The following is a 56,623-nucleotide window of genomic DNA, read 5'->3' as shown; positions in this document are numbered from 1 at the left end:
TACACAGTTGCAGTCGGCCTTGGTAGAGGCCGCCTGCCAAGCGTCGCGGCGGCCTTCGGCTGCACCATGGGGATCTTACCCGCGATCCTGGCGTCCGTTCTCGGCCTTTCTGCGCTCATGCACACAAGTGCGCTGGTGTTTCAGCTGCTGAAGTACGCCGGTGTCGCCTATCTCCTCTATCTTGCCTGGATGACACTCCACGATCGCGGGGCCCTGTCGCTGAGCAATGAGGCTGCAGGTCAGGGAAAGGGATCCCTGGCGATCGCCTGGACCGGCTTCCTGATCAACATCCTCAATCCGAAACTGACAGTCTTCTTCCTTGCCTTTCTGCCGCAATTCATTCCGGCAGGCGCGATGTCGCCAACGGCTGACATGCTGGCCATGGGCGGGGTCTTCATGGCCATGACCTTTGCCGTCTTCGTCGTCTATGGCGCCTTTGCCTCGCTGGTTGGAGAGCACGTCCTGCGCAGCGAGACCGTCCTGACCTGGATGCGCCGGACAATCGCGATCACATTCGCCGGTTTCGGACTGAGACTGGCGCTGGCCGACCGGTAGAAAGGAGAGGTTCGATGTTGCATTTCCTGAACGCAGGCACGCTGAACCGCCTTGCGGCCTCTGCCGTCGTTGCCATCTCGATGGCTGTTGGCACCGCGCTGATCATCCCTGGTGGCATGTCCGCGCAGGCCGGCTTCAAGGCTGTGATCAGCCCCGGCGGCGTCGAACAGCTGGAAGGCACCTATTCGGTAGACGGCCGCAATCCCAACGGCTCCCCTTACAAGGGCCGGGTCCATATCACCGCCAAAAACGGCGTTGCCTTCTTCCGCTGGGAAATCAGCGGTCAGACATTTCACGGTCAGGGGAGCATGGCAGGTGCCGTTCTGACCATCGACTGGGGTGAAAGCCAGCCGGTGATCTACCAAGTCAATGCGGACGGCACGCTCGACGGCACATGGTCCGGTGGCAAGGCATCCGAACGACTGGTCCGGATCAAATAGCCCGATGGGCGGCAAGGAGACACGATCGCAATGACCGAAGTGGTCCTGGTCACAGGCGGAAGTCGCGGCATTGGCGCTGCAGTCTGCCGTCGTCTGGCGAAAGACGGTTGCGCGGTGGTCGTGAACTATGCTGCCAACCGGGACGCCGCTGACGCGCTCGTTGCAGAGATGACCTCCGCGGGCGGCATTGCCCGTGCTGTTCAGGGTGACGTTCAGAACGAAGCCGATGTGCTGAAGATGTTTGATGTCGCCGACAGTCTCGGCACGCTTGTCGGGCTGGTGAACAACGCAGGTGTTGTGGATCAGTCGCAGCGGCTCGACGAGATGTCTCTGGAACGGCTGACGCGGATGTTCTCGATCAACGTGATCGGCTCGTTCCTCTGTGCCCGCGAGGCTGTCCGCCGCATGTCGACCCGCCACGGCGGCAAGGGCGGCGGCATTGTCAATCTGGGCTCTGCAGCCTCCAAGCTCGGCTCACCGGGCCAATATGTCGACTACGCCGCTGCAAAGGGCGCGATCGACACCATGACCGTGGGTCTTGCGAAGGAAGTTGCCGATGAAGGCATCCGCGTGAATGCGGTGCGTCCCGGCATCATCGATACCGAAATTCACGCCTCTGGCGGTCTGCCCGAACGGGTGGGCGACCTGGCGCCGACGCTTCCCATGAAGCGCGCCGGAACAGCCGACGAAGTGGCGAATGCAATCATCTGGCTTCTTTCCGAAGACGCCAGCTACACGACCGGCGCGATCCTGGATGTTTCCGGTGGCCGCGCGACACTCCCCTGATCCCGTTCGGGATCGACTGAAAAAAGGCAAAAGGCGACCGAAATGTCCCAATATGATCTTGTCGTCATCGGAACCGGCCCTGGTGGCTATGTATGCGCTATCAAGGCGGCTCAACTCGGCCAGAAGGTCGCCGTTGTTGAAAAGCGTGCCACCCATGGCGGCACCTGTCTGAACGTCGGCTGCATTCCCTCCAAAGCCTTGCTTCATGCGTCGGAAATGTTCGCCGAAGCCGGCCACGGCTTTGAAAAGCTCGGCATCAAGGTATCCAAGCCGAAGCTCGACCTGCCGACCATGATGACGCACAAGCAGGATGTCATCGACGCCAATGTGAACGGCGTTGGTTTCCTACTGAAGAAAAACAAGGTCGACGCCCATCACGGCACCGGCAAGATCCTGTCTGCCGGCAAGGTCGAAGTCACTGCCGAAGACGGCTCCAAGTCTGTTCTCGAAACCAAGAACATCGTCATTGCCACCGGCTCGGATGTCATGCCTCTGCCGGGCGTCGAGATCGACGAGAAGCAGATCGTGTCCTCTACCGGCGCTCTGGAGCTGGAAAAGGTGCCGGGCAAGCTGGTCGTCGTTGGCGGTGGTGTCATCGGCCTGGAGCTTGGCTCGGTCTGGGCCCGTCTTGGCGCCGACGTCACCGTGGTCGAATTCATGCCGAAGATCCTCGGCCCCATGGATGGCGACGTCTCCAAGAACTTCCAGCGCATGCTGAAGAAGCAGGGCATGGAGTTCAAGCTCTCGTCCAAGGTCACCGGCGTGACCAAGAAGGGCAAGGGCCTGGAAGTCACCGTGGAGCCGGCAGCCGGCGGCGATGCGGAAACCATCGCAGCCGACATCGTTCTGGTTGCCATCGGACGCAAACCCTACACAGAAGGCCTGGGTCTGGAAGACGCTGGCGTTGCGCTCGATGAGCGTGGCCGCGTTCAGACCAATGGCCATTTCGCCACCAACGTGCCGGGCATCTATGCCATCGGTGACGTCATCGCCGGTCCGATGCTGGCCCACAAGGCGGAAGACGAGGGCGTTGCTCTCGCCGAGACGCTCGTTGGCCAGAAGCCGCATGTGAACTACGACATCATCCCGGGCGTTGTTTACACCCAGCCGGAAGTCGCTTCCGTCGGCAAGACCGAGGAAGAGCTGAAGGCTGCCGGCGTCAAGTACAACGTCGGCAAGTTCCCCTTCATGGCAAACGGCCGCGCCCGCGCCATGAACCAGACCGAAGGGTTTGCCAAGGTTCTGGCCGACGCGGAAACCGACCGGGTTCTGGGCGTTCACATCGTCAGCTTCGGCGCTGGCGAAATGATCCACGAGGCCGCCGTGCTGATGGAATTCGGTGGTTCGTCTGAAGATCTGGGCCGCACCTGCCACGCGCATCCGACCATGTCGGAAGCCGTCAAGGAAGCCGCCATGGCCACCGCCGGCAAGCCGATCCACTCGTAAGCGGGTCTTGCCGTGCTGAACTGAAAAAGCCGGGCATTGCCCGGCTTTTTTGCGATTGGGATAAAATGGCAGAATTACGCCACCACAAGTACATTTAGTTAGTTGAAACGCTTTTTGATTGTATTCATGTTGGAGCTCATAATCGAGGTCCAGCATGAATTTATTCCCACAAGACGACGAAGTCATTTTGTACCAAACCGGATTTTCAGACGATCTTCTCGGTCGGAAAAAAATATCTAGTCAACTATCCGAGTTAGTTGAGAAAATTAGCGATCCACTAGTCTTGGCTCTAGATGACACTTGGGGCTCCGGAAAAACATACTTCCTCAAGCGTTGGGTACATGATCATGGGGCCGTTAACGGCGGGAAAGCCATTGCGGTCTACTACGATGCCTTCGAGAGTGACTATCTATCTGATCCCCTGTCCTCTCTCATGCTCGCAATTCGTGCGCGTATTCCCGACGATAGTCAGGAAGCACTTCAGAAATGGATGGCGATCGGCGCAAGATTGGCCAAACCTGCATTCGGCGTTGCTTTATCGATGGCCACTTTTGGAGCGAAACAACATTTAGAGGACATAGGAGATGCCCTCGTTGATGCGGTTAGCACCGAAGCAAAAGATAGTTCAGAGGGTCTGTGGCAGCGCGAGAGACAAAAGTTAGAAGCTCTTGATGCGTTCAAAAAATTGCTAATTGACCTAACAGTCAAGGAGTTGCGTCCAATTGTTATTGTCGTTGATGAATTAGACCGGTGTCGTCCAGACTATGCACTTTCAGTTCTGGAAGTAATTAAGCACTTGTTTTCAGTCCCAAGGGTTCATTTTATATTGGGAGTGAATGGGAAGGCCTTGGAAAACAGTGTTCGCGCTAGATATGGTGCGGAAGTAGATGCACATAACTATCTGAAGAAATTCATTAATCTCTCTTTTTCTCTTCCACGTTTTGTGGGGGAGCGCGGTGCAGACAATGTAGTCGCCGTATATGCTGCAAAGAAGGGTGCTGAGATGCAGCTACCCGCGCAGGTGCTTAATAGGTCTCTTGAACTCCTACGGCTCGTAGCGCGATCCAACCAAGTTTCTTTAAGGGATGTAGGAAAAATACTCTCAAAAATGGCATTGTTGCCATCGGAACTATTTGAGAATGAATACCATATTGGGTACATAGATACGTTGTGTATTTTGTTGGTTAGCTCTATCGTTGATCCTATTTTTCATAGTAAATACGCTAATGAAAACGCGAAAATGGAAGATATTGAAACGTTCATCGGCGCTGCAAAAATAAAGACGACAGAAAAGATTGGTCAGAATAGTAACGAGCATTTTGACCGTCAGATGACCACTTGGTTGATTACGATGATGTATTGTTCCATTCCGGACGAAATAGACGGCGCAGAGCATCTCCCTTCTTGGCGGAAATCAATTGGTACTCGGTTTGATTCATTTGGTGGGCTGCGTGAGCCAGAGAAAATTCCGGCAAAGCTACAGAGTGAATGGTTGGATATCTTTCGTCTTTAGACAGTAAACTGGCCATTCAGATGTCCTGAAGTGTTTGCCACCGCGGGCAAGCCGATCCACTCGTAAGCGGGCTTGCCGTTCTGAATAGAAAAAGCCGGGCATTGCCCGGCTTTTGTGTTGGAAGCGCTGCGGCGGAGGCTAGAACTTGCCGGAGTTGCCCCAGGTTTCGCGCGGGCCGATCTCTTCTTCGTTCATCCAGAGTTCAACAATCTTGCCGCCTTCCACCCGGTAGACATTGAAGACGGCGATGTCTTTGCCCAGGGCGTGCCGCTTGCCATAGGTGACGACGAAGTCGCCCTGTCCCACGAGCTGCATGAGCATTTCGTACCTGCCGGTTTCTTCCAGGGCCAGCCACTGGGCGAGACCTTCGCGGCCGGTGCCGACCGTCGCCGCATGCTGGATCGCGTCCTCGGCAACGAAATGATGCAGCTTGTCGTGCCGCCCTTCCTGCAGAACCTGCTTGGTGTATTCCTGCACCAGTGACTTGTTGGTCTCATGGGCCGCCCCATGATCAATCTCCGTGGTGCCGCCGACCATATGGGCGCCGGAGCGGGTCTCGGCGACGAAAGGGGCAATCGTGTCCCAATGCTCCAGCACCAGGCCCTCCGGATCGGTGTAGAAGAGATCCATCGTGACCCATTCCGCCGCGCCCTTGTTGAGCGACTGATAGGCACTGCAAAACACCCAGGGTCCGTCTTCCAGAATACGAACGATCTCGATGTCGCGGACGGGATTGCGCTCGACGAAAGGCTCGAAGAACGCGAGAAATCCCTCGGTTCCATCGCCGACCCCCGTTGAGTGCTGCGTGTATCTGTGCCCGGTGTATTTGGTCACCGCCTCCCGGGCGTTACCGCCGGCAATGCCCTCAAGATAAAGTCGGCGAACATTCTCAAGACCCCTCCCCACGTGACGTGTCTCCCCTGTTTTTAGCCGTGGTAGGCTTGGCTGACGGCGAAGCTGTCTTCGAACCAATGCCAGAGGACGACCTGCCCGTCGCGGACCTTGGCACGCAGAGCGAAGGTGAATTCGCCGGTCTCCTTGCCAGTTTTGGTCGCTATGGCGTTCATTCTACCAAAGACGGCAACCGTGCTGCCGGAGGCAAAGGCATCAGTGTTTTCCCAAAGCGTGGTCTTCAGGTTTGACGAGAAGATACCGAGAAACTTGAAAATCGCCTCTTTGCCCTTGGACTCGCCAATCCACGGCAGGCTCGTGTCGCCTTCATTGTGCCAGACCATGTCGTCGGCCATCAGGGCGGACATCTTGTCCATGTCGCCGGCACCCATGGCGCTCATGAAGGCCATGACAGTGTCGAGCGAAGCCTTGCTCTCCGCGTCCATCTCCTGCGCGCCGGCCGATTGGACGAGTGTAAGAGCCAGGGCGGTGCCCAGCGATGTCTTCATCAATGTTCTGCGGTTCATGTCAGTTTCCTCCAAAGGTATTCTTGAACGCTTTTCCCCTCCGGGCCGGACGGGCGTTAACTGGTGGCCTTGAGCGCCGCGAAATAGGCGTCCCAGGACTGGTGAGGCCGTCCTGCGGCTTCGGCAAATTGGCTCGGGTTGTCAAAGGCTCCGGCGCGGATGCCCGCGTAAATGCCGGTGATGACCGTTCCGAGGAATTCGCCGAGTTCGGCGGTTCGGTCCTGTTTGAATTCTTCGACGCTCATGGGGCGATAGACGAGAGAGGTGCCGAAGGCCGCGTTGATGCGATCGGTCAGGTCCGCCTGGGTCAGTGGCGCGCCGTGGAGGTTGAAGACCTGCCCGTTGTGCACGTCGCTGGTCAGCAGCTGCGCATAGGCAGCGCCCAGCTCGGCGCGGCTGGTGTAGCCACAGCGGCCATCGCCGGCGCAGTTGGCGATTTCGCCGGCTGCCTGATAGGAGCCGATGTAGTCGATGTCCGGTTCGATATAGATGCCGTTGCGCCCGACGATCCAGTTCAGCCCGCTCTCGCGCACATCCTTTTCCGTCTGCCGGTTGCTCTGGACCACTGGCGAAAAGCTGGTGCCCTCGTCCGGTCCCTGCACACTGGTGTAGACGATCTTGGAAACACCAGCCGCCTTGGCCGCTTCGATGACATTGCGATGCTGGCCGATGCGCTTGCTCGGCTCATCCATGCCGGAGACCAGCAGAACGGTATCGACCCCTGGCAAGGCCTGTTCCAGACCGGCGCGGTCCTCATAGTCGCCCTTGCGCACCACCACGCCAAGATCGCTGGCTTTCTCTGGCGTTCGAGCCAGCGCGATGACCTCGTCAGCGCCATCCCTGGCAATCAGGGCCTCGACGATGGCGCGTCCCAGGTGGCCGCTGGCGGCCGTAACGGCGATGGTTGCCATTGCTGTTTTCCTTTGGGTCCAGGCTCAGGGCGCGGCATTGCCTTCGGCGGATGCCGGGCTGGTGGCGCTGGTTGTTTTCCAGATGCGATAGATCTCCAGGCCCGCCAACGGCACGAAATGCACCAGTGCGGGACCGAAATTGGAGTGAACGAAGAGCCAGTGAAGAAGGGTCGCGACCGCCGCAGGATAGACAAAACGCTGCAGCGTTTTCCAGGAACGGCGCAGCAATCGGACGGAGGCATCATTGGAGGTGATCGCCAGGGGCACGAAGATGATGAAGGCCACCCAGCCGGTCCAGATGCCGAACTTGACCATATCGGCCATGACGGCGGACAAGGATCCCAAGTCGATCACATAATAAAGCGTATGCAAGGCGGCATATCCGAAGGCGGCCACGCCGAGATAGCGCCGCCGCCGCATCAGCCACAGGACCAAAGCGGACTTCGGAAACAGCATCCGCAGGGGCGTGAGCATCATCGCAATGATCATGAAACGGGCGGCGAATTCACCGGTCGGGTGAAGCAGCGGCTCCAGGTCGCCGCCGGACAAGGCGCCGTTGATCATGGCAATGGAGGGCAGGGCAAGAAGCGCCCAGAAGCTGTAGGGCGAGTTGAGCAGCGATTTCAGCATAGTTCTCTCTTGCCTCCGGAAGTCTCTTCCTGCTGCCTAAGATAAGGATGTTTTGATTGTTTGCCTTGATGGGATAAATTGGAAAATCCATCTCATCAGATCGAAAGATGACTTCCATGATCGACGACCTTCGCGCGCTCGCCATCTTTGCCAAGGTTGCTGAGGCTGGCAGCTTCAGCGCAGCGAGCCGGGCGCTTCGATTGTCGACCTCGGTGGTCAGCCATCATGTGAAAGGCCTGGAGACCCGCCATGGCGTCTCGTTGTTTCACCGCTCGACCCGGGCCCTGTCCCTGACCGGCGATGGCGAGAGGCTGCTGGCATCGGCCAACCGCATGGTGGCGGCGGCCGAAGAAGGACTGGACGCCATCGCTGACGTGAGCGGCGGGCCGACGGGCGCGCTTCGGTTGACGGCTCCCGCCTTTCTGGTGGGAAGTCCGCAGGAAGCGGCAGTTTGGCGCTTTGCGCGTCGCCACCCGAATGTTGCGGTGACCCTTCACGGCAACGACAAGCAGGTCAACCTGGTCGCCGAAGGCTACGATATGGCGATCCGCCTCGGCCTTATGTCCAACAGCAGCCTGAGAAGCCGCAAGATCGGAACCTTCGAGCGCACCCTGGTCGCAGCGCCGTCTTACCTCGAGACCATCAAGAAACCGGTCACGCCCGAGGATCTTGCCCATTGCAATTTTGTGCTGATGGACATGCTGCCGGAGAAGTTTCTTCTCAAAAGGGGAGCGGAAGAAATCACCGTGCAGCCAGAGCAATCGCGTGTTGTGGTCAATTCCGTCGGCGGAGCCCGGTCGGCCGTGCTCGCCGGACTGGGCATTCAGAAATTGCCCTTGAGTGAAATTGAGGAGGATCTGGCGGCCGGCAGACTGGTCAAGGTCCTGCCGGACTGGACGCTGCCGACTTTCAACATCTACGCCGTCTGGCCTGCCTCCAGCCGCCGCAGCAGCCTGGTGAGGCTGCTGCTGGAGTTCATTCTGGAAGAGGACTGAATGACGGCCGGGCGCATGCTCAATGCTCTCCCTTGCACTGACCATGATCCCCGAAGGCCTTCAGGACGTCGCAGTCGGCGACCGTGTGGTCGCCGCTGCAACTGTTGGCAATGCGTTCAAGTTCCGCCTCCAGTCGGCGCAGCTGGGAAATCCGGTCGCGCACCGATAGCAGCTGGTCTCGCGCAATTCTGTCGGCCTGGTCGCAAGGCTGATCCGGATGGCCGCTTAGGTCCAAAAGTTCGCGTATGGCGCTCATGGGCAAACCGAGATCTCGGCCATGTTTGATAAAACGCAGCCTTTTGAGATCTTTCTCGCCGAAACGGCGCTGGTTGCCGTCGGTGCGAAGGGGGGCGGAAATCAGGCCTTCCTGCTCGTAGTAGCGAATGGTGGTGACCTTCACGCCGGCTTGCCGGGACAAATCTCCGATAGAAAAAGTCATGCTGCCTCTTGAACCTCCAGTCACTAGAGGAAGTACATAAGGTATCGAAGCCGCAATTTCGAGATCTTGAGGAGAACCTGATGGGTTCCTGTTGTGACAATAAGGCGACGTTCGATGGCCTGTCGACGGACTACAAGCGCCGCCTCTGGATTGTGATCGCCCTGAACGGGGGCATGTTTGTGGTGGAGATGATCGCCGGCCATGCTGCCGGGTCGAAGGCCTTGCAGGCCGATGCGCTCGATTTTTTCGGCGATGCCGTCACCTATGGCATTTCGCTGGCCGTCATCGGCGCATCCTTGAAGGTCCGGGCTACGGCAGCTCTCGCCAAGGGCTTCAGCCTTTTGCTCATGGGGCTGTGGGTCGCAGGATCGACGCTCTACCAGCTGCTCGTCCTCGGCGTGCCCGAAGCAGGCGTGATGGGCGCGATCGGTTTTCTGGCGCTGGCAGCCAACATCGCCAGCGTGCTGCTGTTGATGAAATACAAGGATGGCGATGCGAATGTCCGCTCCGTCTGGCTCTGCTCGCGCAACGATGCCATCGGAAATGTCGCCGTGATGCTGGCAGCCCTCGCGGTCTGGGCGACCTCGACCGCATGGCCTGACCTGATCGTCGCAGCGCTCATGGCAACATTGTTCGTCAGCTCAGCCGCGCAGATATTGCGTCAGGGACTAAGCGAGTACCGGCATGAGGGCCAGACTGATCGCGTGAAGGCCAAACCGGCGCCTTGAAGAAAGCTCAGTAGAAGCAAGCAAACCCGAAGCAAACAGGTCCGAACCACGCAGGCGTTCCGCTACTTGGCGGCGCCGCTCTTCAGCTTCGGAATGACCGTTATGTTGCGTGTGACCTCAACCGGCAGATCGTTGGTCGCGATGGCAACCTCGGGAACTTCGGTCGTCTGGGCAACGGTCATTTTGGTCTTGGCTTTGGCGGACTTCGACCACTCACAGGCCAGCGCCGGAGAAACGGCGAATGCGGTAAGGGCGAGAGCTGCAACACTTGTTTTAAGGCCACGCATGGGTCACCTCCATCGAGTGAGCACCGCACACCGTAGTGCGGCTAACGTGAGGTTAGGCGAAACGCTGAAAAGTGCAAGGGGAAGACGGTCTCGCGGTCCTTCTTGCTTGAAGGCGGCCTACTGAAAATGCTGCAGCCAGGCGGCCGTGCGTTCCCTGTCCCGCTGGTCGTAAGACCGCAACGCCTCATCCAGATCCCCGCCTTCAGACATGGCTTCGTCATTTGCGATCTGGGTCAAACGCATTGTGTACCAGGCCGTTACGCCGCCTTCTGGCGGATTTGAGAACCGCGGAAATTGAGGATCCCGTGCCTTGTCGCCCTTCCAGGTATTCGGCAAGTCAGGATCAACAATCAAGGCGCGGGCGAGGCCTACAACATCGACGGTTCCGCTTGAAACAGCTTCTTCGGCCTGCGCGAGGGTTTTGAAACCGCCTGTGAGCATCAGTGGCTTGGTGGTTTCCTTGCGGGCAGCGCGCGCAAAATCGATAAAATACGGCCCCTTGCCGCCACTGTCGGAGGCTGATTTTGCGCCCGGAAAATAGGTCCCGCCGCTGATGTCGATCAGATCGATGCTGGTCTTCTCGAGGGCTCTGACGACAGCCAGGGCGTCCGCCTCCTGAAATCCGCCTTCCAGCTGATCGGACGAGTTGAGCTTCACGGCGACCGGAAAACCAGGTCCGACGGCAGTCCGGACAGCGTCGATACACTCCAGCAGAAGCTTCATGCGGTGAGAGACAGCGCCACCATAGTCATCCGTTCGCCGGTTGAAGAGCGGGGATAGAAACTGGCTGAGCAGGAACCCATGAGCGGCATGGATCTGGACGCCGCCGAAATTCGCCTTCTGAGCCAGGCGCGCAGTCGCAGCATATTGCGCTGGCAAAGCCCTGATTTCCTCAAGACTCAGTTCAGCGCAGGTGAGACCGGGCAGGTTCAGGCCGCTCGGCCCCTTTGGCTGACTGATCGGGGGATAGGCCATGGCGCCGGCCTGGCCCAACTGTGGCCAGAGCTGCATCCCGTCGCCTGCGCCGTGCTCCGCCAACTCGGCAAATCGTTCAAGCTTGGCGTTGCTGTCGAGAACAAGATTTCCCGGTTTTTCGGCAAAGCCGGGATCGACTTGAACCTCGCCGATAATGGAGAGCCCGACGCCACCTTCGGCCCAGCGTTTGTAAAGCCGCGCCTGGGCGCTGGTTGGATGTCCGGTTCCGTCGCCGAGGGAATCCGACATCGCGGACTTTGCAATCCGGTTCTTCAAGGTCAGGCCGCACGGCAGCGTCAATGGGTCAAAAAGCGGATTATGGCGACTGCCATCTGCTGGATTGCTCAAAAGTCACGGTCCCCAATGGTTCGGCAAGATAGCTTGAAAAGGCAGTCAGGTTGGTCGGGCACGCCAGTCAGCGTGTCGCTTTTCCGTCTTCCATGCGAGGCTGGCTGCGACATCAAGCAAAGTCAATTGCGACCGGCAGCGACTGAGGCGCAAACCAGGCAGGTGGTCACTGCAGGGTGACGGTCCTCAGAGCCGTTTCAGGGAATAGGACTTGAGCCGCTCGGGCTGGGAGCCGTCATTCGTGATGTTGGTGACGAAAGCGTCGAGGTTCTCGCCAATCTTCCGGACATCAATGATCTTGCTGCTGAGAAAACCGATGAGCAGGACCCGGAGCCCACCTCCATCGCGAAGCTCTGCCTTGGTCCAGCCCCACTTGCAATCGCGGGGCGTGCATTTCGTGAAAGCCCGAATGCGCGCGAACACCTGGTCATCCTGGCATTTCGTCTCGACTTCGAGGCGGATCAGTTCTTTGGCTGCAGCGTCGGGATTGACCCAGATGCCATGTTCCGGCAACGGGCAATAGATCCGGGCTTCAGCGGAAGCGCCGAACAGGAAAAAAGCGGAAATGAAAGGCAGAAGAACAGCCAGCAAGCGCACGATCGCATCTCCTTGGCGGAGAGCCTGTTCTCAAAGCGTTAGGGAAACGTTAACGCCTGGACGATGCTGCTAGAGTGATGCTGCTTGGGGAGGGTGCGACCGGTTCCACGAAGGCGCTTGCCTCTAGCGTGGAACCCGATCGAATGTCTCACAACAGGCGCTGGGCCAGTCGGGGCACCTTAGCGCTTGGCGCGTGCGCCCGGGACCAAACCTTCGCGCTGAGCGAGCTTGCGCGCAGCCTTGCGGGCGCGGCGGACAGCTTCGCCCTTTTCGCGGGCACGCTTTTCGGATGGCTTTTCGTAGGCACGGCGTGTCTTCATTTCACGGAAGACGCCTTCACGCTGGAGCTTCTTCTTCAGAACGCGAAGGGCTTGGTCGACATTGTTGTCTCGTACGAGGACTTGCAAGTTGTCTCCTTTGTCTGTTCTTGGCCGCTCTATGAAAATGGCATCGAGGCCATAGACAAAGGGCAGCAGCTAAGGGCACGGCGCGCGAGGGGCGTGCCAGGAAGGCGCGACCCTATCAACATTTTCGCAGAATGCACCCCCCCAAAGCGCAGAAAAGGTGCCCTCTGTGCGTTTTTTTGCCCGGCTTTGCATCTATCTGCGAGGGTGGGCCTTGTCGTAGGCTTCAAGCAGGCGCGTTGCGTCGATTTCTGTATAGACCTGGGTGCTTGAGAGGCTGGCGTGGCCCAGAAGCTCCTGGATCGTACGAAGGTCGCCACCGCCGGCAAGCAAGTGGGTTGCGAAGGAATGGCGCAGCGCGTGCGGCGTGGCGCTGTCGGGCAGGCCGAGGACGCCGCGGAGCTTCTCCATCGCGAGTTGAACGGCCCTCGGATTGAGCGGCCCGCCACGCACGCCCCGAAAAAGCGGACTGTTCGCTGTGACCGCGTGAGGACAGAGCTTTAGATAAGTCTCGATCGCTTCGGTAACGACTGGCAGGATCGGCACGATCCTCTCCTTGCCGCCCTTGCCGATGATCCGCATGCTTTTTGCGCCCTTTTTCGGCGCCGTGCGGCCGGTCAGGGACAAGGCTTCGCTGATGCGCAGGCCACAACCATACAGAAGCGTTAGTACAGCCGCGTTGCGCGCTTCGACCCAGGCTTCTGTTTCCATGGCAAGGTCGCCGCTGATGACATCAGCCGCATCGCGCACGGCGACCGGCTTGGGCAGGGATCGGGCCTGGCGCGGCGGGCGAATTGCATCTGAAGCGGCCGCGTTTACTTCGCCGCGCTTTTCCAGAAACTTGAGAAAGGACCGGATGCCGGCCATGCCACGCGCCAAGGACCGGCTTTGGGCACCATCGCGCCGGCGCCGGGCCATAAAGCCTCTGAAGTCGGCTGGCTTCAGGTCGCGCAGATCGGCAAGGCGCGGAGGAGCTCCCAGATGATCGGTGAGGAAGCGCAGGAACTGACGAATGTCGCGCTCGTAGGCGATCAGGGTTTTGTCAGCCAGCCGTCTCTCGTCAGAAAGATGGTCCAGCCATTGCCTGACCCGCGCATTGAGATCAGGCGCGGCGATGACAAGGAGGGAGGTGGCTGCGGCAGATGAGGACATGCAGCCACTCTACTGCGCGCAAGTCATCGATCGGTTAATCGGTGAGCAAAACAAAACGGCCCGACAAATGCCGGGCCGCTGGTCTCGTTTGCGAGAAGATCTTTAGACGATCTTCTGGCCGGTCTTCGCCCAATCTGACAGGAAGGCTTCAAGGCCCTTCTCGGTCAGCGGGTGCTTGACCAGACCCTTGAGTGTTGCCGGCGGAACAGTCGCGACATCTGCGCCGATCAGCGCACATTCCTTGACGTGATTCGCTGTGCGGATGGAGGCGGCGAGGATTTCGGTGTCGAAGCCGTAGTTGTCGAAGATCACGCGGATTTCGCGGATCAGCTCCATGCCGTCGACGTTGATATCGTCCAGACGGCCGATGAACGGCGAGACGTAGGTGGCGCCGGCCTTGGCGGCCAGAAGCGCCTGGTTGGCGGAGAAGCAGAGGGTCACATTTGTCTTGTGGCCCTTTTCCGTCAGCGCTTTACAGGCCTTGAGGCCTTCAAGGGTAAGCGGCAGCTTGATGACGACATTGTCGGCGATCTTCACCAGTTCGGCGGCTTCGCTCATCATCCCGTCATAGTCGGTTGCAGCGACCTCTGCGGAGACATCGCCATCTGTGATCTTGCAGATCTCGGCGATGACTTCCTTGAAATCGCGGCCGGATTTGGCGATCAGTGACGGGTTGGTGGTCACGCCGTCAAGCAGGCCGGTGGCGGCCAGTTCCTGGATCTCGGCGGTCTCTGCGGTGTCGACGAAAAACTTCATGGGCTTGTGCTCCCTGGTGTGTGCCCGTTAAAGGCACGGGCCGCCGACCGTATTTCAATTGTTGAACCGGACGGCGATTGAGTCTCTGATCCCGGTCTCTTTACCGTAGGATGAGGTCCAGAAGAACCCCTGATTCGATTTGACGGGATTCTTTTTGGGGTACGTACCTCATTCGGAGGTCGACTGTCCGGGAAATCAGCGGTTTCGCCGGACCGGGACCGAGGAAGACCACTCTGTGCGACACCGCAACCGGCATTGGAAAGAAGACGCGCGTGCTGTTTGAAGACGATCCGGCGATGAAGGAAACGATTGCGAGCGTGTTGGTGCCGGTGGCCGTGCCCGGGGCTTACACCTATCGGGTTCCGCAAGGGGTCACAGTTGTGCCCGGGTCGATCGTCAAGGTGCCGCTCGGGCCCAGAGAAGTGCTCGGCGCTGTCTGGGATGGCGAGCCGGACGCCGCGATCAATCCCAAAAAACTGAAACTCATCAGCCACGTGTTTGAAAAGGCAAGGCCGCTTGATGACGAGCTGCGCCGGTTTGTCGATTGGGTGGCGAACTGGACGCTTTCGCCGCCGGGCATGGTGTTGCGCATGGTCCTGAGGTCGGAAGAGGCGCTTCAGGAAGAACCGCCGGTCCCGGGCGTGCGGAAATTGGAGGGCCGGGCCCCCGAGAGGATGACGCCTGCCCGCCAGCGTGTTCTGGAAACCATGCAGGAAGGTCTTGCCTGGACCAAGAGTGGCCTTGCCCATGCGGCCGGTGTCAGCGCTTCGGTGATTGACGGCTTGTTGCAGCAGGACGTGCTGGAGGTGGTGTCACTGCCCGCCGCGCCGCCGCCGCCCATGCCTCAGGTTGATTTTGCCGAGACGAAGCTCATGCCCGCCCAGCAGGTGGCCGCTGACGGGCTGGTCGCAAGTTTCGACCAGGGGTCGGCTGTCTCGCTGATCGATGGGGTAACCGGGTCGGGCAAAACGGAGGTTTATTTTGAGGCCATCGCAGAAGCATTGAGACGCGGCAAGCAGGCGCTGGTTCTTCTGCCCGAGATCGCACTGACAGAACAGTTCTTGCGCCGTTTCGAGCAACGCTTCGGAACCTATCCTGCCGAATGGCATTCGGAGATCACGACGAAAAAGCGGGGCAGGACCTGGCGCGGCGTCGCGAATGGGGACGTCCGCGTCGTGATAGGCGCGCGCTCGGCCCTGTTTCTGCCGTTCGTCGATCTCGGTCTAATCATCGTCGATGAAGAGCACGATGGTGCTTTCAAGCAGGACGACAGGGTTCCCTACAATGCGCGCGATATGGCCGTGGTTCGCGGCCATCTGTCCCGCTTTCCCGTGGTGCTGGCCTCCGCGACGCCCTCAGTGGAGAGCCGCGTCAATGCGGACCTTGGACGCTACACCCGGTTCGAGCTGCCCGAGCGGGCATCCGGCGCAGCTCTGCCCGAGCTTCGCGCCATCGACATGCGCAACAATGGTCCGGACAGGGGGCGTTGGATCGCGCCTGAGCTGCTGGAGGCCATGAAAGAGACCTTTGCCGATGGTGGGCAGTCGCTTCTCTTCTTGAACCGACGTGGATATGCACCCCTGACGCTGTGCCGGACCTGCGGGCATCGGTTTCAGTGTCCTCACTGCAGTGCCTGGTTGGTCGAGCACCGCTTCCAGAACCGTCTGGTCTGCCATCATTGCGGTCACTCGGAAACGGTTCCCAAGACCTGTCCGTCATGCAATGCGACCGATTCTCTCGTGGCCTGTGGGCCGGGTGTGGAAAGAATCGCCGAAGAGGTCGAAAGCCTTTTCCCTCAGGCGCGCACCCTCATCCTGTCGTCGGACCTGCCGGGGGGACCGGAGCGTTTGCGCCGGGAGATGAAGGTCGTTGAAGAGGGAGGGGCAGATATTGTCATTGGCACACAGCTTGTCGCCAAGGGGCACAACTTCCCGAAAATGAAACTGGTCGGGGTGATCGATGCGGATCTGGGGCTCGCCCATGGCGATCCTCGTGCAGCGGAAAAGACCTTCCAGCTCCTAGCGCAGGTTACGGGGCGCGCTGGGCGCGTCACCGGCGGAGGGCGTGGCTTCCTGCAGACCTATTCGCCGGATCACCCGGTGCTGAAGGCCTTGATGTCCCAGGATCGGGACGCCTTCTACACAGCAGAAATTGAAGCACGCAGGGCTGCCGGCCTGCCGCCCTTCGGCCGTCTTGCAGCGCTTGTCATCTCAGGGCCTGAAAAGATGGCAGCGGAAGGATATGCCCGCGCGCTGGTCCGGGCCGCGCCCAACGAGGGGGCGGTCACGCTTCTGGGCCCGGCAGAGGCTGCGCTGGCAATGGTGCGCGGCCGCTATCGCTTCCGCCTGCTTCTGATCGCGCCCCGCCAGTTCGATCTCCAGGGCTATATCAGACACTGGCTGGCCAATGTGCCCAAGGCCACCAAGGGACTGAGGGTCCAGGTCGACATCGATCCGCAGCATTTTCTGTGACCGCTAGATCCATTCGGTTTCCCTCCTGCACATAAGGCTTGGCGTCAGGGGAATAGGTTGAGGCTTTGAAAGTGCTCTTTCTTCCATCGGCCTTACGCATTTCAAGACCGGCAATTCCGGCTGCCGGCGGCTGACCGATACGAAAGAAGGCATAGCCGGTTAAACGTTGAATGATCTGGGTTTTCGGGTGCCATTGGCAAAAAACACCACGGAATCCGCAAGAACCGCCTTTTGGCGAAGTTGCACACGCCGAAACCCTGTGCTAATTGAGGCGCGGCTTAGGGGGAACGGTTCTGCCGTATCACCTTGTGACCCTGAATTCACTAATTATTCCAAAGACTTGCTTCCAATACTGGTTTGCAGGGCTTCGGAATGCGTCAGAGAGCTCGGACCTGGTGACTGACAACGTATCTCTCGTATCCGGCGTGGCTAAGCGTTATGCGTCCGCCCTCCTCGACTTGGCCGAGGAAACTGGTGTGACCGCCGATGTGGAGCGCGATCTTGGCAACTTCGAGGGCTTCCTCGCAGAAAGCTCTGATCTCGACCGCCTCGTGAAAAGCCCCGCTTTCAGTGCTGAAGAGCAGCTTAATGCGCTCACGGCACTTCTCGACAAGGCCCAGATCTCTGGCCTTGCCGGCAACTTCGTGAAGCTGGCGGCCCGCAACCGGCGCCTCTTCGTGCTCCCTGACATGATCAAGGCCTTCCGGGTCCTGCTGGCTGAAAAGCGCGGCGAGGAAACGGCTGAGGTCGTCTCGGCAGCTGAGCTGTCTGATGATCAGGTTACTGCCCTGAAAGAAGCGCTCTCGGCGTCTTCGGGCAAGTCCGTAAATATCTCGGCGAAGGTTGATCCTGCTCTGATCGGTGGCCTTGTGGTCAAGGTCGGTTCCCGCATGATCGATACGTCGCTGCGTACCAAACTCAATTCCCTCAAGTTCGCGATGAAAGAGGTCGGCTGATGGATATTCGGGCCGCGGAAATTTCCGCTATCCTCAAGGACCAGATCAAGAGCTTCGGCCAGGAAGCCGAAGTTTCTGAAGTTGGTCAGGTGCTGTCCGTCGGTGACGGTATTGCTCGTGTGTATGGTCTGGACAAGGTTCAGGCTGGTGAAATGGTCGAGTTCCCGGGCGGCGTCCGGGGCATGGCTCTGAACCTGGAAAGCGACAACGTTGGTGTCGTTATCTTCGGTTCTGACCGCGGCATCAAAGAAGGTGACACGGTCAAGCGGACCGGCGCCATCGTTGAAGTTCCGGTCGGCAAGGCTCTGCTTGGCCGCGTCGTCGATCCGCTCGGCAACCCGCTGGACGGCAAGGGCCCGATCGAGGCAACCGAAAAGCGCCGCGTGGACGTCAAGGCTCCCGGCATTCTGCCGCGTAAGTCTGTTCACGAGCCGATGCAGACCGGCCTCAAGGCAATTGATGCGCTGATCCCGGTTGGTCGTGGACAGCGTGAGCTTGTCATTGGTGACCGTCAGACCGGTAAGACCGCGATCATCCTCGACACCTTCCTGAACCAGAAGCCTCTGCATGCAGGCGACGACGAAGATGCAAAGCTGTACTGCATCTACGTTGCTGTCGGTCAGAAGCGCTCCACGGTCGCTCAGTTCGTGAAGACCCTGGAAGACGCTGGCGCGCTGGAATACTCCATCGTCATCGCCGCAACCGCATCGGACGCAGCACCGCTGCAGTTCCTGGCGCCGTTTGCCGGCTGTGCGATGGGCGAATTCTTCCGCGACAACTCCATGCATGCCGTGATCGGTTATGACGATCTGACCAAGCAGGCCGTGGCCTACCGTCAGATGTCCCTGCTGCTTCGTCGTCCGCCAGGACGTGAAGCTTTCCCTGGTGACGTTTTCTACCTTCACTCCCGTCTGCTCGAGCGTGCAGCGAAGCTGAACGAAGACAACGGTTCCGGTTCCCTGACCGCTCTGCCGGTCATCGAAACCCAGGGCAACGACGTTTCCGCGTTCATTCCGACCAACGTGATCTCGATCACCGATGGTCAGATCTTCCTTGAAACCGATCTGTTCTACCAGGGCATCCGCCCGGCCGTGAACGTTGGTCTCTCGGTTTCCCGCGTGGGCTCTTCCGCTCAGATCAAGGCGATGAAGCAGGTTGCTGGTCCGATTAAGGGTGAACTTGCCCAGTATCGTGAAATGGCCGCTTTCGCCCAGTTCGGTTCCGACCTTGATGCCACGACCCAGCGCCTGCTGAACCGTGGTGCGCGTCTGACCGAGCTGCTGAAGCAGCCTCAGTTCTCGCCGCTCAAGACGGAAGAACAGGTCGCGGTCATTTACGCTGGCGTGAACGGCTACCTCGACAACATTGCGGTTGATCGTGTCGGTGACTTCGAAGAAGGCCTGCTGCTCTTCATGCGCGGCGAGCACAAGGAACTCCTGGACGCGATCTGGGAAAAGAAGGCGCTTGACGCTGATCTGACGGAAAAGCTCAAGGCTGCGCTCGACGCGTTCGCCAAGAACTTCGCCTGATCACGCAACCGGGATAAGGAGCAGGGGCGGCCATGCCGAGCCTGAAGGACTTACGAAACCGCATCGCTTCCGTGAAGGCGACGCAGAAAATCACCAAGGCCATGCAAATGGTGGCCGCGGCGAAACTGCGTCGTGCTCAGGAAGCTGCGGAGGCTGCACGGCCCTATGCGGAACGCATGGAGCAGGTGCTTGCCAATCTGGCGGTTGCTTTTGAAGGCCGCGATGACGCCCCGAAGCTGATGTCCGGTACAGGCAAGGATCAGGTCCATCTCCTGGTTGTTGCCACGGCGGAACGCGGTCTTTGCGGCGGCTTCAACTCGAACATTGCAAAGCTCGCACGCGACAAGGCGCGCAGCCTCATTGCTGAAGGCAAGACGGTGAAAATCCTTTGCGTCGGCAAGAAGGGCTTCGATGCCATCAAGCGCGAGCTTGGCCAATACGTCATCAAGACGATTGAGCTGCGCGGTATGAAGAATGTTGCATTCTCCAATGCGGACGAGATCGGCGCCGAGTTGCTGTCGATGTATGCCGACGGCGAATTCGATATCTGCACACTGTTCTACTCCAAGTTCGAATCTGTGATTGCGCAGGTTCCGACTGCTCAGCAGCTGATCCCGGCAGACCTGCCGACTGATGCTGCTGGCGGCGAAGGCGGAGCAGCAGCTGTCTATGAGTATGAGCCGGATGAGGCAGAGATCCTTGAGGATCTGCTTCCGCGCAACATCTCCGTTCAGGTCTTCCGGGCGCTGCTTGAAAACGCAGCTTCGGAGCAGGGTGCCCGTATGTCCGCGATGGACAACGCGACACGCAACGCTGGCGATATGATCGACAAATTGACGATCAGCTATAACCGTCAGCGCCAGGCACAGATCACGACGGAATTGATTGAAATTATCTCGGGCGCTGAAGCGCTCTGATCGGATCGAGGATTAGGGATATGGCTGACAAAAAGGTCGGACGGATCACCCAGGTCATCGGCGCCGTTGTCGACGTCAAGTTCGATGACCACCTGCCGCTGATCCTGAACGCTCTTGAAGCAGACAACCAGGGCACCCGTCTTGTGCTCGAAGTTGCTCAGCACCTGGGCGAAAACACGGTACGCACCATCGCGATGGACTCCACCGAGGGTCTGGTTCGCGGCCAGGAAGTTGTCGACACGGGCTCAGCTATTGAGGTTCCCGTTGGCGATGGCACCCTGGGCCGGATCATGAACGTGATCGGCGAGCCGGTTGATGAAGGCGGAGAGATCAAGCACGACGCCAAGCGTGCGATCCACCAGGAAGCTCCGGAATTCATCGAGCAGTCCACCGAAGCTGAAATCCTTGTGACGGGCATCAAGGTCGTTGACCTTCTCGCGCCTTATGCAAAGGGTGGTAAGATCGGCCTGTTCGGCGGCGCCGGCGTTGGCAAGACCGTTCTGATCATGGAACTGATCAACAACATCGCTAAGGCGCACGGCGGTTACTCCGTTTTCGCCGGTGTTGGTGAGCGGACCCGTGAAGGTAACGATCTTTACTGGGAAATGATCGAATCCGGCGTGAACAAGGAAGGCGGCGGAGAAGGCTCCAAGGCAGCCCTGGTTTACGGCCAGATGAACGAGCCTCCCGGAGCCCGTGCCCGTGTTGCGCTGACCGGTCTGACCATCGCTGAAGATTTCCGCGACAAGGGCCAGGACGTTCTGTTCTTCGTGGACAACATCTTCCGCTTTACCCAGGCTGGTTCCGAAGTGTCCGCACTTCTCGGCCGTATCCCGTCTGCTGTGGGCTATCAGCCGACACTGGCCACCGACATGGGCGCCATGCAGGAGCGGATCACGACCACGCACAAGGGTTCGATCACGTCTGTTCAGGCCGTTTACGTGCCTGCCGATGACTTGACCGATCCGGCGCCTGCTTCGACCTTTGCTCACTTGGATGCAACGACGGTTCTGAACCGCTCGATCGCGGAAAAGGGCATCTACCCGGCTGTGGATCCGCTCGACTCCACGTCCCGTATGCTCAGCGCCAACATCATCGGCGAAGAACACTACAATACGGCCCGTGCGGTTCAGGTGACCCTGCAGCGTTACAAGGCGCTCCAGGACATCATCGCCATCCTCGGCATGGACGAGCTGTCCGAAGAAGATAAGCTGACCGTGGCACGTGCTCGTAAGATCGAGCGCTTCCTGTCCCAACCGTTCTTCGTTGCTGAAGTCTTCACTGGTTCTCCGGGCAAGCTCGTTGCTCTGGAAGACACCATCAAGGGCTTCAAGGGCCTCGTCGACGGCGAGTACGATCATCTTCCAGAAGCTGCCTTCTACATGGTCGGCTCTATGGACGAAGCGATCGAAAAGGCTCAGAAGCTGGCTGCGGAAGCTGCCTAACGTTCTTTCGGACCGGGCGCAGACACTGTGCCCGGTTCAGCCGCTTTGATGGCCATTTTGGCTGTCGACTAAACAAGACTGACAAGGAAGACGCCAAATGGCTGACTTATTCCAGTTCGAGTTGGTCTCGCCGGAGCGCCAGCTCCTGTCCGAACAGGTTCTTGAGGTCATCGTGCCGGGAACCGAAGGCGAGTTTGGCGTTCTGAAGAACCACAGCCCGTTCATGTCCACCATCAAGCCGGGCATCCTGAAAGTCCGCAAGGAAGGTGGCACGTTGGACGAGTATTTCGTACGCGGCGGGTTTGCCGATGTTGCGAACACGGGTCTGACCATCCTTGCCGAACAGGCAACGCCAGTGTCCGAAATCAGTGCCGATGATCTGGCAACCCAGATCAAGAACGCTGAAGAAGACGTTGCCGACGCCAAGGGTGACGATGCGAAGCAGAAGGCAGAGCAGGCGCTCTCTCACCTGCGTGACGTTGCCGAGGCTCTCAAGGCCGCCTGATCCGGCTGACAAATTCCTCCCTCTTGAGGGACTTGAAAACGCGGCCCTCGGGTCGCGTTTTTTTATGGCGCGCCGGGCAAGAAAAAACCCGGCCGGAGCCGGGTTTGAAATGTCGGAGCTGCGTCTGCCGCAACTGATCAGGCAGCGATGCGCTTGAACGAGGTGTTCATGCCACCACCACGGTTCCGGCGGCGCTCTTCCGGCGGAATGTAGACGATCGAACGGTGGTCATCGCAATAGGAAACGCCCGGCTCGACACGGTTGGAGCACGGAAACGTATAGCTACCGGAATCGCCTTCTGCCCATTTGCAGCATCCTGGACGCGGGAGGCTCAAGTCACTCATTGGATTTTCCTCTTTTATAGTTCTATAGACGCGACAAAGGCGCTCGAGCATCCAGAACCTGGATCCGAACAGCGAGTGTCGTTTAACGGATGTACGCCCTGCTCGGGACAATGAATGACCGGACTCTAAGAGCCCTGAGAGCAAACGCAGGAGATAGATAAGTCCGGCGTCACAAAAATGCAATACGAAACCGCACATGGGAGGCCTGCAAATTGCGCATAACTACTTGGGTAGTTAAGATGCGCTCCCACAACTGCGCTGATTTGTCTTTATTCTTGTTATTTTTCAATCGTATTTACGATTTGTTTACAGGATCGGGAGCCTGGCGATACGAAGCAAGTGCTTCCGGTGTGTCCAAATCAATCCGTGCAGCGTCGCCGATGTCGATCTCGCGGAGCAGGTGGTTGTTCTCGGCAATGATATGCCGCGCGCCGATATCGCCGTGCAGTTTCATGAGATCCGGGAAGAAACGTTTGTCCCACAGGACGGGATTGCCCCTTTTCCCACTGGCACTCGCGGCCACAATCAAAGTCGATGGATCATCAGTATAGGCCGCGATCATGTTCTGGATAATCTGGGAATCGATACCAGGCATGTCGCCAAGGAGAATGATGGCGGCATCGATGTCCGGCGCGAGCGCCGCGACACCAGCCCGGATGGATCCGGCCATCCCGTCTGCATAATCGGGATTATGCGTGAGTGTGACGTCCATTTCGTCGAGGCATTTGGCAATCGCGTGCGCCATGTGGCCCGTAATCACAACCGTTTGGTCAATGCCCGCCCGGGACGCCGCTCCCGCCGCATGAGCCACCAGCGGCAATCCGTTGACGGTCTCAAGGAGCTTGTTGCGCGGTCCCATGCGGCTTGATTTGCCCGCAGCAAGAACAATCGCGCCAACTTTCGGGCTCTTGCTGTGTTCCGTCTTCTCCCGTGGCTGGGGACGTGATCCGATTTCCATCAGCAAACCTCCAACGCCAAGCCCGGAAATGTCTTCTGGGCGAACCACGATCCCCGCAAGAAGCCGATCGAGGATCCAGTCGAAACCGTTTTCCTTCGGGCTGCGCGCGCACCCGGGAGCCCCGATCACCGGCACGCCCTGATAGTCCCCAAGGAGCAGCAGATTGCCCGGATCTACCGGCATTCCGAAATAGGTCACGCTTCCTCCGGCCTCCTCGATGGCCCGCGGAAGGACGTCCTGCCGGTCCACAACCGCGGACGCACCGAAGAGAACGAGCAGATCCGCACCACTTGCCTGCAGACGGTTCATGGCCTCGGCGACGGCCTCGGCAGTGTGCGCAACCCGTTCCTCGCCAATAATCTGGCTGTTGCTCGCACTTAGCCGGTGCTCCAGGACCCGTCGGGTTTTATCCATGGTTGCGGGCTTCAGGTGGTCCAGTTTGGTCGCAACCAGCCCGATCTTCCGGCTCCCGAAGGGAGCTATTCGCAGCCCGCCGCGGATGGTTGCCTCCGCCTGCGCAATGAGATCGCCTGGCACTGCGAAGGGGATGATCTTTGCAGTGGCGACCATGCGGCCCTCAGCGACCTTCTCATAGGCCGGGAGCGTGGCGATGGTGATGGCCGGGTCGATCCGGTTCATCTGATTGATCGCAGATGCGTCGACGATCAGGAGCCCGCTCGCCTCCGCATGAAGATTGACCCGGCCGGTGAAGGGCGTGTCACTCGACAGGTGGCCGCCGTTACAGGCCGCGGCGATGCGCGCGGCGGCTACATCCTCACCGACATCGTCAGGCGAAAGCTGCGCGACAACGATCTCCTCAACGCCGGCAGCTGTCAGCGCGGCAACGTCCTGAGCATCCAGCACACGCCCCTTCTTGTAGGTCGCCGACGGCAGTTTGGTGCTATGTGCGAGAATGCAGCCGATGGCATCGCGCGTCGGGACGGGCCCAAAGATCATTGGAGGCCACCTGCCTCCTTGCGCAACGCGAAGATGATGTTGGCCAGAACGGCAACCGCAATTTCCGCCGGAGACGCCGCACCGATATCAAGGCCAATCGGAGCGTCGATGCGGCCGATCTGCGCATCGCTGAGACCAGCTGCCTTGAACCGTTCGACGCGTTTGCCGTGGGTCTTCCAGCTGCCAAGGGCGCCGACATAGAAACACTCGGATTTCAGTGCCTCGATCAGGGGAATGTCGTCGATCTTCGGGTCATGGGTGACGGCGGCGACCGCGGTATAGGGGTCAAGTGGTGTGCTCTTGAGAACATCCTCCGGCCATTCGGCCTTGAGGGTTCCGCCGGGAAAACGCTCTTCCGTGGCAAAGGCGGTGCGCGGATCGACAACGGTTACATCAAACCCGGCGATTTCCGCCATGGGCACCAGTGCCTGGGAAATATGAACGGCGCCGATGATCACAAGCCGTGGCGGCGGAACATTGACGGTCAGAAAGGCCGAAGTGCCGTCATCCAACTCAACCATTCCTGATTTGCCGGAGCGAAAACGGCGCTGGAGCTCTTCGTGCAACGGATCGGCAGAAGTATCAGCGCTCCGCAGGATCAGGCGTTGGGCACCTGTGCCGATGTCGGTCACCAGGACGGCGGCCCGCCGCTCGGAACGTTCCTTGTTGAGGGCGGTGAGAAGGGAAAAATCCATCAGAAGACCTTCATGCAGACGGCAATTTCAGGCGGCGGAAGGTCCGACCGGTTCGACATAGACGCGGATGCGCCCTCCGCAGGACAGGCCCACCTGCCAGGCGGTTTCATCTGCGACCCCAAATTCAAGCACTGTCGGCTTTCCGCTATCGATGACGTCGATGGCTTCGGAAACAACAGCACCCTCAACGCAGCCGCCGGATACGGATCCCTCGAAGTTTCCCTGATCGTCGATCACGAGGTGGGAGCCGACGGGCCTTGGCGCCGAGCCCCAGGTTTCAACAACGGTTGCCAAGGCGACATTCCGCCCGGAGGCCTTCCAGTCTTCTGCTGTCGCCAGAATATCCAGTGGCGTCGTCGTGCTGTCAGAAGTCATGCGTGGCCTCCTCTCCATTGCCTGATGAATATAAGCAGAACTGACGGGCAAGGAAGACATCCGCGCACAAATTAAAATGGCGCGCCCGGTGCTGGCGCGCCATTTGAGACGGCAAAGCGTTATGTCACTGGTCTATTCGGCGGCAGCACGCAGGGCAGGGGCAGCCGCCAGAACAGAGCCGTCGACATGCTCTTCGAAGGTTTCGAAGTTGTCGATAAACATCTGCACGAGTTTTGCGGCCTGAACGTCATAGGCGTTCTTGTCCGCCCATGTGCTGCGCGGATCGAGGATCGCACTGTCGACACCCTCGACGCTCATGGGAACGGCGAAACCGAAGTTTGCATCCGTGCGGAATTCGGCGGACTTCAGAGACCCGTCGAGAGCGGCGCGCAACAACGAGCGGGTCGCCTTGATGGGCATACGCTCGCCGACGCCATAAGCACCACCGGTCCAGCCTGTGTTGACCAGCCAGCAGTCGACATTGTGCTCCGCGATCAGGTCACGCAGCAGATTGCCATATTCTGACGGATGCCGGGGAATGAACGGCGCGCCGAAGCAGGTCGAGAATGTCGCTTGCGGTTCGGTTACACCCTTTTCGGTTCCAGCAACTTTGGCCGTATAGCCAGACAGGAAGTGGTACATCGCTTCGGCTGGCGTCAGCTTGGCAATCGGAGGCATGACCCCGAATGCATCAGCCGTCAGCATGATGATCGTCTGCGGCTTCGGTGCCGTTCCTGTGTCGCTGGCGTTGGAGATGAAGTGGATCGGGTAGGCTGCGCGGGTGTTTTCCGTCTTCGAGCCGTCATTGAAATCGGGAACCCGGTTGTCGTCGAGAACGACATTTTCCAGAACGGTTCCGAACCTTTGCGTTGTCGAGAAAATCTCGGGCTCTGCCTCGGCCGACAACTTGATCGTCTTGGCGTAGCAGCCACCTTCGAAGTTGAAGATGCCCGTCTTGCCCCAACCATGCTCGTCATCACCGATCAGTGTGCGCGAGGGATCTGCCGAAAGGGTGGTCTTGCCTGTGCCAGACAGGCCGAAGAAGACCGCCGTGTCGCCAGCATCGCCGACATTCGCGGAGCAATGCATCGACATAACGCCCTGCGGCGGCAGCAGGTAGTTCAGGAAAGTGAAGACCGATTTTTTCATCTCGCCTGCGTAGGAAGTACCGCCGATCAGAACGATCTTGCGGCTCAGGTCGCAGGCAATCACTGTCTCGCTGCGGCAGCCGTGGCGGGCTGGATCCGCCTTGAAGCTCGGCAGGTCGATGATGGTCATGTCTGGAGAGAAGGTCGCCAATTCGTCGGCGCCCGGACGCAGCAGCATGTTGCGGATGAACAAGGAGTGCCAAGCGTATTCAGTGAAGACGCGCACTGGCAGCTGATAGGCTTTTTCGGCGCCGCCATAAAGGTCTTGCGCGAAGAGATCCATGCCTTCGGCGTGCTTGCGAAAGTCCGACAGGAGCACTTCGAAATGCTCCGGGCTCATCTCGGCATTGTTGTCCCACCAGACCGTGTCGGAGGTCTGGGCGTCGCGGACAACGAACTTGTCTTTCGGTGAGCGGCCAGTGTGGATGCCCGTGTCGGCGACCAATGGACCATTGGCGGCGATCTCCGCCTCGCCTCGAGAGATCGCATACTCGTAAAGTGCAGGTTCGCTCTGGTTCCAATAGACGGACGTCAGACCTGTCAGTCCGAAAGTCTCGACACCGTTGGCGGCGTTCCTAACACCTACTTCTTTCATGATCCCGCGGTCCTTGTGATCTTGAGGGTCCCAAACACTGATACGGCGTAATGTCACGCTGCGGTATCCGTTGGAGGTCGGAACCTAGTAGATCAAGGTAATTCCAACAAGCCAGACAAAGGATCGATTTCAATATTCAATCGATTAAATAGAGATTGCGTCGATTTGTTAATTAATTCGGATGTCAAATTAATGAGGTTGCTAGAGCTTCTATTCAATGAGCGGCGTCGAATGCTGCGAGGCCTCAGCCGTTGCGCGTTAAGTATTTCGATAAATCTTCCATAAATTTCGAATGAGCCCTCAAAACGAAAGAAGTGAAACCGGCTCCCTGTGAGTAGACTGGCAGTTCCAAAACCATTCGAAGCCGGATTGCCGTCGCATTGCCTGCTAAATCTGTCGGCATGACTGGAACCTTGGCGGCAAAGTGCCCACCTGCGGGGGACGCCACATGGACAGCGCCTTAATTTCCGCGCATTTTCCGAGGCATAGGCTAAGATCAGCAATTAAGAACACTGCCTGTCATGCAGACCGACGGGCAGATTTACAAAGGAACCTGGACCCGCTCATGCCGACTATTGCGTTGGTCGACGACGACCGTAACATTCTGACTTCGGTTTCTATTGCGCTGGAATCGGAAGGCTATCGAGTACAGACCTATACCGACGGCACGTCGGCGCTGGATGGGCTTCAGAGCGATCCGCCTGAACTGGCAATCTTCGATATCAAGATGCCGCGTATGGATGGCATGGAGTTGTTGCGCCGTCTCCGTCAGACCAGTGATATCCCGGTGATTTTCCTCACCTCGAAGGATGACGAGATCGATGAGTTGTTCGGGCTCAAGATGGGCGCCGACGACTTTATCCGCAAACCTTTCTCTCAACGCCTTCTTGTGGAGCGGGTAAGAGCCGTTCTGCGCCGTGCTCAGCCCAAGGATGCGTCAGCGCCACGTGAAGACGCCGACAAGCTGCTCGAACGTGGCCAGTTGCTGATGGATCAGGAGCGCCACACCTGCACCTGGAACAACAAGCCGGTCACGCTGACGGTCACGGAGTTCCTCATTCTGTCTGCCCTGGCGCAACGCCCGGGCGTCGTCAAGAGCCGCAACGCGCTCATGGATGCAGCCTATGACGACCAGGTCTATGTAGATGACCGAACCATCGACAGCCACATCAAAAGACTGCGCAAGAAGTTCAAGGTTGTTGACGACGACTTCGACATGATCGAAACCCTCTATGGTGTTGGATACAGATTCAGGGAGGTCTGAAGACCTGCCGCATGACAAATGACCGCGAGATGGCAGAAGGGTTGGAGCCCGGACAGACCGGCGTGCCCGAGCGCTCGCAATTGCGCCGGCTGGGCAACAAGCGTCTCCGGCGCCGTTTGCTTGCCCGGTTCGGCAAGATCTTCGGCACCTATTTCCTGTCGTCGCTGACCCGGCGGATCGTTGCGATCAATCTCGTCGGTCTTGTCGCGCTGGTCATCGGCATTCTCTATTTGAACCAGTTTCGTGCCGGGCTGATCGATGCCCGTGTCCAGAGTCTTCTGACACAGGGGGAAATCATCTCCGGCGCCATTGCCGCCTCCGCGACCGTCGACACCGGGGCGATCACCGTGGATCCGGAGCGTCTGCTGCAATTGCAGGCGGGCGAGAGCATTGCACCCGGCGGCGATGATCTGGACACCCTGGACTTTCCGGTCAATCCGGAGCGGGTCGGACCTGTTCTTAGGCGGCTGATTTCTCCCACGAAGACCCGGGCCCGGATTTATGATCCTGAAGGGATCCTGATCCTCGACTCCCGGCACCTTTATTCGAGCGCACAGATACTCCGGTTCGATCTGCCGCCGCCCACGGCTGAAGAAGAGGGCATGCTGAACACCCTCTGGCAGTCGATGAAGCTCTGGCTGCGGCGCGGCGATCTGCCGGTCTATCAGGAGCTTGGCGGCGGAGATGGCCGCGCCTATCCAGAAGTGGAGGCTGCCCTTGCCGGTTCGCCGGCCAGTGTGGTGCGCGTGTCCCAGCGCGGCGAGCTGATCGTTTCCGTCGCTGTGCCGATTCAGCGCTTCAGGGCGGTGCTTGGCACGCTGCTGCTCTCCACCCAGGGCGGCGATATCGATGCCATTGTGCGCGCCGAGCGCATCGCCATCGTGCGCGTCTTTCTTGTGGCAGCGACCGTCACCACGCTCTTGTCGATCCTGCTTGCCGGAACCATTGCCGGACCGGTTCGCCGGCTGGCCGCAGCGGCCGAGCGGGTGCGGAAAGGGTCCACGTCGCGGCAGGAAATCCCCGAATTTGCCGATCGCCAGGATGAGATCGGCCACCTTGCCCGCGCCTTCCGCGACATGACCAACGCGCTTTACAACAAGATCGACGCAATCGAGCAATTTGCAGCCGATGTTGCTCATGAGCTGAAAAACCCTCTGACATCGCTCAGAAGTGCTGTTGAAACCTTGCCCTTGGCAAAGAATGAGCGGTCGCGCGAGCGGCTTCTGGAGGTGATCCAGCATGACGTCCGGCGTCTTGATCGTCTGATCTCCGATATTTCGGATGCTTCTAGACTTGATGCGGAACTGGCGCGTGCCCAGGCCGAGCCCATCGATCTGGCCGTCCTTCTGCGCAACATCGCAGAAGAGGCCAACCAGCGAGCGGACGATGACAGCGCGGAAATTCTGCTGACGATTTCCGATGCTCCGGGCAACAAGACCTACCAGGTGCTTGGACACGACATTCGCCTGGGCCAGGTGTTCAGCAACCTCCTCGACAATGCCCGTTCATTCTCTGCTGAGGACGGGGCGGTGCGGATTGGCCTTTCGCGTCAGGGCAAGGACATATTGATTGTTGTCGATGATGACGGGCCGGGCATTCGGGCCGAGAACACCGACCGGATTTTTGAGCGCTTCTACACCGATCGCCCGGACGGCGAGGGCTTCGGCAACAACTCCGGCCTTGGCTTGTCGATTTCCCGGCAAATCATCGAGGCCCATGGCGGTCAGATCCAGGCGGAGAACCGCCAGGAGACCGATGCGGAAAGCGGCGAAACCAGAGTGGTTGGCGCGCGCTTCAAGATTGAGTTCCCGGCGAGCAACGCGCAATGAGCACTGCGACGGTTCACGCCGGCTGTGTTGTGATCGGCCCGCATGGTGTTCTGATCCGGGGCCTTTCCGGCAGCGGCAAGTCGGCCCTCGCCGATGCCATGATCGAGGCGGCAAGAATGCGGGGTAGCTTCTCGGCGCTGGTCAGTGATGACCGCTCCTGCCTGGAAGATCGCGGGGCCCAGGTCGTTGCCTCTGCACCTGAGCCTCTGCAAGGCCTGATCGAAGTGCGCGGTCTCGGCCTTCAGTCGGCGCCTTTTGAGCCGGAAGCGGTCGTGCGCATGGTGATCGATCTGCTGCCTGAAAAAGAGATAGAGCGCTTGCCCGTTCAGCCGCTGGCCGATGTGGTTCTTGAGGGAATTTCTGTTCCGGCTTTGCAAGTGGCCAGCGACAACACTGTAGCGGCCCTCAGCCGTGTGCGGTGGGCCTTGAGGCAGCTTTTCCCCAACGGGCCGGACTACCTGTGAGGCTTTGCGTGGAATTTTACTTGCAACTGGCGGAGTGGTTGTCGAGAGTGCAGCGAACGTGTAACGGTCGCGAAAGTGATCCCGGAAAGGCATTCAGGTCGAGCAGCTCATGATTGGACTTGTACTCGTAACCCATGGACGCCTCGCGGAGGAGTTCAAGTCAGCCCTGGAACATGTGGTTGGCCCGCAAGATCACGTTGAAACGATTTGCATCGGTCCGGATGACGATATGGAGCAGCGTCGGCAAGACATTCTGTCGGCCGTTGAGTCTGCCAACTCAGGCGATGGTGTGGTTCTGTTGACGGACATGTTCGGCGGCACACCTTCCAACCTTGCGATCTCTGTCATGGACGGAAAGTCGGTCGAGGTTGTCGCGGGTGTCAATCTCCCCATGCTGATCAAGCTGGCCAGCGTACGCTCCGATCGCTCCCTCGCGGAAGCTGTCGACGAAGCGCGGCAGGCAGGTCAGAAGTATATCTCGGTCGCAAGCCAGGTTCTGTCCGGTCAGAATTGAAGGGCAGACTGAGAAGATGACGACGGCGTCGCTGGAAAAAGATCTGACCATCGTCAATCAGCGCGGGCTGCATGCACGTGCCTCCGCGAAACTCGTAAAACTGGTCGAAACCTTTGAGGCGGACGTGAAGGTTTCCAAGGACGGCCAGACGGTCGGCGGAACCTCGATCATGGGTCTGATGATGCTGGCCGCGAGCCCGGGATGCTGCATCCATGTGGCAGTGACCGGAGCAGACGCAGACAATGCCATGACAGCAATCACAGAGCTGGTCGAAGACGGGTTCGGCGAAAGAGATTGAAGTCCGCGCGATGAGCGCTGTGAATCGCTTTTCAATCAAATCATAAAATTGAATCGTATTTGATGCAGCAATTGAAATTGAATCTCTATAGGTTCATTTTAAGAAAATGAATCTATTTCGGTACGCTGAACTCTTGTCGGCGTGTCGTGCACGGGGACGCCGATCATGAGTGAAGCACATTTTGAGCATCCCTTGATCGTCGTCATGGGGGACTTGGTCGCAAGCGAAGAGGCTGAATCTCGCCAAGAGTTACACCGTCGCTTCAATGCGGCGGTCGATGCGATCAACGCAAAATACAAAAACCAGCTGCGCTCTCCGCTGACCATCACTCTGGGAGACGAGTTTCAGGGGCTCGCGGCGGATTTTTCATCAGCTTTCGAGATCGCGCATGACATGCGCCTGACACTCTTGAAGCAGGACGTCTTCTGCCGGTTCGTTGTTGGGCAGGTCGACCTGCAAACGCCGGTCAATCCGGATCGGGCCTGGAACATGATGGCCGATGGTCTGGCGGAGGCGCGCGCGCGCCTTGAGGACAAGGCAGACCCAAACGCCTATCGATTTTCTTTCCTGGAAGATCAGCGCTGTGCTCCGCTCCTGGAGGCGATCGGCGCGTCCCTGACCGATATCGAGGAAGGCTGGACGTCAACGCAGCGTGCCTATCTGATCCCCCGGGTTCTTGACGGAGAAAGCGTAAAAGACATCGCTGCGCGCCATAATGTCAGTGCGCGAACGGTCTATAACGTGCTGGTGCTGGCGCGCTTCAATTTATACGACCGTCAAACTGAAGCGATAAGGGCATTCCTCAAAGTGGAAGGTGGGTCGGCCACAGAGAGGCAAAGTTCATGAGCACATCAGACGCGGTCTTGATCGGTGTTGGATATGCCCTCTTCGTTCCACTGATCTGGATCATTGGAAACCTCTTCACCAAATGGGTCATCGACCGCGCGGTTGATGAACTTGTGCCAACACCGAAGACGGCGCTGCCTGCTACTCAGGAAGGTGAGACATCTGTCACGCCGGTTGCCGCAATTCCCTCGGATCAACACCAAGTGCAGGGTGGAAGAGCGGACGCAGAAATGCGCGAGCTCAAGGCGGGGCGCGTCATTGGCGTTCTGGAGCGTCTGCTCATCGTGACTGGTCTCGTGTTGGGCAAGTGGGAGGTCCTGGTGGCGGTCATCGCGCTCAAGACGGTTGCGCGGTATCAGGAACTGGATACCAAGTTGAACGCCGAGTATTTCCTGATTGGCTCGCTTGCCAGTGTTCTTTGGGCGGTCGCGACCTCGGTTGCGCTGCTCCTCTATGATCAGTCCGTCGGCTTCGGACTGTTTCCGGCGGCCTTGCTGAAGTGAGCGGAAAAGCTGACCCGGAGGGTTTGGCCAGCGGATGTCTGAAAATTGAAGAATTGATATAAAGAAATCTTTATATCTTTCATTGATAGAGTCGCGACCGCGCGCTATAACACGCGCTGTTACGAATGGGAGGCGCGCTGTCTCCAAGAGGCGGCTGCGATCCTTGTGAGCGTATCCCCATCATCTGGCCTTGCGAGGTGCAAGGCGAAGCACTCAGGACGTTTTCATGAACGACTATATCGTCAAGGACATCGGGCTCGCCGATTGGGGCCGGACCGAAATCGAAATCGCCGAACACGAAATGCCGGGCCTGATGGCCTGCCGCGAGGAATTCGGCGAGAGCAAGCCGCTGAAGGGCGCTCGTATCGCCGGTTCCCTGCATATGACGATCCAGACTGCCGTTCTGATCGAGACGCTTGTCGCTCTCGGGGCAGAAGTGCGCTGGGCGTCCTGCAACATCTATTCGACACAGGATCAGGCCGCTGCTGCCATCGCGGCTTCCGGTGTTCCGGTTTTTGCCGTCAAGGGCGAAACCCTGGAAGAATACTGGGACTACGCTGACAAGATTTTTGACTTCGACGACGGCGCCAACATGATCCTGGATGATGGCGGCGATGCCACCATGTACATCCTCATCGGTGCACGCGTTGAAGCCGGTGAAACCGGCCTTCTCGACAATCCGGGATCTGAAGAAGAAGAAGTTCTCTTCGCCCAGATCAAGAAGCGCATGGCAGCAAACCCGGGCTGGTTCACAAAGCAGAAGAGCCTCATCAAGGGCGTTTCCGAAGAGACCACCACCGGCGTTCTGCGTCTTTACGAAATGCAGAAGGGCGGCCAACTGCCGTTCCCGGCGATCAACGTCAACGACAGCGTCACCAAGTCGAAATTCGACAACCGCTACGGCTGCCGTGAATCCCTGGTCGACGGCATCCGCCGTGGTACCGACGTCATGATGTCTGGCAAGGTTGCCGTTGTCTGTGGTTACGGCGATGTCGGCAAGGGCTCTGCGCAGTCTCTGGCCGGTGCCGGCGCGCGTGTGATCGTCACCGAAATCGATCCGATCTGTGCCTTGCAGGCGTCCATGGACGGCTATGAGGTCAAGACAATCGAACAGGCCCTGCCTGAAGGCGATATCTACGTCACAGCGACCGGTAACAAGGACATCATCACCTTCGACCACATGCGTGGCATGAAGGACATGGCGATCGTCTGCAACATCGGCCACTTCGACAATGAGATTCAGGTCGCGGCCCTCAAGAACACCAAATGCCGTCCGGTCAAGGACCAGGTCGACATGTATGAGTTCCCGGATGGCAAGCGCATGATCCTGCTCTCCCAGGGTCGTCTGGTGAACCTCGGCAACGCGACCGGGCACCCGAGCTTCGTCATGTCCGCCAGCTTCACCAACCAGGTTCTGGCGCAGATCGAACTCTGGTCCAAGGGCGAGCAGTACCAGAACGAAGTTTACGTTCTGCCCAAGCACCTCGACGAAAAGGTCGCGCGCCTGCACCTCGAGAAGCTTAATGTCACCCTGACTGAGCTGTCTGATGAGCAGTCCCAATATCTGGGGATTAACAAGACAGGTCCATTCAAGGCTGAACACTACAAATACTGATTTTTTCCAGCTCGATCTACTACATGTAGAATCGGAGCGGAAAACGTCCCTGCGAAAAGTGTTAACGGGATTCTTCAATTCGAGGGATCCCGTTAACTTTTCATCAAGAGACTCTTCTTCGCGATTCCCAAAAAGGTTATGGTTTTAGCGAATCAGTAGCCAAGAGGCTCAAGCTTCTGATTTGAACCGGGCACCCGGGGATGCAGGCGGCGTAAGGGGATCATGAAATGCCGGTTATCGGCTTTGACGGCGCGCGTAATGGTGCGACGTGGCGAGAAAGGATTCGGGCGACAGTCAAGCTGACCAGCGTCAGCTTTGCCGCCTTGATGATCAGCAGGGTCCCATCCAAATCTGCCGAACTTCTCGAGATTTCCGAGCAGGGCATCAACCCTGACAGCATGGTCTGGCTGGGCGCCCTGGGTGGCGTCTGCGCGTTTGCCGTGACAGCCGCAATCGCCTTTGTTCGTCAGCAGCGACAGTCCGCACGCATTGCCGATCGCCTGACGCGCGAAAATGGCGACCTCAATCTGAAACTTGATCGCCTGGAGACGATGCTCAACACGGACGAGCAACGTGTCATCGTCTGGACTGGAAATGGCGCGGTGCCTCAGGTTTGGGGTGTTCTATCTGAAGCGTCCGGCGTACCACGTGCACCGGCGCAACTGCTCGCCTTCGGTTCATGGCTCTCGGCCAAATGCGCAGCGGACCTGGAACGCAGCCTGGATACGCTTTTCAAGACCGGCGAAGCCTTCTCGACCACGCTGAAGACTGGGATCGGCTCTTACGTCGAGGCGGCAGGGCGCACCACAGGTGGCGCCGTTGTCTTGCGTCTGCGCGATCTCACCGGTGAACGTCAGATGCAGGCCGAGCTGGCTGCGCGCAACGCACGTATTTCTGGCGAACTGCACATGCTGCATGCCCTGTTGAACGCCATGCCGGCACCGGCCTGGCAGCGGGACGCAGAAGGCGCGGTAATCTGGGCCAACAAGGCCTATGCCCAAGCGGTTGAGGCTGCTGATGCTGCGTCCGCCATTCGCGATGGTGCCGCATTCCTCGACGCCGCGGCAAGCGACGCGATGATGCGTGATCGCGATGAGGATGGCTGCTTTCGCTCACGCATGCCGATCGTGGCCGCCGGCGAGCGGCGGATTTTCGAAGTCACCGATGTCTCCTCGAATGTCGGCAGCGCGGGCGTTGCCGTCGACAGCAGCGAGTTGGAGCAAGTCCGCAAGGAACTCGACCGCGCCGAGGAGTTTCACGGCAGGACGCTTGACCAGCTTCAAACCGCGGTCGCGATCTTCAGCGGCGAACGCAAGCTTCAATTCTACAATGCCGCCTTCCGACAGCTCTGGGATCTCGATCCGAGCTTTCTTGAAAGTCATCCCGAGGACGGTGCACTTCTGGATGCCCTTCGTGCGGCGCGCAAAATTCCCGAGCAGGCCGACTATCGTGGCTGGCGCAAGAAGATGCAGGAGAGCTACCAGTCTCTCGAGGCGCGCGAAAGCTGGTGGCATCTGCCCGATGGGCGCACCCTGCGGGTCATTGCCAACCCGCATCCCCACGGCGGCGTCACTTATATCTACGAGAATGTCACCGAGCAGCTGGATCTGGAGAGCCGTTACAACGCGCTCGCCCGCGTTCAGGGTGAAACCCTCGACAATCTCTCCGAGGCAGTTGCCGTGTTCGGCTCCGATGGCCGTCTGCGCCTCTGGAACCCGGCCTTTGGCCGCATCTGGGGCCTGCGCGAAGACCAGCTTGAAGGTGTGCCACACGTCAATGATGTCGTCGAAGCCTGCGCCCTTGTCGAAGATGAGCGCGTAGCATGGGAGCAGCTTTCGGGCAGCGTTACGGGCCTCGTTGACAACCGCATGCAGGCAGCCAGCCGCATGGAGCGGCATGACGGCACGGTTCTGGACTATGCCACGGTGCCGCTGCCTGACGGCGGCACGCTGGTGACATTTGTCGACGTCACGGACAGCGTCAACGTGGAACGGGCACTGGTCGAGAAGAATGAAGCGCTCGAGCAAACCGATCAGCTGAAGAACGCCTTCATTCAGCATGTGTCTTACGAGCTGCGTTCGCCACTGACCAACATCATCGGCTTCGCGCAACTCCTGTCCAATCCGAAGTTTGGCGAACTCTCCGCGAAACAGGGCGAGTACGCCGCCTACATCCGTTCCTCTTCCGCCGAACTTCTCCTGATTATTGACGATATTCTGGATCTTGCGACCCTCGATGCGGGCATCATGCAGCTCGACATTTCCGAGGTGAACGTCGCTGCTACGGTGGATGCGGCCATCGAGGGCCTGAAGGATCGCATTGCCGAGGCACGGATTTCGCTCCAGACAGATGTGCCTGCCGATATCGGGACAATGTTCGCCGACGAGAAGCGGCTTCGCCAGATCCTGTTCAACCTTATCTCGAACGCGGTGCGCTACTCCGATGAAGAGGGCACGATCAGTGTCAGCTGCAGCCGCGAAGATGAAAAGGTCGTCTTCGTTGTCGAGGACAACGGATGCGGCATTCCAGCCGATGTGATTACCCAGGTATTCAATCGCTTCGTTGGTCACGACGCCGGTTCGCGCCGCCAGGGCGCAGGGCTGGGTCTCGCGATCGTCAAGAGTTTCGTGGAGCTCCACGGTGGCAAGGTCGAGATTGAATCGTCCGAGGGCCGCGGTACGATCGTTACCTGTACATTTCCGGCCTCACCCAAGGCGACCGGCCGCATTGCCGCTGAATAGAAACTGGAGCTGCGATGTCCGCCAAGGACCTGCGCCCGATTCCCCATCCTGACTTGAGCATCGAACTCGCCAGCGAGGCGGCAACGATCGGCCTGGCGGAAGATCTCGCCGCCGTATTGCAGCCCGGTGATCTGATCTGCCTCTCCGGTGATTTGGGAGCCGGTAAGTCGACCTTGGCGCGGGCACTTCTGCGAGCACTGGCCGACGACCCTGATCTGGAGGTCCCAAGCCCGACGTTCACGCTCGTTCAGACTTATGAGCTTGCAAGGTTCGCGGTCTCGCATTTCGACCTCTATCGCCTGGAAGACCCTGAAGAACTGGACGAACTGGGTCTCGACGAGCTCCTGGAAACGGGCGCTGCGCTCGTCGAGTGGCCTGAACTCGGTGGTGAGCTTCTGCCATCAAGCCGCGTCTGGTTGCGGCTCGATGGCGAAGAGGAAGAAGGCCGAAAGGCCGTGTTCTGTTTTGAGGATACGGACTTTGGTGCGCGGCTGGAACGCTCACGCGAGATCCGCAAATTCCTGAATGACGCAGGTTGGTCCGGTTGCGAGCGCCGTCATTTGAAGGGCGATGCGTCCGCGCGCAGCTATGAGCGGGTCGGGAAGGACGGACGCACTGCCATTTTGATGAATTCGCCGGCGCTTTACTCCGAACAGGAGCTTGGCGCTGAGCTGAGCTACAGCCAGATCGTTCATCTGGCGCAGGATGTGAAGCCTTTCGTCGCCATTGGCTCCGAACTCCACCGGCGCGGCTATGGCGCTCCTGAAATCTACGCTTCGGAGACGGGTCAGGGATTGTTGCTGATTGAGGACCTCGGTGATGAGGGCGTCCTTGCCGATGGCAGGCCGCACCCCGGTCGCTACGAAGCGGCAACGGAGCTTCTTGCCAGGATGCATGGTGAGAGCTGGCCACGCGAGATCCCGCTTGGTGACGGATCGACCTACCAGGTCCCTGATTTCTCGCGCGCCGCGATGTTGGCCGAGGCAGACCTTTTTCTGGACTGGTATGTGCCCGAGATGACCGGAACTGCGGCCCCGGAGGAGTTGAGACGGGAGTTTCATCGGCTCTGGTCGGCGGCACTGGACGACATTGCCGACGCCCAGAAAGGCTGGGTGCTGCGCGACTATCATTCGCCGAACCTTCTCTGGCGCGCGGAACGCCAGGGCCTCGACCGCCTTGCTCTGATTGATTTCCAGGACGCGGTGATCGGCCCGGTTGCCTATGACGTTGCGTCGTTACTGCTGGATGCGCGTGTCGAGGTTCCGGAGGATCTGGAAGCTGCTCTGTTCGAGACCTATGTAGAGGCGAGGAGACAGCAGAACCTGGAGTTTGACGAGGTCGCCTTCAAGGCGGCATATGCGGTGATGGCCGCCCAGAGGGTGACGAAGATTCTCGGGATTTTCGTGCGCTTGGCGCGGCGGGATCACAAGCCGGTGTATCTTGCACATTTGCCACGCATGAATGCCTATCTTGATCGAGCGCTCGATCACCCGGTTCTGTCTGATCTCAAGCTTTGGTATGACAGAAACAGGCCTTGAATTCTCGGGGCGACAAGATTCGGAACAGGTAATGACCGCGACGACCTTCCGTCCTGAAAAGGCAATGATTCTGGCTGCGGGAATCGGCAAGCGCATGCGTCCGATCACGGCGACAACGCCCAAGCCGTTGATCGAGGTGAACGGCCAGGCGCTGATGGACCATGGCATGGACAAGCTCGTACAAGCCGGCGTGAAGACCTGCGTGGTGAATGTTCATTATTTGGCGGACCTCGTGGAGGTTCATGCACGCCGGCGGAGCGATCTCGACATCCTGATTTCAGATGAGAGGGATGAACTTCTGGAGACCGGCGGCGGCATCAAGAAGGCGCTCCCGCTGCTGGGCGACGCGCCGTTTTTCCAGCTGAACGCCGACACATCCTACTGGATTGAAGGTGTGAAGCCCAATCTTGAGCACATGATTGACGCCTGGGACGACACCCGGATGGATGCGCTCCTGCTCATCGCCGAGACGGTCAAGGCCGTCGGCTACGGTGGACGAGGCGATTTCGAGCTCGGCAAGGATGGGTCACTCCAGCGGAGACAGGAGAGAGGCGTCACGCCTTTCGCCTATGCGGGGGCTGCCATTCTGCATCCACGACTGTTTGAGGGCGCGCCGGAAGGTGCATTCTCCATGAACCGGCTGTTCGACAAGGCGATCGAGGACGGCCGTCTCTTCGGGGTTCAGATGGAAGGCATCTGGCTCCACATCGGGACGCCGGACGCGATCGGTGCGGCGGAATACGCCGTTCGCGAAAGCGCAGCCTGATCGATGGAGGCGGCAGGGCGTCCCGGCAACATCTATACGGTTCCACCTTCGGTGCCGTTTCTCAAAACGCTGGCGCGCCACCTCGTAGATGGAACCCTGTGCCCAGGGTTTCGCCCGCTCGATGATCCGCTGCTGCTGTCCACTGCAACTCTCTATCTTCCGACACGGCGCGCCGCCCGTCTCCTACCGGACATCTTTCAGGAGCTCTTTGGCGGTCGTCCGGTCCTGCTGCCGACCATCCGCCCGGTTGGTGATGTCGACGAAGACGACCAGCTGCTACGCTCCCAGATCGATGCGGAGCCCTTGCCGCCGGCCATGCCGCTTCTGGAGCGGCACCTAGCCATGACCCGGCTGGTCATGGCCTGGAAAGCAGCTCTGCGCCATGAGGTCCTTCATCTTCGTCTCGATGAGCCGCTAGGGGTCCCTGCGTCTGCTGCGGATGCCGCCTGGCTCGCAGGTGATCTGCTGACCCTTATGGATGAGATCGAGACGGAGGAAGCAGACTGGACCGAGCTTGAAGGCCTTGTGCCCGCCGATCATGCGCGCTATTGGCAGATAACGCTGGATTTCCTCAAGATCGTTCAGCAGGCTTGGCCGGCTCATCTGGCAGAGCAGGGCAAGATCGATCCCAAGGAACGGCGATCTCTTCTGATCCACCGCGAGGCAGAACGCCTCGCAGCACAGCCGCCCAAGGGACCTGTGATCGTGGCGGGCACCACCGGCTCTGTTCCAGCCACGGCAGCTCTTTTGAAGGTGGTGGCGAACCTTGAACGGGGTATCATCGTTCTTCCCGGACTGGATCTGGGGATGGATGAACGCTCCTGGGTCGCGCTCGGTGGGCGGGATGCCAAACCTGTCAAACCGGCTGCAGGACCCTGGAACGCGGCGCAGACGGTTCCCGGGCATCCGCAATACGGCCTGAAGCGCCTGCTTGAGGACCTGAAGATTGTGCGCGGCGACGTTCGGAAGCTCGAAGCCGCTTCCTCGGATGCGCTGGCAGACCGCGAACGTATTGTTTCAGAAGCCCTGCGACCCGCAGATACATCCGACGGCTGGATGGGCTTTCTGGAGACATTTGAACAACCCCGGCGGGCCGCAGCGCTAGAAGACGTCGGCCTGATTACGGCTGCGAATGAAGCCGAGGAGGCCCTTGCTGTCGCGGTTGCCTTGCGCGAAGCACTGGAGCGCGGGGAAACAGCAGCGTTGGTGTCTCCGGACCGACTGCTGGCACGGCGTGTCGCCAACGAGCTGGCGCGCTGGCACATCGAGGCCGATGACAGCGCTGGCCGGCCGCTGGATCAGACCCCGCCCGCGATCCTGGCGAGCCTCGCGGCAAGTCTTGCGCTTGATGGCTGTGATCCGATTGATCTTCTGTCACTGCTGAAACACCCGCTGGCGCGCCTTGGTCTGAAGGTGAAAGACATTCGCGCGACGGCCCGCGCGCTCGAGCGTGGGGTCCTCAGGGGCCCTAGGGCGCGTCACGGCACGGGCGGACTTCGCGAGGCCGTGCTGGCAAGCCGTGAAGCAGCGGAAACCGGCCGGACACCACCACGGTGGAAGAAGGTCCATGAGGCCGACTGGGATGCCATTCTCGATCTGGTCGATCGCCTGTCGCACGCTCTTGAGCCGCTTGAGACGCTGTCAGAGAGCACCGAGGAGGTGCCTGTCGCCGAGCTGGTCAAGGCACATGCTGATGTGCTGCACCGGATCGGCGTTGACGAGAGCGGTTCCGATGCGGAGCTTTATTCTGGTGAGACCGGCGACGCGCTGGCGCTCTTTCTCACGGGGCTGCTGGAGGCGGATGCCAGCGGTTTTGCCGTGACGCCTGGTGAATGGCCTTCGGTGTTTGCCGCCTTGATGTCAGGTTCGTCCGTGCGGCGAAAGCTGCCGGGTGATCCGCGTATCCAGATCCTGGGCCCCATGGAAGCACGGCTGCAGTCGCCGGATCTGATCATTCTCGGCGGACTGAACGAGGGTGTCTGGCCTCAGCGAACCCGCAACGATCCCTGGCTCAACCGACCGATGAAGGCGGATCTGGGACTGGATCCGCCGGAACGCCGGATCGGCGCTGCCGCGCATGATTTTGCGCAGGGCCTTGGCGCCGGTCGTGTGCTTCTGTCGCGAACAGCGCGCGCCGATGGCGCACCGACGGTGGCTTCCAGATGGCTGCAACGGCTCTTGACGTTGGCCGGTCGGGATATCGCTGACGAGATGGGCAAAAGAGGCGATCACTATCGAAGCTTGGCCGGTATGCTGGATCGCACCGAGGGAGCTGTGCGCTCTGTCGTCCGTCCCGAGCCAAAGCCACCGGTTCCGGCGCGTCCTAGGTCTTTGTCGATCACGGAAATCGAGCGCCTGGTGCGTGATCCCTATTCGATCTTTGCGCGTCACGTTCTCGACTTGCAGCCGGTTGACCCCATCGGCGGCGTTCCAGGCGCGGCGGACAAGGGCAATATCATTCATGACGCACTGGCTGAGTTCCTGGAAGGCTGGACCGGGCCCTATCACGATGCAGCCGTGGCGCAGCTGATTGAGGTTGGCGAGAAACACTTTGCGTCACTGGACGCCTTTCCGGCGGTCCGCGCCCTGTGGTGGCCACGGTTCAAGCGCATCGCCCGAGGCTTTGTTGCGTTCGAGGCAGCGCGTGCCGAGAAGGTCGAGAAGCGTTTTCTGGAAATCTCTGGTGGCGTCGAGCTTGTCTTGCCCGGTCTCGAGTTCCGGCTAAAAGGGCGGGCCGACCGCATCGATCAGATGACAGACGGCACCATTGCGGTCATTGACTACAAGACCGGTCAGGTGCCCTCGCTGAAACAGGTTGAAGCGCTTCTGGCGCCGCAGATGCCGCTGGAAGCTGCAATGATCAAGCGCCTGGGCTTCCAGGACGTCCCGGCAACTCTGCCGGTCTCCGACCTTCTCTATGTTCAGCTCAAGGGCGGAAGCGAGCCCGTAATCCCGCAGCCGCGCAATCCGAAGGACACGGAGCTGGGAGACCTTGCTGAGGACGCCTGGCAGCGCCTGGAACAGCTCATCGCCCACTATGGCGACGAAGATAACGGATATCTCTCCCGGGCGCGCGTGATGATGGAGGGCCGTACGGACGGACCCTATGATCACCTTGCGCGCGTGCAGGAATGGTCTGTCGGCGGGGAGGGAGAGGAATGAGCTTTCAGATCCCGGAAGTCACCCGTCAGAGACAGGACCGCGCGTCGAGGCCGACCGCTTCCGCCTGGGTCAGCGCCAACGCGGGGTCCGGCAAGACCTTTGTCCTGTCCCGCCGGGTGGTGCGCCTGCTGCTCGATGGCACGGATCCCTCTCGCCTGCTTTGTCTGACCTTCACCAAGGCTGCAGCGGCTGAAATGGCGACCCGTGTCTACAAGATCCTCGGCGACTGGGTGACCATGAGCGATGAAAAGCTCGCCGCAGAGATTGAGAGCATCGAGGGACGCATGCCCGACAGGGCCCGCCTGGCACTGGCCAGACGGCTCTTCGCGCGCGCGCTGGAAACCCCGGGTGGTCTGAAGATCCAGACCATTCACGGTTTCTGCGAGGCGCTGCTGCATCAGTTTCCACTGGAGGCAAATGTCGCAGGTCACTTCACCGTTCTGGACGACCGGATCGCGGGCGAATTGATGTCTGAGGCGCGGGCGTCCGTGCTGCAGAAGGCGGAGAACGATCCAGACAGCGACTTCGGGCAGGCGCTCGCGATGTTGATTTCGCTCATGCCGGATGCCACGGCCGAAAAAGCACTCGATGAGCTCATCCGCAACCGTGACGCTTTTCGCCGTTGGATCGATGACGAAGGCAGCCTGGACGCAGCGCTGGCAAACCTGGCTGCCGATCTGGGAGTGCCGGCTGGCGAAAGCCTGTCGGACCTCGACGAAAGGTTTCGTACCGACTGCCTGATCGATGAAAACGCGGCCAAGTCCTATGCCGAAGCTCTTTCCAGCGGCACGAAAACCGACGTGGGCCGTGCAAATGATCTGGTCGCTGCCTGGTCGATGCGAGATGCGGTCGCCTTCAAGGACGCCTGGCTCCCGGTCTTCCTGACCGCAAAGCTGGAAGCGCGTAAATCTCTCGCGACCAAGAAGATCGCGGAAGCGTTCCCGAATGTGGTCGAGCAGCTGGAGGCTGAACAGACACGTCTGCTGGCGCTTCTGGACCGGCGCGCGTCCTTTGTGACCTTTGAAGGCACGCGCGCGTTGCTGCGCCTCGCTTACGCGGTCATCGAGCGCTATGAGAAAGCAAAGGCACGCAAAGGCTTTCTGGATTTCGAAGATCTCGTTGTGCGAACTGCCAATCTTCTGTCCAGATCTGATGCCGCGCAGTGGGTTCAGTACAAGCTGGACCAGGGCCTGGATCATATCCTCGTCGATGAGGCCCAGGATACAAGCCCGCGCCAATGGCAGGTGGTGCGCTCGCTGGCGGAGGAGTTTTTCTCCGGTGAGGGCGCACGTGGTCAGGTCCGGACCATTTTTGCCGTGGGCGATGAAAAGCAGTCGATCTATTCATTTCAGGGCGCGGTGCCTGCCTATTTCGATGAGATGCGCAGAACCTTCGAGAGGCGCTCTGCCGAAGCTGAACGCGAATTTCATTCGGTCGATCTTCAGCTGTCGTTTCGCTCAACGCCGGATGTCCTTGGCGCGGTTGATACGGTCTTTGCCACGGCCGATGCCCACAAGGGGCTTTCGCGGGAACTCAAAGCTCCTGTTCATGAAGCCATTCGCCGCGACCCCGGCATCGTCGACCTTTGGCCGCTTGAACAGGAAGCTGAGGTTGAAGAGCCTGAAGACTGGCGCATACCTCTCGACCGGGTCGGTTCCGGTAGACCAATGCTGCGGGTCGCGCGTCGCATTGCCGAAACCATCGCGGCGTGGATGCGTGACGGAGCGGCGGGGCCTGGCGATGTGCTCGTCCTCGTGCGCAAACGTGGCCCCTTCGTCGAAGCCTTGAACCGGGAAATGAAATCCCTTGGCGTTCCGGCTGCCGGCAGTGACCGTCTCATCCTGACCGATCATATCGCGGTCAAGGATCTCGCAGCGCTTGGACGGTTCATGTTGCTGCCCGAGGATGATCTCTCCCTGGCCTGCGTATTGAAAAGCCCGCTGATCGATCTGGACGACGATGACCTGATCAGGCTTGTCGACCGTGAGAGGTTGGAGCGCCCGCGCGACGGCACGCTTTGGCAGTCTCTGGTGAAGAAGTCGGACACGAACCCGAAATGGAAACAGGCTCGGGAGCAACTCGAGCTTTGGCGATCCCGCGCGGACTTCATGCCACCTTATGAGTTCTACGCCAGACTGCTGGCAGGCGATGGCGGGCGCCAGCGGTTCCGAAGCCGGTTGGGTGTCGAGGTTGACGACGTTCTCGACGAGTTCCTCGCCCTGACGATGACCTACGAACAAGCCGGAACACCTGGCCTTGAAGGGTTTCTGGCCTGGATGGCGGCGGCCCCCACCGAGATCAAGCGGGAACTGACCAACGCCAAGGGCATGGTCCGCATCATGACCGTCCATGGATCCAAGGGGCTCGAGGCGAAGATCGTCATTCTGGTTGATCCAGGCGGGGCTCCGGTCAGCGCCATTCACGATCCGTCTTTCCTTCCGCGTGCACGGCAAAGCAATCCCCTGCTGCCGCCAGCTTTGGTCTGGCTGCCGACCAAGAACGACCGCACGCCCTGGCATGGTGAGGCGATCGATAGTCTCAGGGAAGGGCAGGAGGAAGAATATCGTCGGCTGCTCTATGTGGCTTTGACCCGCGCCGAGGACCGGTTGATCGTCTGTGGCTGGGAACCCAAGCGCGGCGCCCATGAAGCTTGCTGGTACAATCTGGTATCTGCGGCGCTCAAGCCCGGAGCGCGGGAACTGACGGACGAAACGGGGGGCGTTGTTGCCTGGCGTTGGCAGAAATCAAATGCGGCGGAAGCAAGCGCTCACGCGCCAACCGCCGGCCCTGGCCAGACTGAAGCTCAGGCAGCCTCGGCTCCCGTGATGCCGGACTGGCTGAACCAACGCGCTGCGGCCTATGTGCGCAAGCGACGCATGCAGCCTTCCAAAGCCTTCGAGGAAATGGAGGCCAAAGACGGCGTGGTACAGGTTTCCGGGTCTTCCCGGCTGGAGGCGCGACGGCAGCCGGCAGCCTGGCCGCTGGAACGCGGGCGCCTGGTGCACAGGCTTCTCGAAGTCCTGCCTGATCTGCCAGCCGCTGAACGCGAGGGGGCTGCCGAGCGTTTCGTCGCTCAATCCCTTGTGGCTGAATTTCAGCACTACAAGGATGCGCTCCTCAAAGACGTTCACGCGATCCTTAACGGCGCCGAGTTTGCCCCCTTGTTTGGCGTCAACGCGCGCGCGGAGGTGTCTGTTGTCGGCTCTCTGACGGCTGTCGACGGCAAGGCAGTTGCGGTGTCAGGACAGATCGACAGGCTTGTGGTGGAGCCGGACAGGGTTCTGATCGTCGACTACAAGACCAATCTCGTGCCTCCCGAATCCTCTGCTGCCGTCCCCCTGGAGTACCTGGTCCAGCTCAGCGTATATCGCGGTTTGTTGCTGAGCATCTATCCGGGCAGGAAGATCGAGGCTGCGCTGCTCTGGACCGCGACACCGTCCATGATGTTGATTCCGGAAGCGCTTCTCGACGATACGTTAAAGGGGCTCGCGAGCGAGGTGGGCAGCGCTTGACGGACGGGGGTTCGCTACCTACGTTCGGTCCAACGCGTCACGGTGCTTTTGTGGATTCTGTCTGCACCGGACTGAATTATGAAAGAGAAATATCATGGCTACCAACACGATCACCGATGCCACCTTTGAAAACGACGTGCTGAACTCTTCCGAGCCGGTCGTTGTGGACTTTTGGGCGGAATGGTGCGGCCCTTGTAAGATGATTGCGCCGGCGCTTGAGGAAATCTCCGAAGAGATGGCAGGTCAGGTGAAAATCACCAAGATCAACATCGATGAGAACCAGGACGCAGCCATGAAGTATGGCGTTCGCTCCATCCCGATGCTGATCCTCTTCAAGGACGGTGAGCCGATGGCAACCCAAGTGGGCGCCGCTCCAAAGGGCAAGCTTGCCGACTGGATCAAGAGCGCACTCTGATCTTCGACGAAATACAGGTCGGTTCTGTCTGAAAACGTCAGAACTGGCCTGCAAAAACTTGACGGTTCGGAGCGGGTGTGCTGAGAGCATGTCCGCCCGAATTTTATGTGAAACCAGCATTCCAACGGACCAAAAATGAGCGACGAGAACAAGACCCCTGCCGATCAGGAGCCTGAGCTTGCAACGGACGCTGGCAAACCCGCAGCTGAAGCAGACACCGCTGCCGCCGACGAGATGGCAGTTGATCCGGTTGAAGCCTTGATGGCTGAAAACGCAGAGCTCAAGGACCGGGCGCTGCGGACCATGGCTGAAATGGAAAACCTGCGCCGCCGCACCGAGAAGGAAATCAAGGATGCGCGTCAGTATGCTGTAACCGGCTTTGCACGCGACCTTCTCTCCGTTTCCGACAACCTGCGCCGCGCGCTGGACTCGCTTCCTGAGGAAGCGCGCCAGTCCGCAGACGCCGGTCTTGCCGCCCTGATCGAGGGCGTCGAGATGACCGAACGCGATCTTCTGAACCAGCTTGATAAAAATGGCGTCAAGAAGCTTGAGCCGGAAGGTCAGAAGTTTGACCCGAACTTTCACCAGGCGATGTTCGAGGTTCCGAATACGGAAGTCCCGAACAACACGGTGGTCCAGGTCGTTCAGGCCGGGTATCAGATTGGTGATCGGGTCTTGCGTCCCGCCATGGTCGGTGTTTCCAAGGGCGGGCCGAAAGAAGCCCCGGCCGCTGATGCGGCTGCGGAAGCCGGTCAGACGGTCGACAAGAGCGCCTGACACCATAAATTCATAATGAGTGCCGGAAGCCGCTCCTCGCACGTCGAGGGGCGGCTTTTTCTTCAAGGGGGTGACCATGCTGTTGCAGCTTCTCGATTATCTGGGCGTGGGCGTTTTCGCCGTTGCCGGCAGCATCGTCGCATCGAGAAAGGGCCTCGACTTTATCGCGTTCCTGTTTTTCGCCACGCTCACCGGTATCGGCGGAGGGACGCTGAGAGACCTCTTGCTCGGCGTGCCTGTGTTCTGGATCAAGTCGGACGGCTATCTCATGGTCTGCCTGGCTGTCAGCATCCTGATGTGGTTTTTTGCCCATATCGTCGAAGGTTTCAGAAAGCCCCTGCGCTGGGCGGATGCCATCGGCATGGCCGCCTACTCGGTCATGGGGGCCGCAAAGGCGCTCAGCATCGGTGATACGGCTTTTGTGGCCGTGGCGATGGGCGTGGCAACGGCGACCTTTGGCGGCGTCCTGCGCGACGTCGTTGCCGGCGAACCCTCGGCCATCGTCAAACAGGAGGTCTACGTCAGTGCGGCCTTCGCCGGCGCAGGCAGCTACGTCGTATTGAATTACGTTGGCCTGGGAAATTGGTATGCGGCAGGCATCGCTGCGCTTCTCGCACTTTGCCTGAGAGGCGGTGCGATCGAATTTGGCTGGTCACTGCCCAGCTATCCGAAGTCCAAGAAGGGGTCGTGACACCCCCTGCAACGCGATCAGGCGGCGTTGCGGCCGCTCGGTCCAGGCAGTCCAGGCTTCGTTTCGACCTGTTCCTTGAACTCGCGCAACTCATCCGCTTCGCGGTGCCACTTGTTGGCTTCCCGTCGCTTCACGCGGGCTTCCTTGCGCCATCTTCCCTGCTTGGCCCAGGCTCCGATGCCGCCAAGGACAATCCCGAGCCCGAGGCTTGCGAAAACCACCCAAAACAACGGAATGTCAGGAATCGTGAATCTCGGATCCTGCGGATCGAATGGATTGAGCGAGAGTGAGACTGGATGCCGGTTGGCAACCGACAGGGGAACCAGAATGATCGCAACTGCGATGAGGATCGCATATTTGATGAAACGGGTCACATGTGTCTCCCAAGGACTGGCCTGAAGCTCTTCGCACGGTCTGACATGAATGCCAGCCGCGCTGTTCCGACAACGACAGGAAAATTTCGAAGTCTTCCGAACCTTGTTTAGACCCTAGTCGTCCCCGTGGTCTACTCCGTCATTCAGTCGCACACGCATTTCCTTGCCGGTCTTGAAGAAGGGAACAAATTTCTCCTCGACTTCAACCTTCTGGCCGGTCCGTGGATTGCGACCGACACGAGCAGGACGGTTCTTGACCGAAAAAGCGCCAAAGCCTCTCAGCTCAACGCGATCGCCGCGCATAAGTGCTTCCGTTATTTCATCCAGTATTGCGTTGACGATATTCTCGACATCGCGCTGGTATAGATGCGGATTTTGCTCGGCAATATGTTGAACCAATTCCGACTTAATCATTGGCCGCCCCCTCGAACTGCTGAATTTTCTTTCGCCGCACCGGGAGCCTGCCAAACGGATACGAGACCGTCAAGCGTAATAGCCGGAGAAATCAGCCATTTAGCGAGGTCCAGCTCATCAATTAGTCCATTCGCGATGCCGTTGCCGAGCCCTTGGGTCATTTTGACGGACAGCGGAAGTCCGTCGTCGTCGGCCTGAACCGACCAATTCAGGATAGGCAAATCCTCGGCCACCGACTTTTCGGTCTCGAGCCAGGAAATCGCCGATTTCTCCCCGCCAATGGCGTCAATCAGGCCATTTTCCTGGGCTGCATGTCCCGAATAAATGCTGCCGTTCGCAAGCGCACGGGCCTTTGCAGGAGAGAGGTCGCGCCGTTCGGCAACAAGGCCGACGAACCAGTCATAGCTGTCCATGACGAGGGCGTTGAGCACTTCCTTCGCTTCCGGCGATGTTTCGGAATAAAAATCTGGTTCGGCCTTGAGCGGTGAGCTTTTGACTGCATCCATCTCGACGCCAACCATATCCATCAATTTGGCGATATTGCCGTATTGGAAGAGAACACCGATGGAGCCGGTGATCGAATTGTACCGGGCAACGATATGGTCTGAGGCTAGGGCGATCATGTATCCGGCCGACGCGCCGACCGTTCTGATCTCCGCAACGACGGGTTTCTTGTCGGCGAGCTCACGCAGAGCCTCATAGAGCGCCTCGCCGCCGGTCGTGCTGCCGCCAGGAGAATTGATCGAGACAATCACGCCCTTGACCGCGTTGGACTCGCCGATTTTTTCGATCAGCTTGAGTTGCTTGCGGTCTTCCAGGATGACTCCGTCGATGGCGAGCCGGGCAATATGGGAACTGCGTTTGGACATTGAGCCCAGGTCCGTCGCCGCGATGATTGCACCGATCAGCCCAACCGTGACAATAAGAAAGGTCGCGACCCGCCAGAATGTCAGTTTCCGACGCATCTTGCGTCTGTCCACCAGGACGTCTGCATCAAGGCTCATATTGTCCGCTACTCCCGGAAACGTTTAGACCGCTCGCCCATAGATAGGGTGGAACAGCCGCGAAATGCAATTCCTCATCCGGGCGAGCGGCATGGTTGCACCAAAAAACATGCGCCGCCTTTCGAGCACACGACCCTATGCTGCGGCTCGTTGTCTTGAGCGGAACACCACGATCAGGAAAATGACCGCCGAGGCCAATGAGACGATGGACCCCAGCTTGGCGAGCGTCTCGCCTTTTTCCTAAATCGCGAAGGCAATCCCGGGAGTGATCAGCCACAGACCGACGGTCGCAACACCAAAATGAATTTTCGCCAGAATGCCGTCCGCAGCCGCCGGGACCGCGTGATAATAGAGGCCGAAGAGCCCCATGGTCACCCAGCCAATCAGGTTCAGGTGAGCATGAACAGGGGCCAGTGTGTAATCATGTGTGGCCGAGAGGTGAATCCCAAAGGCCATGCCGGCGATCACATAGATCACGCCCGTAAAATAAAACCAGAATGCTATACCGCGCATTTCACTCACCCCCAACGTTATTGGTATTCCACCTGATAACGTTAGGGAGTCTCAGCCATTTTTGACAAGGTTTTTGCTGTTGGACAGCTTTAACCGATCGAGACGAGAGAAAACTCGAACGTCAGATCCTTACCTGCAAGGGGATGGTTCGCGTCGAGGACGACATTCTCTTCACCGACTTCAACGATGGAAACCGTCATCAGCTGGCCATCCGGCGTCTGAACCTGCAGCTGCGTTCCCACTTCAAGTGGAATGTCGGTTGGAAGTTGATCGCGCGGGACAGGCTGCGTCGCATTGGGATCCTTGGCGCCATAAGCTTCCTCGGAAGGAATGTTGACGGTCTTTTCCTCACCGACTGTCATGCCTGGCAAGGCTTTGTCCAGGCCCGGAATGATCTGGCCTGAGCAGACGGTGAACTGGAGCGGATCACGGCCTTCGGAACTGTCGAAAACTGTGCCGTCGGAAAGTGTGCCCTTGTAGTGGATGGCAACGCTGTCGCCCGCTTTGACTTCGGTCATGAGCGTGTCTCTCGATGCTGTCTGGCGATTTCTGGAAATCGAGTGAATGTGCGAGGCCAAGCCTGCGGCAAGTGCTCTCGAGTGTGCCCAAACCTAGCGTCTGGCGTCGAAATGTCAAAGACGCCGATCACCATGGATTGGAAGCTGCAAAATGCAAAAAAAGCCCGGCGTTGCCGCCGGGCTTTTCGTGTTTGGCTGAAAAAGGTTCAGCGAAACAGGTCTTACTCGTCGTCGCCAGCCTTGTTCATGGCAGCAGCGAGAATGTCGCCGAGAGACGCTCCGGAGTCGGAAGAACCGTACTGTGCGACAGCTTCCTTCTCTTCTGCGATTTCCAGCGCCTTGATGGACGCGGTCACGCGGCGGGTCTTCTTGTCGAACTGCGTGATACGCGCATCGAACTTTTCACCAACGGCGAAACGCTCAGGACGCTGATCAGCGCGTTCACGGGACAGATCTGCACGGCGGATGAAGGCGGTCATGTCGCTGTCTGCGATCTTGACGTTGAGGCCACCGTCGGTGACTTCGATCACTTCACAGGTCACGATCGAGTTCTTGCGGATTTCGCCAGCTGCGCCCGATTCCATCGGATCGCCACCAAGCTGCTTGATGCCGAGGGAGATACGCTCCTTGTCGACGTCCACATCGAGCACCACGGCCTTGACCATGTCGCCCTTCTTGTACTCTTCGATGACCTGTTCGCCCGGACGGTTCCAGTCGAGGTCGGAGAGGTGAACCATGCCGTCCACGTCGCCGTCGAGGCCGATGAACAGGCCGAATTCGGTCTTGTTCTTGACTTCGCCTTCGACTTCAGTGCCCTGCGGGAACTGTTCAGCGAATGCATCCCATGGGTTCTGCAGGGTCTGCTTGAGGCCCAGGGAGATGCGGCGCTTGACCGGGTCGACTTCCAGGATCATCACTTCGACTTCCTGGGAAGTGGAAACGATCTTGCCCGGATGGACGTTCTTCTTGGTCCAGGACATTTCGGAAACGTGGATCAGGCCTTCGATGCCCGGCTCCAGTTCGACGAATGCGCCGTAGTCGGTGATGTTGGTCACGCGGCCGGTGAACTTGGCTTCGACCGGGTACTTGGCTTCGATGCCATCCCACGGATCAGTTTCAAGCTGCTTCATGCCGAGGCTGATGCGATGCGTGTCCTGGTTGACGCGGATGATCTGCACCTTGACGGTCTGGCCGATGGTGAGAACTTCCGAAGGATGGTTGATGCGGCGCCACGCGATGTCGGTGACGTGCAGCAGGCCATCGATACCGCCCAGGTCGACGAACGCACCGTAATCGGTGATGTTCTTGACGACGCCTTCGACGGTCTGACCTTCTTCCAGGCTCTGGACCAGTTCCGAACGCTGTTCGGCACGGGTTTCTTCCAGAACGACACGGCGTGAGACAACGATGTTGCCGCGACGCTTGTCCATCTTGAGGATCTGGAACGGCTGCGGCGTGTGCATCAGCGGCGTTACATCGCGTACCGGACGGATGTCGACCTGCGAACGCGGCAGGAACGCAACGGCGCCATCCAGATCGACGGTGAAACCACCCTTGACCTGGTTGAAGATCTGGCCGGTGACCTTTTCGTTTGCTTCGAAAGCAACTTCCAGGCGAACCCAGCTTTCTTCGCGGCGAGCTTTTTCGCGCGACAGCACGGCTTCACCGAGCGCATTTTCAACGCGCTCAAGGTAAACTTCGACTTCGTCGCCGACGCTCATTTCGCCGTCGCGGCCCTTGGCGCCGAATTCCTTCAGCGGCACGCGGCCTTCGACCTTCAGGCCGACGTCGATGACGGCGAGGTCTTTTTCGATTGCGACAACAGTGCCCTTAACGACCGCACCTTCATACAGATCGTTCTGGGTAAATGACTCTTCGAGAAGAGCTGCAAAATCCTCGGTAGAGGGATTAAGTTCAGACATTGAAACTCCTGGTGCCTTCCTGGCAGGCCGCCGACGGGTTTGTGTTGCATTGAGGATCCTTAAATCTCCCGGGATACGCGATGCGCGCATCCTGCCACCCTCTTCGAGGATGGGCCGGCGGGGCGAGAGACGGAGGATCCTGTCTCGTCATCAAGACGCCTTAACAGATGTCTTGCCGAGTAATTCCATGTGCTCCGAAGGATCAGACATATCCGGTAAGCCGAATGACGATCCAAAACACGAAAGGGGGCACACCAAACATGGCGAACCCCAAGTGCCCGTGAAGGCCTTACGCGTTGCAGGCTTGGGAAACAATATCCACAGCTGCCTGGAACGCCGTCTCTATATCCATTTCCGTCGTGTCAAGCAAGTGTGCATCGTCTGCTTGTTTCATCGGAGCCACGGTTCTCTGACTGTCGCGTTCGTCGCGGCGTTTCAGATCCTCGAGGACAGAGGCATATTCGGCCTCCTGACCCTTGGACACCATTTCTGCCGTCCGCCGCTCGGCACGTGCCTCTGGAGAGGCGGTGACGAACAGCTTCACAGTGGCATCAGGGCACACGACGGTCCCGATATCGCGGCCATCAAGAACTGCGCCCGGAGGTGCTGCGGCAAAGTCTTTTTGCAGGCGGACAAGCTCTTCACGCAGGCCACCAAGAACCGCGATACGGGAAGCGGCTTCGCCGATCTCATGCGCTGACAAGACGGTCTTGTCCACATGGGCCAGGTCGAGATTTTGCGCGATCTCGATCGCAACGCCTTCATCTCCGAGCGGCAGACCTTTGGCCAGCAGAGCCGCTGCCACGGCGCGGTAGGTCAGGCCCGTGTCCAGATGGCGTAGCTCGAAATGTTCTGCGAGCCGACGCGCCAGGGTTCCCTTGCCTGAGGCGGCAGGTCCATCGATTGCGACAATCATGCTGCTTCACTTGGCGTTTCTTGGACTTTCGCGCCCAATTCGCTGAAGAGGGAAGTGAATGTCGGGAAGCTTGTCGCAATGACGGCGCCATCATCTGCGGTGACCGGCTTGTGGGAGGCCATGCCCAGAACGAGAAATGACATGGCAATGCGGTGGTCGAGATGGGTGACGACCGTGCCGCCACCAATATTGTTTGCACCGCCCGTGACAGTCAGGAAGTCCTCACCTTCAACGCATGGGATGCCATTTGCCTCAAGGCCCCTGGCCACAGCCGCCAGGCGGTCTGATTCTTTGACCCGCAGTTCATCAAGACCCGGCATGTGTGTCTCGCCGCTTGCAAACGCGGCGGCAACGGCCAGAACCGGATACTCGTCAATCATCGAAGGTGCACGTTTCGCAGGTACGGTGATGCCTTTGAGCTGGCTTGCCTTGACTTTGATGTCTCCGATTTCTTCCCCACCGGAATGGCGGCGGTTGACGATCTCGATATCTCCGCCCATTTCGATCAGCGTCGTTATCAGGCCGGTCCGATGTTCGTTCAAGAGGATGTTCTCGATGGTCACGTCGGAGCCGGGGACGATCAGCGCGGCAACAATCGGGAAACCGGCGGAGGACGGGTCTCCCGGGACTTCCAGGTCCTGAGGCTTGAGTTCCGGCTGGCCCTTCAGCTTGATCACCCGCTCTCCGGCATCGTTGAGCGTCACCGAAATTTCCGCGCCAAATCCGGCAAGCATCTTTTCAGTGTGATCCCGCGTAGCAATCGGTTCAATCACGGTGGTTTCGCCAGGGCAGTTGAGGCCTGCGAGCAGCACAGCGGACTTCACCTGCGCAGACGCCATAGGCACCCGGTAGGTCATTGGCAGGGGCTGTTTTGCGCCGCGGATCGAAGCCGGAAGACGGTCGCCGGATCGGGCAATCACATTGGTGCCCATTTCCCGGAGCGGATCCAGAACGCGTCCCATCGGGCGCTTGGACAGCGAGCCGTCGCCAACAAAGGTTGCGGCGATGTCGTGGGTGCCAAAGATCCCCATCGTCAAACGAACGCCCGTGCCCGCATTGCCGAAGTCGATCACGCTTTCCGGCTCCAACAGGCTGCCAAGCCCGATACCGTCGACGACGTAAAGACCGTCATCCTGCCGTTCGATCTTGGCACCAACCGCACGCATGGCGGCCGCAGTGGCCAAAACGTCTTCCGATTCCAGCAGGCCGGTCACGGTTGTCCTGCCGACGGCCAGGGCGCCGAACATCAGCGCGCGGTGGGAAATCGACTTGTCGCCGGGAACCCGGATTGTGCCGGTCAGAGGGCCGGCGGCGCGGGTTGTAAGCGGTTTGGGCGAGGAGCCATGGGACATGCGGTTCGGTTCCGGTCATTCTACTCAACAAAAAGTGCCCCTTGCTATCATGTGGATCACCGTTCGTCATCTGCCCCAATCCTTGAATTTCTGTGCGTGGCGTGCAGAAGTTTGCCGTGAACAAACTTTTTCATTGATTTGGCTTTGACAGGGGGGCGGTTCCAAGGGTATGGGGCGCCACCAAACAGAGAAGACGAAGGGTTAGCACAGTGGCAAAACCTGAACTTGGCACAAAGCGGCTGTGCACGAGCTGCGGCGCGAAGTACTACGACCTCAACCGTGATCCGATCACCTGCCCCAAATGCGGCACGATCTTTGAAGCGGTCATGACCTCACGTGCTGCGAAAGCGGCAAAGGCTAAGGAAAAGCCTGTGGAGGAAGAGGAAGAGGAAGATGAGGCAGCGCCGGAAATCGTAACGCTGGAAGAAGCCGACGCGGAAGCGGAAGGTGGCGATGACGATGTGCCGGATATCGACGGCGCCGACGTCGAGCTGGAAGAAGACGACGAAGAGGCCGACGACGTTTTCATCGAGGAAGAAGATGAAGATGACGAAGCTGTTCCGGGCATTCGCGTGGAAATCGATGACGACGCTGATCGTTAAGTGACCGGATTCAAAGGCTTTTTCAGCCTTTGAATTTATCCACAGAGCGAATTTCATTTCGTTTGAAATTCCTCTTGATCGATGCGGGCGGCGCGACTATGTTCCGCCCACATCAACGCCGGGGACCCAAGCCGGCTTTTGAGATTGGGGCCATAGCTCAGCTGGGAGAGCGCCTCGCTGGCAGCGAGGAGGTCAGCGGTTCGATCCCGCTTGGCTCCACCATTCTCTTCATATTACTTTTCCTCCGATTTGAGATCTGAACCGCGAGCAGGCTTTGCCTCTTGCGATGTACTGCAAATCGGAAACACTGTCGCTCATCGATCCAAACGACGGGCAGGGCCTTGCAGCGTTCCAATACTCCCCAACTGTGCTCACTCTTTCTGATGCTTCGCGCACGGATTCCCGCGTGAGCGGGATTGGCAGTCTCACCGGCCTGTTCCTCCTCTCTTTTCTGGCAGCTACGATCTTGCCTGCGCAGTCGGAGCTTGGCCTTGCGGGATTGATCGCGGCTGATCTTGCTCCGGTCTGGCTGTTGATCGCGGTCGCGAGCCTCGGTAACACCTTGGGGTCTGTCGTGAACTGGTTGCTTGGCCGCGGCGTCGACCGGTTTTCGTCCCGCCGCTGGTTTCCAGTGACGCCGCAGCAGCTTGACCGGGCATCCAACTGGTATCGCGGCTACGGAAAATGGAGCCTGTTGATGAGCTGGGCGCCAGTCATAGGAGACCCGCTCACGCTTGCCGCCGGAGTACTGCGTGAGCCGTTCTGGTCATTTCTGGCTCTCGTCGCCATCGCCAAGAC

The 56,623-nt window shown here is 59.2% G+C and carries 55 protein-coding genes and 1 tRNA gene (2 of these 56 running past the window's edge); 32 read left to right on the top strand and 24 right to left on the bottom strand.

What is annotated here, in order from left to right; all coding sequences use genetic code 11:
• From IG617_RS19855 to IG617_RS19835, 5 genes are all read left to right on the top strand, one after another.
• Positions 1-555, top strand: the 3' portion of a protein-coding gene (locus tag IG617_RS19855; RefSeq protein WP_192110962.1) for a LysE family translocator. 63 nt of this gene lie to the left of the window's left edge; the window shows 555 of its 618 coding nt (coding positions 64-618); the start codon falls outside the window, past its left edge; the stop codon is at positions 553-555.
• 14 nt (positions 556-569) lie between these two features.
• Positions 570-995: an LIC10280 family protein gene (lfb1, locus tag IG617_RS19850; RefSeq protein ID WP_192110961.1), complete on the top strand. Its 426-nt coding sequence runs from the start codon at positions 570-572 to the stop codon at positions 993-995.
• A gap of 30 nt (positions 996-1,025) precedes the next feature.
• On the top strand, positions 1,026-1,781 hold the full coding sequence (locus IG617_RS19845) for an SDR family oxidoreductase (RefSeq protein WP_192110960.1): 756 nt from the start codon (positions 1,026-1,028) through the stop codon (positions 1,779-1,781).
• Between the two features lie 42 nt (positions 1,782-1,823).
• Positions 1,824-3,227 carry a dihydrolipoyl dehydrogenase gene (gene lpdA / locus IG617_RS19840; RefSeq protein ID WP_192110959.1) on the top strand — a complete coding sequence of 468 codons (1,404 nt, stop codon included), beginning with the start codon at positions 1,824-1,826 and terminating at the stop codon, positions 3,225-3,227.
• Positions 3,228-3,381: 154 nt separating this feature from the next.
• Entirely contained in the window at positions 3,382-4,740 is a 1,359-nt protein-coding gene (locus IG617_RS19835) for a KAP family P-loop NTPase fold protein (protein WP_192110958.1), read from the top strand.
• A gap of 138 nt (positions 4,741-4,878) precedes the next feature.
• On the opposite strand, the gene IG617_RS21915 is transcribed toward IG617_RS19835, so the two are convergent.
• From IG617_RS21915 to IG617_RS19815, 4 genes are read right to left on the bottom strand one after another with little or no spacing between them, the layout of a single operon-like run.
• Positions 4,879-5,646: a nuclear transport factor 2 family protein gene (locus tag IG617_RS21915; RefSeq protein WP_192110957.1), complete on the bottom strand. Its 768-nt coding sequence runs from the start codon at positions 5,644-5,646 to the stop codon at positions 4,879-4,881.
• Positions 5,647-5,666: 20 nt separating this feature from the next.
• Positions 5,667-6,158: a nuclear transport factor 2 family protein gene (locus IG617_RS19825; protein ID WP_209008627.1), complete on the bottom strand. Its 492-nt coding sequence runs from the start codon at positions 6,156-6,158 to the stop codon at positions 5,667-5,669.
• Positions 6,159-6,214: 56 nt separating this feature from the next.
• Positions 6,215-7,069 carry an SDR family oxidoreductase gene (locus tag IG617_RS19820; protein WP_192110956.1) on the bottom strand — a complete coding sequence of 285 codons (855 nt, stop codon included), beginning with the start codon at positions 7,067-7,069 and terminating at the stop codon, positions 6,215-6,217.
• A gap of 24 nt (positions 7,070-7,093) precedes the next feature.
• Complete coding sequence (locus tag IG617_RS19815; protein ID WP_192110955.1) at positions 7,094-7,699, bottom strand: protein-methionine-sulfoxide reductase heme-binding subunit MsrQ; 606 nt, start codon at positions 7,697-7,699, stop codon at positions 7,094-7,096.
• A gap of 116 nt (positions 7,700-7,815) precedes the next feature.
• Here IG617_RS19815 and IG617_RS19810 point away from each other — a divergent pair, with 116 nt between their 5' ends.
• Positions 7,816-8,694 (top strand): LysR family transcriptional regulator, encoded by an 879-nt coding sequence (locus IG617_RS19810; RefSeq protein WP_192110954.1) that lies wholly within the window; start codon positions 7,816-7,818, stop codon positions 8,692-8,694.
• Positions 8,695-8,713: 19 nt separating this feature from the next.
• Here the strand turns inward: IG617_RS19810 and IG617_RS19805 are convergent, their stop codons facing one another.
• A complete protein-coding gene (locus tag IG617_RS19805; protein WP_192110953.1) occupies positions 8,714-9,133 on the bottom strand; it encodes a MerR family transcriptional regulator in 420 nt (139 codons plus the stop codon).
• 80 nt (positions 9,134-9,213) lie between these two features.
• Here IG617_RS19805 and IG617_RS19800 point away from each other — a divergent pair, with 80 nt between their 5' ends.
• A complete protein-coding gene (locus tag IG617_RS19800) occupies positions 9,214-9,861 on the top strand; it encodes a cation efflux transmembrane domain-containing protein (RefSeq protein ID WP_192110952.1) in 648 nt (215 codons plus the stop codon).
• A 62-nt stretch (positions 9,862-9,923) separates the two neighbouring features.
• Here the strand turns inward: IG617_RS19800 and IG617_RS19795 are convergent, their stop codons facing one another.
• The 6 genes from IG617_RS19795 to fsa form a co-directional block, all read right to left on the bottom strand.
• The gene (locus IG617_RS19795) at positions 9,924-10,148 is read right to left on the bottom strand and encodes a hypothetical protein (protein ID WP_192110951.1); all 225 of its coding nucleotides are present in this window, start codon (positions 10,146-10,148) and stop codon (positions 9,924-9,926) included.
• Positions 10,149-10,265: 117 nt separating this feature from the next.
• Positions 10,266-11,471 carry an NADH:flavin oxidoreductase/NADH oxidase family protein gene (locus IG617_RS19790; RefSeq protein ID WP_192110950.1) on the bottom strand — a complete coding sequence of 402 codons (1,206 nt, stop codon included), beginning with the start codon at positions 11,469-11,471 and terminating at the stop codon, positions 10,266-10,268.
• 186 nt (positions 11,472-11,657) lie between these two features.
• Positions 11,658-12,068, bottom strand: coding sequence for a hypothetical protein (locus tag IG617_RS19785; protein ID WP_209008626.1), 411 nt, complete (start codon positions 12,066-12,068; stop codon positions 11,658-11,660).
• Positions 12,069-12,247: 179 nt separating this feature from the next.
• Positions 12,248-12,475 (bottom strand): 30S ribosomal protein S21, encoded by a 228-nt coding sequence (rpsU, locus tag IG617_RS19780; protein ID WP_192110949.1) that lies wholly within the window; start codon positions 12,473-12,475, stop codon positions 12,248-12,250.
• 192 nt (positions 12,476-12,667) lie between these two features.
• Complete coding sequence (locus IG617_RS19775; protein WP_192110948.1) at positions 12,668-13,624, bottom strand: tyrosine recombinase XerC; 957 nt, start codon at positions 13,622-13,624, stop codon at positions 12,668-12,670.
• Between the two features lie 102 nt (positions 13,625-13,726).
• Positions 13,727-14,380 (bottom strand): fructose-6-phosphate aldolase, encoded by a 654-nt coding sequence (fsa, locus tag IG617_RS19770; RefSeq protein ID WP_192110947.1) that lies wholly within the window; start codon positions 14,378-14,380, stop codon positions 13,727-13,729.
• A 296-nt stretch (positions 14,381-14,676) separates the two neighbouring features.
• Here fsa and IG617_RS19765 point away from each other — a divergent pair, with 296 nt between their 5' ends.
• From IG617_RS19765 to IG617_RS19740, 6 genes are all read left to right on the top strand, one after another.
• A complete protein-coding gene (locus IG617_RS19765; RefSeq protein ID WP_209008652.1) occupies positions 14,677-16,851 on the top strand; it encodes a primosomal protein N' in 2,175 nt (724 codons plus the stop codon).
• Positions 16,852-17,246: 395 nt separating this feature from the next.
• Complete coding sequence (locus IG617_RS19760; RefSeq protein ID WP_153770410.1) at positions 17,247-17,807, top strand: F0F1 ATP synthase subunit delta; 561 nt, start codon at positions 17,247-17,249, stop codon at positions 17,805-17,807.
• Positions 17,807-19,336 (top strand): F0F1 ATP synthase subunit alpha, encoded by a 1,530-nt coding sequence (gene atpA, locus IG617_RS19755; RefSeq protein WP_153770411.1) that lies wholly within the window; start codon positions 17,807-17,809, stop codon positions 19,334-19,336. The genes IG617_RS19760 and atpA overlap by 1 nt, the downstream gene beginning before the upstream one ends.
• Positions 19,337-19,368: 32 nt before the next feature.
• Positions 19,369-20,253: a F0F1 ATP synthase subunit gamma gene (locus IG617_RS19750; protein ID WP_192110945.1), complete on the top strand. Its 885-nt coding sequence runs from the start codon at positions 19,369-19,371 to the stop codon at positions 20,251-20,253.
• Positions 20,254-20,273: 20 nt separating this feature from the next.
• Complete coding sequence (gene atpD / locus IG617_RS19745; RefSeq protein WP_153770413.1) at positions 20,274-21,698, top strand: F0F1 ATP synthase subunit beta; 1,425 nt, start codon at positions 20,274-20,276, stop codon at positions 21,696-21,698.
• Between the two features lie 97 nt (positions 21,699-21,795).
• Positions 21,796-22,203 (top strand): F0F1 ATP synthase subunit epsilon, encoded by a 408-nt coding sequence (locus IG617_RS19740; protein WP_153770414.1) that lies wholly within the window; start codon positions 21,796-21,798, stop codon positions 22,201-22,203.
• A 137-nt stretch (positions 22,204-22,340) separates the two neighbouring features.
• On the opposite strand, the gene IG617_RS19735 is transcribed toward IG617_RS19740, so the two are convergent.
• The 5 genes from IG617_RS19735 to IG617_RS19715 form a co-directional block, all read right to left on the bottom strand.
• Positions 22,341-22,547: a hypothetical protein gene (locus IG617_RS19735; RefSeq protein WP_192110944.1), complete on the bottom strand. Its 207-nt coding sequence runs from the start codon at positions 22,545-22,547 to the stop codon at positions 22,341-22,343.
• 295 nt (positions 22,548-22,842) lie between these two features.
• The gene (locus IG617_RS19730; protein ID WP_192110943.1) at positions 22,843-24,462 is read right to left on the bottom strand and encodes an NTP transferase domain-containing protein; all 1,620 of its coding nucleotides are present in this window, start codon (positions 24,460-24,462) and stop codon (positions 22,843-22,845) included.
• Positions 24,459-25,157 (bottom strand): XdhC family protein, encoded by a 699-nt coding sequence (locus tag IG617_RS19725; RefSeq protein ID WP_192110942.1) that lies wholly within the window; start codon positions 25,155-25,157, stop codon positions 24,459-24,461. Before IG617_RS19725 ends, IG617_RS19730 begins: the two co-directional genes overlap by 4 nt.
• A 27-nt stretch (positions 25,158-25,184) precedes the next feature.
• On the bottom strand, positions 25,185-25,532 hold the full coding sequence (locus tag IG617_RS19720; protein ID WP_192110941.1) for an XdhC family protein: 348 nt from the start codon (positions 25,530-25,532) through the stop codon (positions 25,185-25,187).
• Positions 25,533-25,664: 132 nt separating this feature from the next.
• The gene (locus IG617_RS19715) at positions 25,665-27,275 is read right to left on the bottom strand and encodes a phosphoenolpyruvate carboxykinase (RefSeq protein WP_192110940.1); all 1,611 of its coding nucleotides are present in this window, start codon (positions 27,273-27,275) and stop codon (positions 25,665-25,667) included.
• A gap of 565 nt (positions 27,276-27,840) precedes the next feature.
• On the opposite strand from IG617_RS19715, the gene IG617_RS19710 reads away from it, so the two are divergent.
• The 16 genes from IG617_RS19710 to IG617_RS19635 all read left to right on the top strand — a co-directional run bounded on the left by IG617_RS19710 (position 27,841) and on the right by IG617_RS19635 (position 48,210).
• Positions 27,841-28,539 (top strand): response regulator transcription factor, encoded by a 699-nt coding sequence (locus IG617_RS19710; RefSeq protein WP_153770422.1) that lies wholly within the window; start codon positions 27,841-27,843, stop codon positions 28,537-28,539.
• A gap of 11 nt (positions 28,540-28,550) precedes the next feature.
• Entirely contained in the window at positions 28,551-30,368 is a 1,818-nt protein-coding gene (locus tag IG617_RS19705) for a sensor histidine kinase (protein WP_192110939.1), read from the top strand.
• Positions 30,365-30,832 (top strand): HPr kinase/phosphorylase, encoded by a 468-nt coding sequence (locus IG617_RS19700; RefSeq protein ID WP_192110938.1) that lies wholly within the window; start codon positions 30,365-30,367, stop codon positions 30,830-30,832. Before IG617_RS19705 ends, IG617_RS19700 begins: the two co-directional genes overlap by 4 nt.
• Positions 30,833-30,941: 109 nt before the next feature.
• Complete coding sequence (locus tag IG617_RS19695; RefSeq protein WP_153770425.1) at positions 30,942-31,346, top strand: PTS sugar transporter subunit IIA; 405 nt, start codon at positions 30,942-30,944, stop codon at positions 31,344-31,346.
• Positions 31,347-31,362: 16 nt separating this feature from the next.
• Positions 31,363-31,644, top strand: a complete 282-nt coding sequence (locus IG617_RS19690) for an HPr family phosphocarrier protein (protein ID WP_192110937.1) — start codon at positions 31,363-31,365, stop codon at positions 31,642-31,644.
• Between the two features lie 165 nt (positions 31,645-31,809).
• Positions 31,810-32,490, top strand: a complete 681-nt coding sequence (locus tag IG617_RS19685) for a SatD family protein (protein ID WP_192110936.1) — start codon at positions 31,810-31,812, stop codon at positions 32,488-32,490.
• Entirely contained in the window at positions 32,487-32,993 is a 507-nt protein-coding gene (locus tag IG617_RS19680) for a hypothetical protein (RefSeq protein ID WP_192110935.1), read from the top strand. The genes IG617_RS19685 and IG617_RS19680 overlap by 4 nt, the downstream gene beginning before the upstream one ends.
• A 226-nt stretch (positions 32,994-33,219) precedes the next feature.
• Positions 33,220-34,608, top strand: coding sequence for an adenosylhomocysteinase (gene ahcY, locus IG617_RS19675; protein ID WP_192110934.1), 1,389 nt, complete (start codon positions 33,220-33,222; stop codon positions 34,606-34,608).
• Between the two features lie 227 nt (positions 34,609-34,835).
• Positions 34,836-37,349 (top strand): sensor histidine kinase, encoded by a 2,514-nt coding sequence (locus IG617_RS19670; protein WP_209008625.1) that lies wholly within the window; start codon positions 34,836-34,838, stop codon positions 37,347-37,349.
• Positions 37,350-37,363: 14 nt separating this feature from the next.
• Positions 37,364-38,887: a tRNA (adenosine(37)-N6)-threonylcarbamoyltransferase complex ATPase subunit type 1 TsaE gene (gene tsaE / locus IG617_RS19665; RefSeq protein WP_192110933.1), complete on the top strand. Its 1,524-nt coding sequence runs from the start codon at positions 37,364-37,366 to the stop codon at positions 38,885-38,887.
• 31 nt (positions 38,888-38,918) lie between these two features.
• Positions 38,919-39,653, top strand: coding sequence for a nucleotidyltransferase family protein (locus IG617_RS19660; protein WP_192110932.1), 735 nt, complete (start codon positions 38,919-38,921; stop codon positions 39,651-39,653).
• Positions 39,654-39,656: 3 nt separating this feature from the next.
• On the top strand, positions 39,657-42,815 hold the full coding sequence (gene addB / locus IG617_RS19655) for a double-strand break repair protein AddB (protein ID WP_192110931.1): 3,159 nt from the start codon (positions 39,657-39,659) through the stop codon (positions 42,813-42,815).
• Entirely contained in the window at positions 42,812-46,327 is a 3,516-nt protein-coding gene (gene addA / locus IG617_RS19650) for a double-strand break repair helicase AddA (protein WP_192110930.1), read from the top strand. Before addB ends, addA begins: the two co-directional genes overlap by 4 nt.
• A gap of 94 nt (positions 46,328-46,421) precedes the next feature.
• Positions 46,422-46,742, top strand: coding sequence for a thioredoxin (gene trxA, locus IG617_RS19645; RefSeq protein WP_192110929.1), 321 nt, complete (start codon positions 46,422-46,424; stop codon positions 46,740-46,742).
• A gap of 135 nt (positions 46,743-46,877) precedes the next feature.
• The gene (grpE, locus tag IG617_RS19640) at positions 46,878-47,519 is read left to right on the top strand and encodes a nucleotide exchange factor GrpE (RefSeq protein WP_192110928.1); all 642 of its coding nucleotides are present in this window, start codon (positions 46,878-46,880) and stop codon (positions 47,517-47,519) included.
• 76 nt (positions 47,520-47,595) lie between these two features.
• Entirely contained in the window at positions 47,596-48,210 is a 615-nt protein-coding gene (locus IG617_RS19635) for a trimeric intracellular cation channel family protein (RefSeq protein WP_192110927.1), read from the top strand.
• A 17-nt stretch (positions 48,211-48,227) separates the two neighbouring features.
• Here the strand turns inward: IG617_RS19635 and IG617_RS19630 are convergent, their stop codons facing one another.
• The 8 genes from IG617_RS19630 to aroA form a co-directional block, all read right to left on the bottom strand.
• Positions 48,228-48,584: a lipopolysaccharide assembly protein LapA domain-containing protein gene (locus IG617_RS19630; RefSeq protein ID WP_153770438.1), complete on the bottom strand. Its 357-nt coding sequence runs from the start codon at positions 48,582-48,584 to the stop codon at positions 48,228-48,230.
• 114 nt (positions 48,585-48,698) lie between these two features.
• On the bottom strand, positions 48,699-48,998 hold the full coding sequence (locus IG617_RS19625) for an integration host factor subunit beta (protein ID WP_153770439.1): 300 nt from the start codon (positions 48,996-48,998) through the stop codon (positions 48,699-48,701).
• Positions 48,995-50,002, bottom strand: a complete 1,008-nt coding sequence (gene sppA / locus IG617_RS19620) for a signal peptide peptidase SppA (protein ID WP_192110926.1) — start codon at positions 50,000-50,002, stop codon at positions 48,995-48,997. Before sppA ends, IG617_RS19625 begins: the two co-directional genes overlap by 4 nt.
• A 240-nt stretch (positions 50,003-50,242) precedes the next feature.
• Entirely contained in the window at positions 50,243-50,515 is a 273-nt protein-coding gene (locus tag IG617_RS19615) for a hypothetical protein (RefSeq protein ID WP_209008624.1), read from the bottom strand.
• Between the two features lie 89 nt (positions 50,516-50,604).
• A complete protein-coding gene (locus IG617_RS19610; RefSeq protein ID WP_192110925.1) occupies positions 50,605-51,033 on the bottom strand; it encodes an FKBP-type peptidyl-prolyl cis-trans isomerase in 429 nt (142 codons plus the stop codon).
• Between the two features lie 221 nt (positions 51,034-51,254).
• A complete protein-coding gene (gene rpsA / locus IG617_RS19605; protein ID WP_192110924.1) occupies positions 51,255-52,955 on the bottom strand; it encodes a 30S ribosomal protein S1 in 1,701 nt (566 codons plus the stop codon).
• A gap of 289 nt (positions 52,956-53,244) precedes the next feature.
• Positions 53,245-53,871, bottom strand: a complete 627-nt coding sequence (cmk, locus tag IG617_RS19600; protein ID WP_192110923.1) for a (d)CMP kinase — start codon at positions 53,869-53,871, stop codon at positions 53,245-53,247.
• Positions 53,868-55,223, bottom strand: coding sequence for a 3-phosphoshikimate 1-carboxyvinyltransferase (gene aroA, locus IG617_RS19595; protein WP_192110922.1), 1,356 nt, complete (start codon positions 55,221-55,223; stop codon positions 53,868-53,870). The genes cmk and aroA overlap by 4 nt, the downstream gene beginning before the upstream one ends.
• A gap of 209 nt (positions 55,224-55,432) precedes the next feature.
• Here aroA and IG617_RS19590 point away from each other — a divergent pair, with 209 nt between their 5' ends.
• From IG617_RS19590 to IG617_RS19580, 3 genes are all read left to right on the top strand, one after another.
• Positions 55,433-55,825, top strand: coding sequence for a TIGR02300 family protein (locus IG617_RS19590; RefSeq protein ID WP_192110921.1), 393 nt, complete (start codon positions 55,433-55,435; stop codon positions 55,823-55,825).
• 146 nt (positions 55,826-55,971) lie between these two features.
• Positions 55,972-56,047, top strand: a tRNA-Ala gene (locus tag IG617_RS19585).
• Positions 56,048-56,231: 184 nt separating this feature from the next.
• Positions 56,232-56,623 carry the 5' portion of a YqaA family protein gene (locus tag IG617_RS19580; protein WP_338110050.1) on the top strand. The gene runs 46 nt beyond the window's last position, so the window shows 392 of its 438 coding nt (coding positions 1-392); the start codon lies at positions 56,232-56,234; its stop codon lies off the right edge, out of view.

Source organism: Roseibium polysiphoniae, from assembly GCF_014842925.1.
In the GTDB taxonomy this organism is placed as follows: Bacteria; Pseudomonadota; Alphaproteobacteria; order Rhizobiales; family Stappiaceae; genus Roseibium; species Roseibium polysiphoniae.
This window is presented reverse-complemented; position numbering and strand designations above follow the sequence as displayed.

Excerpts from the sequence above, each read along its gene's own strand:
- atpD (WP_153770413.1), top strand. The coding sequence starts at position 20,274 with ATGGCTGACAAAAAGGTCGGACGGATCACCCAGGTCATCGGCGCCGTT.
- IG617_RS19685 (WP_192110936.1), top strand. The coding sequence starts at position 31,810 with ATGAGTGAAGCACATTTTGAGCATCCCTTGATCGTCGTCATGGGGGAC.
- aroA (WP_192110922.1), bottom strand. The coding sequence starts at position 55,223 with ATGTCCCATGGCTCCTCGCCCAAACCGCTTACAACCCGCGCCGCCGGC.
- IG617_RS19715 (WP_192110940.1), bottom strand. The coding sequence starts at position 27,275 with ATGAAAGAAGTAGGTGTTAGGAACGCCGCCAACGGTGTCGAGACTTTC.
- lfb1 (WP_192110961.1), top strand. The coding sequence starts at position 570 with ATGTTGCATTTCCTGAACGCAGGCACGCTGAACCGCCTTGCGGCCTCT.
- IG617_RS19680 (WP_192110935.1), top strand. The coding sequence starts at position 32,487 with ATGAGCACATCAGACGCGGTCTTGATCGGTGTTGGATATGCCCTCTTC.
- tsaE (WP_192110933.1), top strand. The coding sequence starts at position 37,364 with ATGTCCGCCAAGGACCTGCGCCCGATTCCCCATCCTGACTTGAGCATC.
- trxA (WP_192110929.1), top strand. The coding sequence starts at position 46,422 with ATGGCTACCAACACGATCACCGATGCCACCTTTGAAAACGACGTGCTG.
- IG617_RS19845 (WP_192110960.1), top strand. The coding sequence starts at position 1,026 with ATGACCGAAGTGGTCCTGGTCACAGGCGGAAGTCGCGGCATTGGCGCT.
- IG617_RS19800 (WP_192110952.1), top strand. The coding sequence starts at position 9,214 with ATGGGTTCCTGTTGTGACAATAAGGCGACGTTCGATGGCCTGTCGACG.
- IG617_RS19695 (WP_153770425.1), top strand. The coding sequence starts at position 30,942 with ATGATTGGACTTGTACTCGTAACCCATGGACGCCTCGCGGAGGAGTTC.
- IG617_RS19690 (WP_192110937.1), top strand. The coding sequence starts at position 31,363 with ATGACGACGGCGTCGCTGGAAAAAGATCTGACCATCGTCAATCAGCGC.
- IG617_RS19725 (WP_192110942.1), bottom strand. The coding sequence starts at position 25,157 with ATGGATTTTTCCCTTCTCACCGCCCTCAACAAGGAACGTTCCGAGCGG.
- IG617_RS19820 (WP_192110956.1), bottom strand. The coding sequence starts at position 7,069 with ATGGCAACCATCGCCGTTACGGCCGCCAGCGGCCACCTGGGACGCGCC.
- IG617_RS19750 (WP_192110945.1), top strand. The coding sequence starts at position 19,369 with ATGCCGAGCCTGAAGGACTTACGAAACCGCATCGCTTCCGTGAAGGCG.
- IG617_RS19765 (WP_209008652.1), top strand. The coding sequence starts at position 14,677 with ATGAAGGAAACGATTGCGAGCGTGTTGGTGCCGGTGGCCGTGCCCGGG.
- cmk (WP_192110923.1), bottom strand. The coding sequence starts at position 53,871 with ATGATTGTCGCAATCGATGGACCTGCCGCCTCAGGCAAGGGAACCCTG.
- IG617_RS19795 (WP_192110951.1), bottom strand. The coding sequence starts at position 10,148 with ATGCGTGGCCTTAAAACAAGTGTTGCAGCTCTCGCCCTTACCGCATTC.
- IG617_RS19610 (WP_192110925.1), bottom strand. The coding sequence starts at position 51,033 with ATGACCGAAGTCAAAGCGGGCGACAGCGTTGCCATCCACTACAAGGGC.
- atpA (WP_153770411.1), top strand. The coding sequence starts at position 17,807 with ATGGATATTCGGGCCGCGGAAATTTCCGCTATCCTCAAGGACCAGATC.
- IG617_RS19735 (WP_192110944.1), bottom strand. The coding sequence starts at position 22,547 with ATGAGTGACTTGAGCCTCCCGCGTCCAGGATGCTGCAAATGGGCAGAA.
- addB (WP_192110931.1), top strand. The coding sequence starts at position 39,657 with ATGGAGGCGGCAGGGCGTCCCGGCAACATCTATACGGTTCCACCTTCG.
- IG617_RS19615 (WP_209008624.1), bottom strand. The coding sequence starts at position 50,515 with ATGCGCGGTATAGCATTCTGGTTTTATTTTACGGGCGTGATCTATGTG.
- IG617_RS19705 (WP_192110939.1), top strand. The coding sequence starts at position 28,551 with ATGACAAATGACCGCGAGATGGCAGAAGGGTTGGAGCCCGGACAGACC.
- fsa (WP_192110947.1), bottom strand. The coding sequence starts at position 14,380 with ATGAAGTTTTTCGTCGACACCGCAGAGACCGCCGAGATCCAGGAACTG.
- IG617_RS19635 (WP_192110927.1), top strand. The coding sequence starts at position 47,596 with ATGCTGTTGCAGCTTCTCGATTATCTGGGCGTGGGCGTTTTCGCCGTT.
- IG617_RS19775 (WP_192110948.1), bottom strand. The coding sequence starts at position 13,624 with ATGTCCTCATCTGCCGCAGCCACCTCCCTCCTTGTCATCGCCGCGCCT.
- lpdA (WP_192110959.1), top strand. The coding sequence starts at position 1,824 with ATGTCCCAATATGATCTTGTCGTCATCGGAACCGGCCCTGGTGGCTAT.
- IG617_RS19625 (WP_153770439.1), bottom strand. The coding sequence starts at position 48,998 with ATGATTAAGTCGGAATTGGTTCAACATATTGCCGAGCAAAATCCGCAT.
- grpE (WP_192110928.1), top strand. The coding sequence starts at position 46,878 with ATGAGCGACGAGAACAAGACCCCTGCCGATCAGGAGCCTGAGCTTGCA.
- IG617_RS19805 (WP_192110953.1), bottom strand. The coding sequence starts at position 9,133 with ATGACTTTTTCTATCGGAGATTTGTCCCGGCAAGCCGGCGTGAAGGTC.
- IG617_RS19810 (WP_192110954.1), top strand. The coding sequence starts at position 7,816 with ATGATCGACGACCTTCGCGCGCTCGCCATCTTTGCCAAGGTTGCTGAG.
- rpsA (WP_192110924.1), bottom strand. The coding sequence starts at position 52,955 with ATGTCTGAACTTAATCCCTCTACCGAGGATTTTGCAGCTCTTCTCGAA.
- IG617_RS19700 (WP_192110938.1), top strand. The coding sequence starts at position 30,365 with ATGAGCACTGCGACGGTTCACGCCGGCTGTGTTGTGATCGGCCCGCAT.
- IG617_RS19825 (WP_209008627.1), bottom strand. The coding sequence starts at position 6,158 with ATGAACCGCAGAACATTGATGAAGACATCGCTGGGCACCGCCCTGGCT.
- sppA (WP_192110926.1), bottom strand. The coding sequence starts at position 50,002 with ATGAGCCTTGATGCAGACGTCCTGGTGGACAGACGCAAGATGCGTCGG.
- IG617_RS19670 (WP_209008625.1), top strand. The coding sequence starts at position 34,836 with ATGCCGGTTATCGGCTTTGACGGCGCGCGTAATGGTGCGACGTGGCGA.
- IG617_RS19730 (WP_192110943.1), bottom strand. The coding sequence starts at position 24,462 with ATGATCTTTGGGCCCGTCCCGACGCGCGATGCCATCGGCTGCATTCTC.
- IG617_RS19815 (WP_192110955.1), bottom strand. The coding sequence starts at position 7,699 with ATGCTGAAATCGCTGCTCAACTCGCCCTACAGCTTCTGGGCGCTTCTT.
- IG617_RS19835 (WP_192110958.1), top strand. The coding sequence starts at position 3,382 with ATGAATTTATTCCCACAAGACGACGAAGTCATTTTGTACCAAACCGGA.
- IG617_RS19710 (WP_153770422.1), top strand. The coding sequence starts at position 27,841 with ATGCCGACTATTGCGTTGGTCGACGACGACCGTAACATTCTGACTTCG.
- addA (WP_192110930.1), top strand. The coding sequence starts at position 42,812 with ATGAGCTTTCAGATCCCGGAAGTCACCCGTCAGAGACAGGACCGCGCG.
- IG617_RS19740 (WP_153770414.1), top strand. The coding sequence starts at position 21,796 with ATGGCTGACTTATTCCAGTTCGAGTTGGTCTCGCCGGAGCGCCAGCTC.
- IG617_RS19720 (WP_192110941.1), bottom strand. The coding sequence starts at position 25,532 with ATGACTTCTGACAGCACGACGACGCCACTGGATATTCTGGCGACAGCA.
- ahcY (WP_192110934.1), top strand. The coding sequence starts at position 33,220 with ATGAACGACTATATCGTCAAGGACATCGGGCTCGCCGATTGGGGCCGG.
- IG617_RS19660 (WP_192110932.1), top strand. The coding sequence starts at position 38,919 with ATGACCGCGACGACCTTCCGTCCTGAAAAGGCAATGATTCTGGCTGCG.